The sequence below is a fragment of the Inconstantimicrobium porci genome (assembly GCF_009696465.1).
GTDB classification, from domain to species: domain Bacteria; phylum Bacillota; class Clostridia; order Clostridiales; family Clostridiaceae; genus Inconstantimicrobium; species Inconstantimicrobium porci.
The window spans coordinates 115343-173013 of record NZ_VULX01000001.1 but is presented as its reverse complement, the minus strand read 5'-3'; the positions used below and the strand labels follow the sequence as shown (position 1 = coordinate 173013).

At 31.8% G+C, this 57671-nt stretch carries 52 protein-coding genes, 2 tRNA genes, 1 pseudogene and 3 other annotated features (2 of these 58 running past the window's edge); of the genes and pseudogenes, 13 read left to right on the top strand and 42 right to left on the bottom strand.

Annotated elements, in window-relative coordinates; translation table 11 throughout:
- From FYJ33_RS00855 to ytxC, 17 genes are all read right to left on the bottom strand, one after another.
- Positions 1-678, bottom strand: the 5' portion of a protein-coding gene (locus FYJ33_RS00855; RefSeq protein WP_154529875.1) for a sugar transferase. Its footprint begins 717 nt before the window's first position; 678 of the gene's 1395 nt are visible here — the first part of the coding sequence; it begins with the start codon at positions 676-678; the stop codon falls past the left edge of the window.
- A gap of 88 nt (positions 679-766) precedes the next feature.
- Positions 767-1870 (bottom strand): tetratricopeptide repeat protein, encoded by a 1104-nt coding sequence (locus FYJ33_RS00850; protein ID WP_206046578.1) that lies wholly within the window; start codon positions 1868-1870, stop codon positions 767-769.
- Positions 1871-1936: 66 nt separating this feature from the next.
- Complete coding sequence (locus FYJ33_RS00845; protein WP_154529873.1) at positions 1937-3664, bottom strand: phospho-sugar mutase; 1728 nt, start codon at positions 3662-3664, stop codon at positions 1937-1939.
- Between the two features lie 91 nt (positions 3665-3755).
- Entirely contained in the window at positions 3756-4340 is a 585-nt protein-coding gene (locus FYJ33_RS00840) for a 50S ribosomal protein L25 (RefSeq protein WP_154529872.1), read from the bottom strand.
- A gap of 45 nt (positions 4341-4385) precedes the next feature.
- On the bottom strand, positions 4386-4841 hold the full coding sequence (locus tag FYJ33_RS00835; protein WP_154529871.1) for a DUF523 domain-containing protein: 456 nt from the start codon (positions 4839-4841) through the stop codon (positions 4386-4388).
- 11 nt (positions 4842-4852) lie between these two features.
- The gene (locus tag FYJ33_RS00830; RefSeq protein ID WP_154529870.1) at positions 4853-7219 is read right to left on the bottom strand and encodes an endonuclease MutS2; all 2367 of its coding nucleotides are present in this window, start codon (positions 7217-7219) and stop codon (positions 4853-4855) included.
- A 1-nt stretch (position 7220) separates the two neighbouring features.
- A complete protein-coding gene (locus FYJ33_RS00825; protein WP_154529869.1) occupies positions 7221-9563 on the bottom strand; it encodes a U32 family peptidase in 2343 nt (780 codons plus the stop codon).
- A gap of 80 nt (positions 9564-9643) precedes the next feature.
- Positions 9644-10222, bottom strand: a complete 579-nt coding sequence (gene zapA, locus FYJ33_RS00820; protein WP_154529868.1) for a cell division protein ZapA — start codon at positions 10220-10222, stop codon at positions 9644-9646.
- 72 nt (positions 10223-10294) lie between these two features.
- Complete coding sequence (gene pheT / locus FYJ33_RS00815; RefSeq protein WP_154529867.1) at positions 10295-12673, bottom strand: phenylalanine--tRNA ligase subunit beta; 2379 nt, start codon at positions 12671-12673, stop codon at positions 10295-10297.
- 13 nt (positions 12674-12686) lie between these two features.
- Positions 12687-13706 (bottom strand): phenylalanine--tRNA ligase subunit alpha, encoded by a 1020-nt coding sequence (pheS, locus tag FYJ33_RS00810; protein ID WP_154529866.1) that lies wholly within the window; start codon positions 13704-13706, stop codon positions 12687-12689.
- A 59-nt stretch (positions 13707-13765) separates the two neighbouring features.
- Positions 13766-13986: a binding site (T-box leader), on the bottom strand.
- Positions 13987-14017: 31 nt separating this feature from the next.
- Complete coding sequence (locus tag FYJ33_RS00805; RefSeq protein WP_154529865.1) at positions 14018-14809, bottom strand: TrmH family RNA methyltransferase; 792 nt, start codon at positions 14807-14809, stop codon at positions 14018-14020.
- Between the two features lie 14 nt (positions 14810-14823).
- Positions 14824-15489 (bottom strand): potassium channel family protein, encoded by a 666-nt coding sequence (locus tag FYJ33_RS00800; RefSeq protein WP_154529864.1) that lies wholly within the window; start codon positions 15487-15489, stop codon positions 14824-14826.
- A 14-nt stretch (positions 15490-15503) separates the two neighbouring features.
- Positions 15504-16847, bottom strand: coding sequence for a TrkH family potassium uptake protein (locus FYJ33_RS00795; protein ID WP_154529863.1), 1344 nt, complete (start codon positions 16845-16847; stop codon positions 15504-15506).
- A 132-nt stretch (positions 16848-16979) separates the two neighbouring features.
- Positions 16980-17339 (bottom strand): 50S ribosomal protein L20, encoded by a 360-nt coding sequence (gene rplT, locus FYJ33_RS00790; RefSeq protein WP_154529862.1) that lies wholly within the window; start codon positions 17337-17339, stop codon positions 16980-16982.
- Positions 17340-17366: 27 nt separating this feature from the next.
- Complete coding sequence (gene rpmI / locus FYJ33_RS00785) at positions 17367-17564, bottom strand: 50S ribosomal protein L35 (protein ID WP_154529861.1); 198 nt, start codon at positions 17562-17564, stop codon at positions 17367-17369.
- 20 nt (positions 17565-17584) lie between these two features.
- Positions 17585-18106, bottom strand: coding sequence for a translation initiation factor IF-3 (gene infC / locus FYJ33_RS00780; RefSeq protein ID WP_277643811.1), 522 nt, complete (start codon positions 18104-18106; stop codon positions 17585-17587).
- 20 nt (positions 18107-18126) lie between these two features.
- Positions 18127-18244: a sequence feature (ribosomal protein L20 leader region), on the bottom strand.
- 12 nt (positions 18245-18256) lie between these two features.
- On the bottom strand, positions 18257-19153 hold the full coding sequence (ytxC, locus tag FYJ33_RS00775) for a putative sporulation protein YtxC (RefSeq protein WP_154529860.1): 897 nt from the start codon (positions 19151-19153) through the stop codon (positions 18257-18259).
- Positions 19154-19298: 145 nt separating this feature from the next.
- Here ytxC and FYJ33_RS00770 point away from each other — a divergent pair, with 145 nt between their 5' ends.
- On the top strand, positions 19299-20051 hold the full coding sequence (locus tag FYJ33_RS00770; protein WP_154529859.1) for a DUF6873 family GME fold protein: 753 nt from the start codon (positions 19299-19301) through the stop codon (positions 20049-20051).
- A 102-nt stretch (positions 20052-20153) separates the two neighbouring features.
- Here the strand turns inward: FYJ33_RS00770 and FYJ33_RS00765 are convergent, their stop codons facing one another.
- From FYJ33_RS00765 to FYJ33_RS00735, 7 genes are all read right to left on the bottom strand, one after another.
- Positions 20154-21323: an AI-2E family transporter gene (locus FYJ33_RS00765; RefSeq protein WP_154529858.1), complete on the bottom strand. Its 1170-nt coding sequence runs from the start codon at positions 21321-21323 to the stop codon at positions 20154-20156.
- 53 nt (positions 21324-21376) lie between these two features.
- Positions 21377-21922 carry a GNAT family N-acetyltransferase gene (locus tag FYJ33_RS00760; RefSeq protein ID WP_154529857.1) on the bottom strand — a complete coding sequence of 182 codons (546 nt, stop codon included), beginning with the start codon at positions 21920-21922 and terminating at the stop codon, positions 21377-21379.
- Between the two features lie 100 nt (positions 21923-22022).
- A tRNA-Cys gene (locus FYJ33_RS00755) sits at positions 22023-22097 on the bottom strand.
- Positions 22098-22100: 3 nt separating this feature from the next.
- Positions 22101-22177, bottom strand: a tRNA-Asp gene (locus FYJ33_RS00750).
- 43 nt (positions 22178-22220) lie between these two features.
- Entirely contained in the window at positions 22221-23105 is an 885-nt protein-coding gene (hslO, locus tag FYJ33_RS00745) for an Hsp33 family molecular chaperone HslO (protein ID WP_154529856.1), read from the bottom strand.
- Position 23106: 1 nt separating this feature from the next.
- Positions 23107-23865: a class I SAM-dependent DNA methyltransferase gene (locus FYJ33_RS00740; protein WP_235900737.1), complete on the bottom strand. Its 759-nt coding sequence runs from the start codon at positions 23863-23865 to the stop codon at positions 23107-23109.
- Between the two features lie 59 nt (positions 23866-23924).
- A complete protein-coding gene (locus FYJ33_RS00735) occupies positions 23925-24185 on the bottom strand; it encodes a small, acid-soluble spore protein, alpha/beta type (protein ID WP_154529855.1) in 261 nt (86 codons plus the stop codon).
- Between the two features lie 208 nt (positions 24186-24393).
- Between FYJ33_RS00735 and dapA the strand changes: the two genes are divergently transcribed.
- From dapA to FYJ33_RS16145, 3 genes and pseudogenes are all read left to right on the top strand, one after another.
- On the top strand, positions 24394-25272 hold the full coding sequence (dapA, locus tag FYJ33_RS00730; protein ID WP_154529854.1) for a 4-hydroxy-tetrahydrodipicolinate synthase: 879 nt from the start codon (positions 24394-24396) through the stop codon (positions 25270-25272).
- A 15-nt stretch (positions 25273-25287) separates the two neighbouring features.
- The gene (gene dapB, locus FYJ33_RS00725) at positions 25288-26049 is read left to right on the top strand and encodes a 4-hydroxy-tetrahydrodipicolinate reductase (RefSeq protein ID WP_154529853.1); all 762 of its coding nucleotides are present in this window, start codon (positions 25288-25290) and stop codon (positions 26047-26049) included.
- Positions 26050-26168: 119 nt separating this feature from the next.
- Positions 26169-26393 (top strand): annotated as a pseudogene (locus FYJ33_RS16145) (hypothetical protein); the annotation flags it as partial.
- 395 nt (positions 26394-26788) lie between these two features.
- Here the strand turns inward: FYJ33_RS16145 and FYJ33_RS00720 are convergent.
- Positions 26789-27928 (bottom strand): pyridoxal phosphate-dependent aminotransferase, encoded by a 1140-nt coding sequence (locus tag FYJ33_RS00720; RefSeq protein WP_154529852.1) that lies wholly within the window; start codon positions 27926-27928, stop codon positions 26789-26791.
- Positions 27928-28455, bottom strand: coding sequence for a cob(I)yrinic acid a,c-diamide adenosyltransferase (locus FYJ33_RS00715; RefSeq protein WP_154529851.1), 528 nt, complete (start codon positions 28453-28455; stop codon positions 27928-27930). The genes FYJ33_RS00720 and FYJ33_RS00715 overlap by 1 nt, the downstream gene beginning before the upstream one ends.
- Positions 28456-28609: 154 nt before the next feature.
- Between FYJ33_RS00715 and dapD the strand changes: the two genes are divergently transcribed.
- On the top strand, positions 28610-29320 hold the full coding sequence (gene dapD, locus FYJ33_RS00710) for a 2,3,4,5-tetrahydropyridine-2,6-dicarboxylate N-acetyltransferase (protein WP_154529850.1): 711 nt from the start codon (positions 28610-28612) through the stop codon (positions 29318-29320).
- 78 nt (positions 29321-29398) lie between these two features.
- Here dapD and FYJ33_RS00705 read toward each other — a convergent pair whose 3' ends face one another.
- Complete coding sequence (locus tag FYJ33_RS00705) at positions 29399-30061, bottom strand: single-stranded DNA-binding protein (RefSeq protein ID WP_154529849.1); 663 nt, start codon at positions 30059-30061, stop codon at positions 29399-29401.
- A gap of 126 nt (positions 30062-30187) precedes the next feature.
- Positions 30188-30934 (bottom strand): polysaccharide deacetylase family protein, encoded by a 747-nt coding sequence (locus tag FYJ33_RS00700; RefSeq protein WP_154529848.1) that lies wholly within the window; start codon positions 30932-30934, stop codon positions 30188-30190.
- A 198-nt stretch (positions 30935-31132) separates the two neighbouring features.
- On the opposite strand from FYJ33_RS00700, the gene FYJ33_RS00695 reads away from it, so the two are divergent.
- Positions 31133-31660 carry a DUF4364 family protein gene (locus tag FYJ33_RS00695; protein ID WP_154529847.1) on the top strand — a complete coding sequence of 176 codons (528 nt, stop codon included), beginning with the start codon at positions 31133-31135 and terminating at the stop codon, positions 31658-31660.
- Positions 31661-31708: 48 nt separating this feature from the next.
- Positions 31709-31954: a TIGR03905 family TSCPD domain-containing protein gene (locus FYJ33_RS00690; RefSeq protein WP_154529846.1), complete on the top strand. Its 246-nt coding sequence runs from the start codon at positions 31709-31711 to the stop codon at positions 31952-31954.
- A gap of 64 nt (positions 31955-32018) precedes the next feature.
- Here the strand turns inward: FYJ33_RS00690 and FYJ33_RS00685 are convergent, their stop codons facing one another.
- The 3 genes from FYJ33_RS00685 to FYJ33_RS00675 form a co-directional block, all read right to left on the bottom strand.
- Positions 32019-33350: a bifunctional folylpolyglutamate synthase/dihydrofolate synthase gene (locus FYJ33_RS00685; protein ID WP_154529845.1), complete on the bottom strand. Its 1332-nt coding sequence runs from the start codon at positions 33348-33350 to the stop codon at positions 32019-32021.
- 12 nt (positions 33351-33362) lie between these two features.
- Entirely contained in the window at positions 33363-36005 is a 2643-nt protein-coding gene (locus FYJ33_RS00680) for a valine--tRNA ligase (protein WP_154529844.1), read from the bottom strand.
- Positions 36006-36328: 323 nt separating this feature from the next.
- Positions 36329-36558, bottom strand: a binding site (T-box leader).
- 101 nt (positions 36559-36659) lie between these two features.
- A complete protein-coding gene (locus FYJ33_RS00675) occupies positions 36660-40943 on the bottom strand; it encodes a 2-hydroxyacyl-CoA dehydratase (protein ID WP_154529843.1) in 4284 nt (1427 codons plus the stop codon).
- 410 nt (positions 40944-41353) lie between these two features.
- Here FYJ33_RS00675 and FYJ33_RS00670 point away from each other — a divergent pair, with 410 nt between their 5' ends.
- Positions 41354-41701: a tetratricopeptide repeat protein gene (locus FYJ33_RS00670; protein WP_154529842.1), complete on the top strand. Its 348-nt coding sequence runs from the start codon at positions 41354-41356 to the stop codon at positions 41699-41701.
- A 121-nt stretch (positions 41702-41822) separates the two neighbouring features.
- On the opposite strand, the gene FYJ33_RS00665 is transcribed toward FYJ33_RS00670, so the two are convergent.
- From FYJ33_RS00665 to FYJ33_RS00655, 3 genes are read right to left on the bottom strand one after another with little or no spacing between them, the layout of a single operon-like run.
- Positions 41823-42992: a transglutaminase-like domain-containing protein gene (locus FYJ33_RS00665; protein WP_154529841.1), complete on the bottom strand. Its 1170-nt coding sequence runs from the start codon at positions 42990-42992 to the stop codon at positions 41823-41825.
- A gap of 6 nt (positions 42993-42998) precedes the next feature.
- Entirely contained in the window at positions 42999-43637 is a 639-nt protein-coding gene (gene recX / locus FYJ33_RS00660) for a recombination regulator RecX (RefSeq protein ID WP_154529840.1), read from the bottom strand.
- The gene (locus tag FYJ33_RS00655; RefSeq protein WP_154529839.1) at positions 43630-44883 is read right to left on the bottom strand and encodes a M16 family metallopeptidase; all 1254 of its coding nucleotides are present in this window, start codon (positions 44881-44883) and stop codon (positions 43630-43632) included. The genes recX and FYJ33_RS00655 overlap by 8 nt, the downstream gene beginning before the upstream one ends.
- 124 nt (positions 44884-45007) lie before the next feature.
- Between FYJ33_RS00655 and FYJ33_RS00650 the strand changes: the two genes are divergently transcribed.
- The 3 genes from FYJ33_RS00650 (at position 45008) to FYJ33_RS00640 (ending at position 48770) form a co-directional block, all read left to right on the top strand.
- The gene (locus FYJ33_RS00650; RefSeq protein WP_154529838.1) at positions 45008-45679 is read left to right on the top strand and encodes a response regulator transcription factor; all 672 of its coding nucleotides are present in this window, start codon (positions 45008-45010) and stop codon (positions 45677-45679) included.
- Positions 45680-47209 carry a sensor histidine kinase gene (locus tag FYJ33_RS00645; protein WP_154529837.1) on the top strand — a complete coding sequence of 510 codons (1530 nt, stop codon included), beginning with the start codon at positions 45680-45682 and terminating at the stop codon, positions 47207-47209.
- 181 nt (positions 47210-47390) lie between these two features.
- Positions 47391-48770: a DUF2334 domain-containing protein gene (locus FYJ33_RS00640; protein ID WP_154529836.1), complete on the top strand. Its 1380-nt coding sequence runs from the start codon at positions 47391-47393 to the stop codon at positions 48768-48770.
- A gap of 240 nt (positions 48771-49010) precedes the next feature.
- Here the strand turns inward: FYJ33_RS00640 and ymfI are convergent, their stop codons facing one another.
- The 5 genes from ymfI to glyA form a co-directional block, all read right to left on the bottom strand.
- Entirely contained in the window at positions 49011-49754 is a 744-nt protein-coding gene (gene ymfI, locus FYJ33_RS00635) for an elongation factor P 5-aminopentanone reductase (protein ID WP_154529835.1), read from the bottom strand.
- A 17-nt stretch (positions 49755-49771) separates the two neighbouring features.
- Positions 49772-50698, bottom strand: a complete 927-nt coding sequence (locus FYJ33_RS00630; RefSeq protein WP_154529834.1) for a dipeptidase — start codon at positions 50696-50698, stop codon at positions 49772-49774.
- 29 nt (positions 50699-50727) lie between these two features.
- The gene (locus FYJ33_RS00625; RefSeq protein WP_154529833.1) at positions 50728-50892 is read right to left on the bottom strand and encodes a hypothetical protein; all 165 of its coding nucleotides are present in this window, start codon (positions 50890-50892) and stop codon (positions 50728-50730) included.
- An 83-nt stretch (positions 50893-50975) separates the two neighbouring features.
- Positions 50976-51509 (bottom strand): flavodoxin domain-containing protein, encoded by a 534-nt coding sequence (locus tag FYJ33_RS00620; RefSeq protein ID WP_154529832.1) that lies wholly within the window; start codon positions 51507-51509, stop codon positions 50976-50978.
- A 206-nt stretch (positions 51510-51715) separates the two neighbouring features.
- Positions 51716-52948, bottom strand: coding sequence for a serine hydroxymethyltransferase (gene glyA, locus FYJ33_RS00615; protein WP_154529831.1), 1233 nt, complete (start codon positions 52946-52948; stop codon positions 51716-51718).
- A 156-nt stretch (positions 52949-53104) separates the two neighbouring features.
- Here glyA and FYJ33_RS00610 point away from each other — a divergent pair, with 156 nt between their 5' ends.
- Positions 53105-53878: a threonine/serine exporter family protein gene (locus FYJ33_RS00610; protein ID WP_154529830.1), complete on the top strand. Its 774-nt coding sequence runs from the start codon at positions 53105-53107 to the stop codon at positions 53876-53878.
- A complete protein-coding gene (locus FYJ33_RS00605; RefSeq protein ID WP_154529829.1) occupies positions 53875-54333 on the top strand; it encodes a threonine/serine exporter family protein in 459 nt (152 codons plus the stop codon). Before FYJ33_RS00610 ends, FYJ33_RS00605 begins: the two co-directional genes overlap by 4 nt.
- Positions 54334-54481: 148 nt before the next feature.
- On the opposite strand, the gene FYJ33_RS00600 is transcribed toward FYJ33_RS00605, so the two are convergent.
- From FYJ33_RS00600 to FYJ33_RS00595, 3 genes are all read right to left on the bottom strand, one after another.
- On the bottom strand, positions 54482-56476 hold the full coding sequence (locus tag FYJ33_RS00600) for an ATP-dependent helicase (RefSeq protein WP_154529828.1): 1995 nt from the start codon (positions 56474-56476) through the stop codon (positions 54482-54484).
- Positions 56477-56634: 158 nt separating this feature from the next.
- Positions 56635-56799, bottom strand: a complete 165-nt coding sequence (locus tag FYJ33_RS16005) for a hypothetical protein (RefSeq protein WP_206046577.1) — start codon at positions 56797-56799, stop codon at positions 56635-56637.
- 71 nt (positions 56800-56870) lie between these two features.
- Positions 56871-57671 carry the 3' portion of an EAL and HDOD domain-containing protein gene (locus tag FYJ33_RS00595; protein ID WP_154529827.1) on the bottom strand. It continues 420 nt past the right edge of the window, so the window shows 801 of its 1221 coding nt (coding positions 421-1221); the start codon falls outside the window, past its right edge; its stop codon occupies positions 56871-56873.

Below are 57671 nucleotides of genomic sequence, written 5' to 3'. Positions count from 1 at the left end.
TGAATTTAATAGAGCTATTTCATAAATATCTGGAATGATATATATACTTTTTCTTGTACTTAAACAGATATCAACAATTTCCTTCTTTAGGTCAAGGTTAATATCTTCGCAAAGAAAAACTACATCAACCTTTTTTAAGTAATCTTTAATATGTCTTGACTTACTGTTACATATATACTTTACATTATACAGGTCTTTTTGTTTTGTAAGTATCTTAGTTGTCAGATACTCAATAGACTTCCCCCCGACAATAAGAGAATCCTTTCTTCCATGGAACTTTCTTGTTATTTTCCATACAATAGTTCTCCATATACTTAATAAAACAAACTGCACTACAGGACTTACAAGAAGCACACTTCTTGGATAAGCAAATCCTCTTGTAAAGAAAGTTAAAAATGCAGTAGTCACAAGTAGTGCTATAACTGTCAAGAATATAGAATATATTGTTTCGCTAAAACTCCTTTTCAACAAATCATGAAGTCCAAATACATACATAAATATCAAATACGTAATTATTATCAACGGTATTATGTCTATAAATGGTCCTATGTTCCACTTAGGAGGCTTAAAATCGAACAACAATAAGAATGTGATATACACAGAAAAAACTACTATTACAGAATCTGCAAAGAAAGTCAAAAACTTAAATAGACCTGTGCCCCATTCCTTATTTTTCATATCAAACACCTCATTAATAGTTTAATAAGTACATTGTAGCCAAATTGGTTTATTTAGTCAATCAAACTACAAAATATTAATTTTTTTTTTATTTTTTACTCTGTTCCCCAAACATTTCTTTTAATGACTTAACAATATCATCATCTGGATTAATCTTTTCTGCAATTTCTAAATGTAACTTAGCATTTTCTATGTCACCCATATTATAATAACATATAATAAGGTTAGTACATACTTCAACATCTCTTGTTGATTCAAATGCTTTTCTTAGATATTTAACAGCTTCCTTATAATTTCCTATACATGCATAATTAATTCCCATCTCATTAACTGCTTCTACTATAGAACTATCAAGCCTTATGCTCTCATTTAAATAATAAATTGCTTTTTCGTATAACTCAATTTTTCTGTACGCAAGACCTATGTAGAAGTTTAATATTGCATCTTCCTTGTTCTGTTCAAGAACTTCTAAAAGATACTTTAAGGCTTCCTTTGGATCAGAGTCAAGCAGTTCTACACCTTTTGCATAATCTACATCATCTTTAAGAATGTTCATTAGAGAAACAACCTGAGGTGTTTTTTCTCCACCACGATTAATATATTCATTTAAAGCAACATATGCTTCTGAATTCTTTCTGCTCACATATAATGCTAGCGCATCATAATAATATGGAACAGGAGAATTATATATTTCTTTCTTTGCATCATCAATTATACTAAACTGTTCATCTAGGAAATTCTTATCTATTTCAATAAGCTTTTCTCCAACGCTAAGCAATTTATCATAATAATCTTCTGTAGCATCATATGAAACAAGTCCTTTTAATAGGCAGAATGGATCTAAGTATTCCTTATTTTTTATATAATCAGCAATAATAGCCTTAATATAATCTTCACAGTTAGGAATTACCTTTAATATTTTTTTATAATCATTGTTATATTTAAAATTCTTATCTACCCCTAAAGTAAGAAACATCCCTTCAATTACCCAGCTTAATGATATATCACCAATATTTAAGTTTTCTCTTACTTCAGATGATAATCTCTCTACTTTTATAGGCAGATATAGGTTATTATTTTCAAGTTTCAACTCATCATCACTTGTATTAAGCAATGATAAAAATCCTTTTAAATTGATTTCAATAAATAAAGTTTTCTCAAGCTTTTCTTTCATATAAGAATTATAATTCACCAATTTCACCTCTATGTATTTAGCAAATTGCTACCACATTTTGTGGTAGCAATTCTTTTCTTTTGTCTATAACATACTCTTTACAAGTGTCATAACTTTTTCTTTAAATTCTACTATTTTCTTCTCAGAATCTTCTAAAGAAGAACCTGCAACTGCAAGATATACCTTCATTTTTGGTTCTGTTCCTGATGGTCTTACAACAAACCATGATTGATCGTCAAAAACATATTTTAATACATTTGAAACTGGCAGGTTGATTTTCTTAGTTTCATTTGCTACTAAATCAACTTCTTTACTCATTTCATAATCATATTTTCTTACAAGTTTAGCTCCATTAATTTCTGTAATTTCATTTTGTCTCATCTTATCAAGGCATGAAGATATCTTCTCTTGTCCTTCTTTTCCTTCTAATTCTATTGATACAAGCTGTTCTTTATGGAAACCATACTTTTCATAAATATTCATAAGTCCATCATAAAGAGTCATACCCTTACTCTTATAGTATAGAGTCATTTCAGCTATAAGCATTGAAGCTATAACAGCATCTTTATCTCTTACAAATTCGCCAGCTAAATATCCATAACTCTCTTCAAATCCTAACAAGAACTTATTACTCTTAGTTTCTTCAAACTCCTTAATCTTTTCACCAATATACTTAAATCCAGTAAGTACATCTATTAATTCCACATTGTAATCCTTAGCAATATTTCTAACTGCTTCAGTTGTAACTATTGTCTTTATCACAGCTCCGTTTTCAGGAAGCTTTCCCAATTCCTTTAATGATGAAAGAACATAGTTTGTTAAAAGGATTCCTGTCTGGTTTCCTGTTAATACCTTATATTCTCCACTATTATTTTTAACTACTACACCAATTCTATCACAGTCTGGATCTGTACCAAATATTATATCAGGCTTAACTTCTTCAGCCATCTTTAGTGCTAATTTGAATACATCTGGATTCTCAGGATTTGGATAAGAAGCTGTTGGGAAATTTCCATCTGGATTTTCCTGTTCCTTTACAACATGAACATTTTCATATCCTAATTCACTAAGTACTCTCCTTACAGGTACATTTCCAGAACCATGTATTGGAGTATATATAATTTCTAAGTCCTTTGCGTTCTTTTCAACAAGTTCTTTTCTTATTGCTAAAGATTTTACATTTTCTATATAAGCCTTATCTACTTCTTCACCTATATATACAAGAAGTCCGCTCTTTACAGCATCATATTCGCTTATAGTCTTTATAGAATCGTAATCAGTTACATCATTAACCTTAGTTATTATTTCATTTGCATGCTCATCAGTAACCTGACCACCATCTTCTCCATAAACCTTATAGCCATTATACTGCTTTGGATTATGAGAAGCTGTAATAACGATTCCACCTTTGCATGATAAATGTCTTACTGTAAATGATAACATTGGTGTTGGCCTTAATGTTTCAAATAAATAAACCTTAATACCATTGGCACATAAAGTAAGTGCTGCTGCTTTTGCAAATTCATCTGACATATTTCTAGAGTCATGTGCTATTGCAACAGATACATCGTGCTTAAATCTCTCATTTAAATAATCAGCAAATCCCTGAGTAGCTTTTCCAACTGTATATATATTCATCCTATTAGTGCCAGCTCCCATAACACCTCTTAATCCGCCGGTACCAAAAGCAAGCTCTTTGTAGAATCTGTCTTCTAATTCTTTTTCATCTGTTATATTTCTAACTTCATTTTTCATTTCATCAGAAATCACATTAGAATTTATCCATCTTTCATATTGTTCTCTAAAATTCATTTGGTCCCCTCCTTCAATTACACAACATATATTATACAACAGTAAAATAAAAAAAAAACTTTTTAATTAAAAAGTTTAAAAAAAGAGGAATTTAGCCTAAGCTTTCCTCTTGTGAATTGTCTTCTATAACTTTTTTTTCGTAATTAATTGAAGAAACGACAAGGTTTAAGTCATCTACTACTGATATATCTGACGCTATATTTAAATCCTTTACTCTTATTACATCACCAACATGGCACTTTAAAAGATCTACTTCGACACTGTTTGGTATATTATTCGCACAGCACTTAACCTTAACAGTACTTTTTTCTTTTTCTAGTACTGCCCCAATAGAATTGACCTGACCTTCATTTTTAAAGATTATTGGAATATCACATAAAACTTCAGTAGAACTATCAACTTCCTGTAAATCTACATGTATTGGTTTATGTGTAACAGGATCTTTTTGAACATCTTTTATTAAAACATGTTCTACATTTCCATCAGCATTTATATCAATAACTCTATGTTCTCCGCTTTTAGATAGAACTGACATAAGTTCCAGATCCCCTACTTCAAACAAATAGTTAGCCATATGCTTTCCATAGATGACTCCGGTTATAACCCCCTTTCTTCTCTCTCTTCTTGCAGCATGACCGCTGTAATCTTCACGTTTTTTTACATTCAAAGTATACATAAATTAATCCCTCCTATGACTTATTATTGTCATAGGAGGGACTTTTTATACACCTTCTATATTGAAATTGCTTTCATTAAATATTTCAATACCATTTTCACTAAGAAGTTGTGCTGTAACACCATTCCCATCTGTTAAAGTACCATTAAAGTTACCATCATAAACTTTGCCATATCCGCATGATGGACTGTTAGCTTTTAATATAGCCTTTTTAACATTATTTTTCTTAGCAATATCAAGGATTTCATAAGCACCCTTAACAAATTCCTCTGTTACATCAGTACCATCTTTAGCCATTACTTTTGCCTTACCACTAAGAACATCTTTAGCGCTTCCGCCTATAATCTCAACCGGTTTTCTAGGTGTTGGTAGATGAAGAATTTCAGGACATACTAGTATTACATTATCTTTATCTTTAAGCTTAGCTATATTTTCTCTATAGTTATTTCCCCCGCTGTATTTGCAGTTAACACCACATAAACATTTACTAACCATTATCATAGACGTTCCCCCTATTTGATTTCAACTATTGTAACTCCATCTCCACCTTCACCATAATTACCTAACCTGTATGACTTAGCATGAACATGTCTCTTAAGCATATCATTAATCGCTTTTCTAAGTATTCCAGTTCCTTTACCATGAATGATAGAAACCATTCCAAGCCCTGCAACAAATGCTTCATCTAGATATTTATCAACTCTATAGATTGCTTCTTCTGCATCTAGTCCCCTTAAATCTATTTCACTGCTAATTGAACTTAATTTCAATCCTGATTTTTTCTTTTCTTTCCTTTTTTCCTTAACTTCTTTTCTTGATGATGGAATAGTAGTTAGTAATGAAGCTTTAACATTCATCTTCATAATACCAGCCTCAACAAGAACTTCTCCCTTTTTGTCAGGAGCAGAAAGAATAACAACTTTCTGATTAAATGATGGCAGAAATGCCTCCATCCCTTCTTTTATCTCTGTAAGTTTTTCACCAGTATTAGCTTTTGTCTGAAGTCCCACATCAGTTTCTGAAATATTTTTATCAATCCTATTTCTAGATTCATTTAATTTTCTCTTTACTTCTGGACTCATAAGACCTTGTTTTTCAATTTCACGCATGTTTCTTATAATCTCATCCGCTTCTTCTCTTGCCTGTCTTAAAATATTTCTTGCTTCACGTCTTGCCTGTTCAAACTGATTTTCTCTAAGCTTATCAAGATTTTCAAGTTTTACTTCATATTTTTCTTTGATACTTTTAGCTTCCTCTTTATATCTTTCAGTAAGTCTTTCATTTTCTTCTGCTTTAATACTCTTATCCTGCAGATGCTGAATTAAATCTTCAAAATGCAGAGAATCCTCACTAATTATTGATTTTGCAAATCCAATAACATCCTCGCTAAGTCCAAGACGTCTTGATATATTAAACGCATTAGACTTACCTGGAATTCCTATAAGCACCTTATAAGTAGGTCTTAAAGTTTCTACATCAAACTCAACAGAGCCATTTTCTACGCCTTCAGTTCTAAGTGCATAAGCTTTAAGTTCTGAGTAATGTGTAGTTGCAGCTATTGTACAGCGTCTCTGTCTCAATTTTTCAAGTATTGATACAGCAAGCGCAGCTCCTTCAGTAGGATCTGTCCCTGCTCCAAGTTCATCAAACAGCACTAAAGACTTATTATCTGCATACTGCATTATTTTTACTATCTGAGTCATATGAGATGAGAATGTTGAAAGACTCTGCTCAATGCTCTGCTCATCTCCAATATCAGCATAAACTTCCCTAAAAAAACTAATTTCTGAACCACTATCTGCTGGTATCAAAAGTCCACATAACCCCATAATATGAACAAGACCTAAAGTCTTTAAAGTTACAGTCTTACCACCTGTATTAGGTCCTGTTATTATAAGACTTGAGAATTTTTCACCAAGGAAAATGTCAGCCGGAACAACTTTTTCCTTATCAATAAGCGGATGTCTTACATGAACAAGATTAATAACTCCATTATCATTTATTTTAGGTTTTGATCCATCAATCTCAAGTCCATACTTTGCCTTGGCAAATATAAAATCAAGTTCACAGACAGTCTGCCAGTTAATTCTTACAGATGTAATTGAACCATAAACTTTAGCTGAAAGTTCTGACAGAATTCTTTCAATTTCTGCTTTTTCCTTAAGCATAAGTTCTTTTATCTCATTGTTTAGGTTAACAAGTCCTATTGGTTCAATAAATACAGTTGCTCCTGTGGAACTCTGATCATGTACAAGACCATCCACATTAGATTTATACTCAGATTTAACAGGAATAACGTATCTGTCTCCTCTCATTGTATAAAGGTTATCCTGCATGTATTTAGAATATGTCCTCATTATAGAGCCAAGTCTTTCTCTAATTGAACTATTCTTATTTTTAAGTGCAGTTCTTATCTTATATAATGCTTCACTTGCCTTATCTGCTATCTCGTCTTCACCTACTATAGCAAAGAATATGCTGTCTTCAATACTTTTCATCGGCATTATACTGCTACATATTTCTTCAATATTAGCATGCGGTGCTTCATCTTCTTTTCTAGCTATATATTCTTTAAATCTTCTTGATGTTCTAAGCATATTGGCTATTTTCAGCAGTGCTCCAGCACTTAAATTCCCGCCTTTTTCGCATCTTACAATATATTCTTCAATATTATAAAGACCTTCAAACGGAGGATTTCCTTTTTTCATTAAGAGATCAAGAGCTTCTTCAACTTCATCTAATCTCTTCTGTATTTCATATACAGTCTCATAAGGCTCCATAGCCATGATCATTTCTCTAGTTGCACCTGTTGCAACATATTTAGTTATTTTTTCTTTAATCTTATTAAATTCCAACACTCTAAGTGCTCGTTTATTCATTTTATTCTACGCCCCTTCTGTAATGACCTTTAGTATACTCATCATCAACTTCTACGCCACTACATACCCAATTAATTATATTTTCACACTCCGAATAATTTTCATTTGTAAATTCGATAAAGAACTTATTAATCCCGAAAGATTCCAGCTCTTCTTTTTCTCTTATAAGATTTAACGGTACAGAATTATAGATTCTTGCTCTACAGAACTTATCAGTTTTCACTGGAAATTTCTCGTTCATTCTATCAATTAAAATAAACTTATCTCTTTCACATGCTCTATTACATGGTACATTAGTACTCTTTCCGCCAGCAATACTTCCTATAACACAATACTCATTAATCATCAGTTCAGTCCTACCGTAAATCGTATAACCTATATCACAGTTTACTTTTTTACATATATCCTTTATTTCTTTTCTTGTAAGTTCCTCCGATAATACAGGAATATTGTAATAATCACTGTAGAACTCAAGTGCCTTACTGTTCATTATATTAAGCTTGTAGTCGCCAATAAGTTGTGTTTTTCCTTTATATTTATTAACTATACCTACATTAGCAGTGTATATTCCCTTTATAAATGGAAGAACATTATCAATAATTTTACAGATGCTATTAAACTCCTGCTTTATTATATTAGGAACTTTTATATATATATTTATGTTATTTATAATTTTAAAATCTTCAACAGTAATAGAATCTAAATCATGACTCCATATATCTACAACAACATTATTAGCATTATTATCTAACAGTGCGTTCAGCTGATCCTTTGAATATGCAATATAATATATTTCTTCTTCAGTCTTAACTTTTGGCTCAAGCTGCCTAATTGCAGGTTTCTTAATAATTCTCTTATGTTTCTTTATTTCATAACTATTAATTTCCTCTAGTATCTCTCTTCTAACTTCATTGATAGCTGAAATTGGCAAGAAACCATCTTCAAAGAAATCATAATTTATTTTTGAGAACTTATATGGATTATCAACTGATTTTAAAAGATTATCATTTACCTTTTCCATGCTTAATGGCTTATTAATTGCGTTTTCAACAATCTTTCCTTCAGCTTTATACTCTTTTCCATTATACTCAGTACTGATAGTAAGCGGACTGCCAACTTTAAATATAACTTTAGCATTTAAAAATATTTTTCTCTTATATTTATCGCTGAAAGTTTCTTTAAGGCTGCTATTAAGTTCATTATCTGAAGTTTTGTATAAAACATCCCCATTCTTATACTGTTTAGGAAATATCTTAACAGTATCTCCAGCCTGAGCATGTATCACTTCATTATTATTAATTAAGATTTTGCTAACTGTAAATCCTTTTTCGTTACTATATCTTATACCGTCACCCTTGCTTAGATTTTCAGTAAGCTTTACTTCATTTTTAGCAACAGTTCCTATTTTTATACCTGAATTCTTAGGCATATTGTATGCCATCATATCTCTTCCAGTATTCTTATAGAAAAATGCACTTGAGAATCCTTCTCTGTTAAATAGCTTTAATAGAGTCTTATCTCCTCTTATATAATCTATAGATTTGTTTTTCTTCAATGAATCTATTGCATTTCTATATTCAGATACGACACCTGCTACATACTCAGGCCTCTTCATTCTTCCTTCAATTTTTAACGAACTTGTTCCTGTCTTTAACAAATCCTTTAATATGTTATAGCCAGATATATCTTTAGGACTTAGTAGATAGCCTTTATGTATTTGTTTTGATTTCTGAGCTTCTAATGTATAAGGAAGTCTGCATGATTGTGCACATCTTCCCCTGTTGCCGCTTCTACCACCAATCATACTGCTCATTAAGCACTGGCCTGAATAAGAAACGCAAAGAGCTCCATGTACGAAGATTTCAGTTTCTATATCAAGTTCTTTTGAAATATATTCTATTTCTTTAAGCGAAAGTTCCCTTGATAAAACTATCCTATGGAACCCTGCATCCTTAAAAAATTTCGCTCCCTCTCCATTGTGTACAGTAAGCTGTGTTGAAGCATGAAGTTCAACACCTTCAATACTGTCCTTAAGCATTTTAAATAATCCTGTGTCCTGAACAAGAATTGCGTCTACACCTATCTTATAAAGAAACCTTGCATAAGATACTGCTTCATCTATTTCATTTTCTTTCATTAGTGTATTTATTGTCACATATATTTTTACGCCATAACTATGTGCATAATCTACAGCTTTTTCCATATTTTCATCATCAAAATTTGATGCATATGCTCTAGCTGAAAATTTGCTTCCTCCAAGATATACAGCATCAGCTCCATTTAATACAGCTGCGTATAAACTTTCTATACTTCCAGCTGGCGCCAATAATTCTATATCATTCATTTTTTCTCTCCTGTTTTTAATTACTCATCTTTAAAAGCATATACTTAAACAAAAAACCTGTCAAGAAGACAGGTTTTTAATTAGTCTGTATTAAATTTAAGCAGTGGATTCTTAGACTGCATTTCTTTTGCCAGCCTTATCTGTGCATCAAAATATTTCTGTTGCATATCCATAAGTTTATACTTAGTAGATTTAAGATCGAATCTAAGTTGTTTATTATCACTTAAAATCTTATTCTTATTATTTTCAAGTTCTCTATATGACTTATCAAGTTCATCATTTTCCTGCTTGATTTTATCATAAGATTCCTTATCCTTTGATTCATTAAGCTGTTCTAAAAGATTTGTTTCATTTTCCAATAGTTTCTTGTTTTCGCTTTTTAAATCAGCAATTTGCTTTTCCAGTTCTTCCTGACTGCTTTTAAGTGTCTCAAAATTTTTAAGAAGTTCGTTGTAATCACTGTTGCCTTTAAAAATTTCATCTACTAAATTTATTGCAGTAAGCATAGCAGCGGCAGCAGTGGATAATTTGTTGTTATTTGCCTTTAACTCATCCATCTTTTTTTCGGCATACTTAACAACTTCATTAAGATATTCCTCGTCTTCAGTTCCTTTTAAGTTATATTCAAAACCATCTATTTTAACAGCTACACTACCCATAGTAACACCTCTTATGATTCTATTTATTATTTTAGTATAATTTTAACACATTTTTACACTAAATAAAACATATTATCTAAGTTGTGCACCTAATTTAAATTCTAACGCTCTTAAAATCTTATCATGGACCTTATTTATTTCTTTATCAGTAAGTGTCTTCATGTTATCCCTATATACTATTGCATAAGCTATGCTCTTCTTACCTTCTGGTATCTGCTTACCCTTGTATATATCAAAAAGCTTAGTGCTTTCAACAAGATTTCCGCCAGCTTTCTTAATTGTATCCTCTATTTCCTGTACTAATATATCATCATCTACAAGAAGAGCTATATCTCTAGTTACAGCTGGGAACTTAGGAAGAGTCTTATATTCTTTCTTTTCATGTACATTTTCATATAATGCTTCTAAATCTACTTGAGCTATATAACATTCTGTTCCAACACCATAATTTTCAGATACATCAGGATGAACTTCTCCAAGTACTGCAATCTTAGTTTTTCCTGAGTAAACTTCAGCAGTCTTTCCAGGATGATACATTGGATTTTCAGACTGTCTCTTATAAGTAAATCTCTTAAGTCCCATTTCATCGATTAAATCATCCATTATCCCCTTAATGTCTAGGTAATCAACACCATCTCCATACATACCTATTGTAAGTATTTCTTTTTCTAATGGAAGTTTTGTTTCATCTTCATTAGGTATATAAATCTTACCTATTTCAAATAATGATGCATACTCATTACTTCTGCTGTAGTTTCTTGCCAGACATTCCATCATTGAAGGAACAGTTGTTGTTCTCATTACACTGTAGTCTTCTCCTAATGGATTTTTAATTTTCACTACATTTCTAAATGAACTGTCTTTTGGCAAGTTTACAAGGTCAAATACTTTAGGACTTACAAATGAGTAGCTTATAGACTGATTTAATCCGCATGCAGTCATTACATCAACGATTTTTTCATCTAATAAAAGCTTTCTGCTTCTTGGCTGTCTCTGTGTGTTTGTCTTTATGATAGTTGCCGGTATATTAGCATATCCATAAATTCTTGCAATTTCTTCTGCTATATCCTGTTTTATATTTATATCTATTCTGAATGTAGGAACAGTTATTATTAACTTATCACCATCAACAGTTGTTGAAAGATCTAACCTATCTAAATAATCCTTCATCATTTCTGGTGTTATATCTGTTCCTAAGAAGTCATTAATATATTTTGCAGATACTTCTAATGTTTTAACTTCCTTAACATCATTGTAGATGTCTATTGTTCCCTGCATAACTTCTCCGCAGCCAAGTTCTTCAACAAGTGCACATGCCCTATCTATTGCAAGAGCGCAAAGATTTGGATCTATTTCTTTTTCAAATCTCTGAGAAGCTTCGCTTCTTAATCCTAATTTCTTAGAATTAACTCTGATATTTACTCCTTCAAAGTTAGCTGATTCAAATACAACTTCAGTAGTATCTTCTTCAATTTCTGAGTTAAGTCCTCCCATTATACCTGCAAGACCTATAGTTCTCTTATCATCCTTAATGCATAAAACTGAATCATCTAAAGTTCTTTCTACTTCATCAAGAGTTGTGAACTTTTCATCTTTTGCTGCTCTTTCAACATTAATGATTCCAGATGTGATTTCTCTTCTGTCATAAGCATGCATTGGCTGTCCAAGCTCTAACATAACAAAGTTAGTTATATCTACGATATTATTTATTGGTCTTACACCTGCTTCATTAAGTCTTTCCTGCATCCAAGCTGGTGATGGAGCTATTTTAACATTCTTAACTCCCCTTGCCATATATCTCTTACATAAAGCATCGTTGATATTAACTTTTATTTCATTATTAATATCAGCACTGTTCTTTGCAGTAAACTTCATGTTTGGCATTTTGTACTTTAAGTTTAAAGTTGCTGCAGTTTCTCTTGCCATACCAACCATGCATAAACAGTCTGGTCTGTTTGAAGTTATTTCAAAATCAATAACAGCTTTGCTAAGTCCTAAAACTTTCTTTATGTCTTCTCCAACTGGAGTATCCTTTGGCATTATTAAAAGACCATGTACTGGTTCATCTCCTGCAATACCTAATTCTTCTTCTGAGCAGAACATACCCATAGAAACTACGCCTCTAAGCTTACCCTTCTTAATCTTTGTTCCATCAAAAAGTGTAGATCCATGAAGCGCAACCGGTACTATATCCTGTTCCTTCATGTTTGTAGCAGCAGTAACTATCTGTATATCTTCCTTGCCGATATTAACCTGACATATGCTAAGCTTATCAGCATCAGGATGCTTTTCAATCTTAGTTATTAAACCTGTAACTACGTTTTGAATAGTATCTCCTGAAATTAAAACTTCTTCAACATTTGAACCTGATAGTGTCAGCTTATCTGCTAGTTCTTTTGCATCTATATTAACATCTACATAATCATTTAGCCATTCATATGGTATTTTCATATTCCCTTACCTCCTAGAATTGTTTTAAAAATCTCATATCACTTTCATATAATGCTCTTATATCATCGATTCCATAATTAAGCATTACCATTCTATCTATTCCAAATCCAAATGCGAACCCTGAATAAACTTCTGGATCAAGTCCACAGTTCTTAATAACCTGAGGATGAACCATTCCACAGCCTAATATTTCCATCCAGCCGCTTCCTTTACATACTTTACATCCCTTACCACCGCATACAAAACAGCTTGCATCCATTTCAGCTGATGGTTCAGTGAATGGGAAGTGATGAGGTCTGAATTTAGTTTCCACATTTTCTCCAAACATCTTCTTAACAAATAATTCAAGTGTTCCTTTAAGATCAGCAAAAGTTATTCCTTTATCGATTACTAGACCTTCCATCTGATAGAAGATTGGTGAATGTGTTGCATCAACTGCATCAGATCTAAATACTTTTCCAGGAGATATCATCTTTATTGGTGGCTCCTGGTTTTCCATTACTCTTATCTGTACTGGTGATGTCTGAGTTCTAAGAACTATATTATCATTTATATAGAATGTATCCTGTTCACTTCTAGCAGGATGGTCCTTAGGGATATTTAAAGCTTCAAAGTTGTAATAATCTAGTTCAACTTCTGGACCTTCCTCTATTGTAAATCCCATTGATACAAATATATCTTCTATTTGTTTTAAAGTAGATTCAAGTGGATGTCTTTTTCCTAAAACTCTCTTCTTCCCTGGAAGTGAAATATCTATAACTTCATTCTGAAGCTTTTCCTTTTTTTCCTTAGCTTTTATATCATTTGATATTACTTCGATTTCACTTTCAATCTTTGCTCTTATTTCATTAGCTAACTTTCCTACTATTGGTCTTTCTTCAGCAGAAACAGAGCCCATTCCTCTAAGAATACTTGTAAGTTCACCTTTTTTACCTAAATATTTTACTCTAAGGCTTTCTATATCTGCTTTATCTTTAACGCTCTTAAGTTCCTTAGAAGCAAGCTCTTTTATTTCCATCAACTTTTCCTTCATAACTATTCTCCTTTCAACACTGTATAATTTAAAAATTAAAATAAAAAAACCCGCCCCATAAAAGGGACGAGATATGATCGCGTTACCACCCTAATTAGCACGACAAAAATCATGCTCACTTAAGTCTATTTAACGGTATTTACCCGCTGACTGCTAAATTATTTCACAGCCAGAGCTCCAGAGTGAACTTCAGAATAATCTTCCATAGAAAAACTTCCAGTCTATGATTTTTCCTCCCTAAAAAGTCCTTTATTCTTACTTTCTCTTTCAAAGCCTATATTTATCATATAGATAATATTATAATAGAAATTCTATTTCATTTCAATAGAATCTAACAAATTTTGACGAACTTTTTCATATATCATGATTCCAGTTGCAACAGAAACATTAAGTGATTCAGCATTCCCTGGCATTGGAATCTTTACTTTCACTGAAGAAAGTTCCTTAATCTCATCAGAAACACCATTTCCTTCGTTTCCTACAGTTATTATGATATTTCCGCTTAAATTTTCGCTAAAGAAATCATTCTCAGCATCAAGTGCACTTACTACCATCTTATAATCATTTTTAATAAGTTCTTTGGTAAAAGAAAGATCCGAATCTTCAATTATAGGCATATAGAATATAGAACCCATCGTTGATCTTATAGTCTTATCATTATATACGTCAACTGTACCTTTAGTTAAAATAACACCTTTAGCATCTGCTGCATGAGCAGTTCTGATTATTGTTCCAAGATTCCCTGGATCCTGCACTTTATCTGCAAGAACATAGAAATTACCTTGTTTATCGCTTAATCTTAAAGAATTATCAATAACTCCTATTACACCTTGAGAACTTTCTGTACATGAAAGATTCTTAAACAATTCATTAGAGATAATATACTTATTATAATCATTATTTAAAAGATTTCTCATATTTTCATGCTCAACTATACTTTCAGCAAACAATAAGTATTCAATTGCTGCACCAGCTTTTACTGCTTCCTCAGTAATTCTTATACCTTCTATGATATATCTTTTATTTTTTAAACGATATTTTCTTTCTTTAAGTTTTCGTGTTTCTTTATAAATTTTATTTTCTCTGCTCTCGATTGTAATCATTTTATACCTCAAAATTAGTGTTTTGCTATAAAAGTTTCAAGATTATTTAGTTCATCAGTAGATCCGATTGCCACGATAATATCACCAGGCTCTACCACATCATTAGCCTGTGGAGATACATTAACATCTCCTTCTTTCTTTAAAGCCATTATATTAATACCGAATTTACTTCTCAAACTTAATTCTTTCAAACTCTTATTCTGCCACATATCAGGAGCATCAATCTCAATTATGCTATAATTCGAAGATAATTCTATATAATCAAGTATATTAGATGATACAAGATTATGCGCAACTCTTATTCCCATATCCTTTTCAGGAAGTATAACTCTGTTTGCACCAATCTTATACAATACTTTTGCATGAAGATCGTTGTGTCCTTTTGCTATGATATATTTAACTCCAAGTTCTTTAACTAGAAGCGTAGCCATAACACTTGCCTGTATATTTGACCCTATAGTAACTACAGCTACATCAAAATTACTTAATCCCAATGTTCTTAATGCACTTTCATCTGTAGCATCCATTTGAACTGCATGTGTTACCGAGTTTGATATTTCCTGTACTGCATCTTCATTAGCATCAATAACAAGTACATCATTACCAAGGTCATATAGTGTTTCTGCAACAGACTTTCCAAACCTGCCAAGTCCTATTACAACATATTGTTTTTTATTCATCTACAATTCAACTCCTATCCAACTAGTATTTTATCTTCCGGGTATTGATAAACACTGTTCTGCTTTCTTTTAACAAGTGCCAGCATTACAGTCATGGGGCCCAATCTTCCGCAGTACATTGTAATCATAATAACAATTTTTCCGACCAGGCTTAACTTAGTAGTTATACCCATAGTAAGTCCAGCTGTTCCAAAAGCAGAAACTGATTCAAATAGTATCTCTTCAAAAGTAACTCCTGTTTCTGTAAATGATAAAATCATTACAACACACATAACAAGGCCTATTGCAAGACTAAAAATCGCAAAAGCTCTATATACAGTTTCTTTTGATAATCTTTTCATAAATATTTCTGTATCTTTACGTCCTTTTATTACAGATATAACTGTCAGTATCAGAATACCGAATGTAGTTGTTTTAAGTCCTCCAGCTGTTGATCCTGGAGATCCTCCTATAAACATTAAAATCATAGTAACTCCTCTAGAAGCCATTGTCATATCTGCAAGTGATATCGAATTAAATCCTGCTGTTCTAGGTGATACAGAAGTAAAAAATGCATTTATAACTTTATCCTTCAATGACATACTTCCTAATGTATTAGGATTCCTGAATTCGAACAAAAATATCAGTATTGTTCCACCTATAACTAAGATAGATGTTATCAAAATAACCACCTTAGAATGAAGAGATATTCTCTTAATATCTTTGCTGTTATATAATTCACTCCATACAGTAAATCCAAGTCCACCAATTATTATCAATATTGATATTGTAAGTATTATAACAGTATTAGTATTAACCACTGTAAGGCTGTTAAAATGTCCAAAAAGATCAAAACCCGCATTACAGAACGCAGAAATCGAATGAAATATTGCATAGAATATACCTTCTGCTACACCAAACTGTGGTATAAACTGAGTGAACATCAATACTGCTCCCAACACCTGCGTAATAACAGTGAAAAGCAGTATGTATCTAACCATTTTTACAATTCCCTGAATATCAAATGTGTTCATAGCTTCCTGCATAACTAATCTTTCTTTTAAAGTTATTTTCTTTCCCATAAGAAAAGCAAATAATGTTGTAAAAGCCATAAAACCAAGTCCACCAATTTCAATAAGCAGCATAATTATAGTTTTGCCAAAATAATTCCAATGCGTACCAGTATCAACTGTGATAAGACCTGTAACACACACTGCTGATGTAGAAGTAAATAAGCTATCAATAAACCCTGTAGGTTCACCACTAACAGAAGAAATAGGAAGACTTAATAAAGCTGCACCTCCAAAAATAAGTATCGCAAAACCAATTGCTAATTTTTGCACACCGTTCAGCTTATTCTTTTTCCCTAAAACACTCATATAATCACCTCACAAAGTGAATTAGCACATTCAAAAAAATGCTGAGATATAATATCCTCAGCAACTCACTTTTATTTACTTTTATTTTTTAATATAAAAGAAAATGCGACGAACGCCGCATTTACTATTTAATTAAGCATTTATTTGTTTTTTAGCAACTTCTACTAAATCAGCAAATGCCTTTGGATCATTTATAGCTATTTCTGAAAGCATTTTTCTGTTCATGTCTACTCCAGCAAGCTTCATGCCGTTCATGAACTTAGAGTATGAAAGACCATTCATTCTTGTAGCCGCATTGATTCTTGCGATCCATAGTCTTCTGTAGTCTCTCTTCTTTAATCTTCTTCCTACATATGCATTTCTTAATGCTCTTATAACTGATTCGTTTGCTGTCTTAAATAACTTGCTCTTACCAGCATAGTATCCCTTTGCAAGCTTTAATACCTTCTTATGATTTTTACGAGCATTTACCGCTCTCTTTACTCTTGCCATCTTGTGCTAACCTCCTATTCTGTTACCTTATACGTATGGTAATAATTTCTTAATTGTTTTTTCTTGAGCAACTGAAACATATCCAGTCTTTCTTAGATTTCTCTTTCTCTTGCTGCTCTTCTTAGTAAGGATGTGGCTCTTGAAAGCTTTTGCTCTCTTAACCTTTCCTGTTCCTGTTAATTTAAATCTTTTTGCTGATGCTCTATGAGTCTTCATTTTTGGCATGTGAATTTCCTCCTCTCGAATTACGCTTTTTTAGGAGCTAAAATCATTATCATATTTCTTCCTTCAAGCTTTGCAGGCTTTTCAATTGAAGAAACTTCTGATAACTTTTCAGCGAAGTTCGCTAATATCTTATCTCCTACATGAGAATAATCTGCTTCTCTTCCTCTAAATCTCACTGTGATTTTAACCTTGTTTCCATCAAGTAAGAACTTTCTAGCATTAGTAGCTTTGATCATAATATCATGTTCTTCAATTTTAGGACTAACCCTAACTTCTTTAACATCTACAACCTTCTGCTTCTTTTTTGCTTCTTTTTCTTTCTTTGATTGCTCATATACGAACTTACCATAGTCCATTATTTTGCATACTGGTGGTTTAGCATTTGGTGAAATCATAACTAAATCCATTTCTCTGTCTTCAGCTATCTTCAATGCTTCTTTTGATGAGATAATTCCTAGCTGCTCACCATCATGTGACACAACTCTGATTTCTTTTTCTTTTATCTCTTGGTTTAATAATAATTTTTTACTGATATTATCCACCTCCACGTGAGAAATAAATTTATAAAAATAAAGGACGGCAAATTGCCGTCCTTTTTATCGTAAATCATTATTAATACGAATTAATTACCTTACTAACTTCAAGCGTAAGGTGAGAAACGGCTGTTTCTTCTTGCTACATGTTATATATTATCATGTTGTTTTTACTTTGTCAACACTAATGTGACTTTTTTTCTCATTCTTAAATTCCACACGTTCTCCAAAAACATTCACAATAGTATCAACAAACTCTTTATTCTTACAATTTTCTTTATTTGTTATTAGAATTCTCCGTGGGCAGTTTGTAATGAGCCCACTTATAATAACATCTTCAACATTAGTATTTGCCCTAAAACTCAAATCAGATAAGTCTTGAGTAAAATTAAGAAATATATCATTTCCATTCTCATCTAGTATTTTATATTCTCCGTTATCATTCAATATAATTTCAACACTCTCTATTTTGCTATCTTGAATATTCACAAAATACTTTAGAAGTTTTATGAACTCATTATATTCCTTTTCAATCATATAGCTTTCTACCACTTTATCAATAATCATTTCAATTTTTGAAGCAATATCTTTCATTCTGAATCTTATAAATCCCTCAATATTTATCTGATGAACTTCCTTTATGCACTCTTTTATTTTTTCTACAATCTCGTTAATAATATTAAGACAGTATATATTATACTCATCAAACAAAATATTTTCTGAAAGTAAAACCTTCATACATTTATACTCAACTTCTATTATTTCATCACTACTTAAACAGAAATAATTTTCAGTCATATATTCAAAAAATTCTTTCTGTTTATATTCTTTAATACTTACTCTATATAAAATATTACTGCAGTACAAATCTATTAATGATTGGAGTTTCTCATCATAAACATCGTCGTCACAAACTATACGATCTATACTAATTCCGTTTTCGATACTTTCGCATATGCCTACAATTATGCCTTTTTCTTTAAGGAACAATCTAATTTGCTGTATATCCTGACTAATGTCATGCTGTTCATCATACGCAAGTTTAATCAGCAACATTTTTTATCACTCCTTTCCTATTTATAGTATGTATAAATAAAAAAAAGGTATTCAAAAATAAGGCTCTATTTTTCGACAATATAAAATGCGTATTGATTATTAGTTTATAATTTATTAAACTTTTCTTGAAAGGAGTGTTGTGATAATGAAATTTGCATTTGTTGATTATAGAATATCAAATGAAGAAATATATAATCTAATAAATTTAAATATCAAACCACTGAGAACACCAAAAATGCATGGCATTTATGATGCTGTAAACGGCCATACAGATATACAAATTTTCCAGACTGCTCTTTTAAAAAATAGTTTTATTATAAACAAAGATATAGATACTGATTTTTTAAATGATTTAATTTTCAGCGGTGCTAACTATTACTTTTCAGAATCAGAAATTGGCGCTCAGTATCCTCAAGATATAATACTTAACGCCGTAAGTACTGATAATTTTCTTATGCACAACTTAAAATATACTGATAAAAAAATATTAGCCTCAGCTAGCAGCAAGACACTTATAGACATCAAACAGGGCTATACAAGATGCTCCTGTGCTATAATTTCAAATAACGCCTTCATCACTAACGACAAAGGAATATATGATGCATTAACAGCCCAAAAGTATGATGTTCTTCTTCTTCCTTATGGTGATATAGAACTTGAAGGCTTTGAATACGGCTTTATAGGTGGAACCTGCGGACTAATAGACAACAATACTATGGCCTTCTTTGGTAATCTTAATAAATACAAGTACGGAACAGATGTTAAGAAATTCTTAAAAAAACATAATGTTGAGCCTGTATACCTTTATGACGGAGGGCTTATAGATAGAGGAAGTCTTTTAGTATTCAATAATGAAGACAAAGACCCAGCACTACAGTTATCCAAATTATTGAAGTAAACACATATATGCAATGATCACTCACAAATTATCCATGATCAATGATCATTAGTCAATGTAAAAAAGGAGCTTACCAGAATCCTTTCTGATAAGCTCCTCTTTCTATTTATCGTAGTAGTCTCTTGTGTCTGTTTTAAGTCCTTTTTTATCAAGCCTGTTTTCAACATTTTCTTTAATAATTGTATAAATAACTGCAAATACAGGAACTCCTATTATCATTCCTACAATACCCATAAACTTACCAGCTACAAGTATGGCAAATAGTATCCAGAAAGCGGATATTCCAATGGAATCACCAAGTATCTTAGGTCCAATAAGATTTCCATCAATCTGCTGTATAACAAATATTATTGCAATAAACCAAAGTGCTTTGATAGGATCCACACATAAAATTATTATAAATGATGGTATTGCACCAATAAATGGTCCAAAGAACGGTATAATATTAGTCAATCCTATAATTACAGATAAAAGCAGCGTATATGGCATTCTTGCAATACTTAAAACCACAAATGTTAATACACCAATTATTGCAGAATCTATTATCTTTCCAACAAAGAACTTACCGAATGTATCGTTACTTTTAGAAGCCAGCATTAATATTTTATTAGAATAATTCTTGTTAAAAATTGAAAACACAACTTTTTTAAATATAGCTGCAAACTTTTCTTTATCAGCAAGCATATATATCGAAATTATAAAACCAAGGACTATATTCCACAACCTAGAAGCAAATTTTGCTGCATACGTTCCTATAGTTGGTATAAAATCAATAACAATTTTGCTTACATGAGACGAAACATTTTTTAATGTTTCAGAAATAGTATCCATCTGCTCCTGACTAATCTTAAATTTTCTCATCACTTCATCTGCTGTATTGATAATATTAGGACCATACTTTGGCACATTATTTGCAAGTCTTGATATACTATCTATAAGCTGCGGCATAACAAAATGACTAAATAGATATATAAAAAGCATGGCAGTAAAATAGGTCATAATCAATCCAAGTGTTCTTTTTTTCTTTATTTTTATTTTTTTCAAATAGTCATCTTTTAATACCCTATCTTCATATAACTTAAGTATAAAATTCAATATATATGCTATTGCAAAGCCTATAATAAACGGCTGTAAAATAGATATAACTACTTCAATCTTATCAAATAAATCTGATATTCTTGATAACCCCAAATAAAATAATATTACTGCGGCTATTACAAGAAACACATAGACAGCTATAGTGTTATACTTTTTATTCCAATCAATCTTCATTTATTCCTCCATTTAAATCAAAATTTACCGTTTCATAATACAATGTGAATCTTTTAAATAGAATTATCTTTTTTAAAATATTCATTTTTTAATATAGAATAACAGTAGTCATCAAAAATTATACCATCAAATCTCTTAGTAGCACACCTTAATATTCCATCAAATTTAAAATTACACTTTTCTATTACTCTTTTAGATGCTTTATTAAATGGATAATGGTATATAGAAAGCACGTCACTTTTCATATCTTCAAATACATATTTGACAACTCTTTTGGCAGCTTCAGTCATCAAGCCTTGTCCCCAATAATCTTTTGACAGCACATATCCCATCATCTTTGCATTATCTAATCTTCTTTTTTCATCATCATGAAGGCCAATTGATCCTATAACTTTATCGTTTTCTTTCAAAACAATAGCCCATACCTGCTGCTTTTTTATAAAATCATTCAGTATTCTCTGACTCTCTTCGATATTTTCATGAGGTTTCCAGCCTGCAGCCGGCCCCACTCCAGGTTCCTTTGCATATTCATAGAAGTCATACAGATCACATTCTTTCCACCCTCTAAGAATAAGTCTATCCGTTTCCAATATTTCCATAAACTTTCCCTCCCAAATTAACAGCTCATCAAGATAATACATTAAAAAACCAAAAAAGCTAGCAAAACCTATTTGTGCAATAGATTTGCTAGCTTACATATGGAGGCGTCACCCAGATTCGAACTGGGGAATAAAGGTTTTGCAGACCTTGGCCTTACCACTTGGCTATAACGCCATATGGCGACTCAGAAGGGACTTGAACCCACGACATCCAGCGTGACAGGCTGGCACTCTAACCAACTGAGCTACTGAGCCGTACAACTATATTATATTTATATCCAGCATATTTGTCAATACATTATTTTAAATTTTCAAGAAGTTCACCAATCTGCTCATGAGTAAACTCATATTTCTTATTACAAAAATGACATATTATTTCTTCGCTTCTACCATCGTTATATATATCAGTAAGGTCTTTCTTCCCAATACTTATAAGAGCTCTTTCTACTCTTTCTCTAGAACAGTCACATCTATATTCAGGTACTAGCGAATCATTAATCTTAAGATCCATGCCATCAAAAATATATTCGAGAATTGCTTCAACGCTGCCCTTTTCGTTAATCATTGATGTTATAGGAGGAAGTTCTTCCATTCTATAAGTAACTAAATCAGCAAGCATTGGATCAGCACCAGGCATCATCTGAATTATAAAACCACCAGAAGCTTTAATGCTTAAATCTCTATCCACTAAAACTCCTAAAGCTACTGCTGAAGGTGTCTGTTCTGATACTGTAAAGTAGTATGCTAAATCCTCTGCTATTTCACCACTGTATATAGGTACTTGTCCTATGTACGGATCTTTAAGACCAAGGTCTTTAATCACTACTAGGTTTCCATCTTTACCAATAGCTTCTCCAACATTAAGCTTTCCGTTTGCTACATTAAGTGGAAGATTTACATTAGGATTACCTATAAATCCTTTAACTACACCATTTGCTCTTGCGCTTACTGTGACTCCTTTTGCATCTCCGCCACCATTGATTTTTAATGAAAGGCTTTCATGTTCTGACTTAAGCATCGCACCCATAAGTGCACCAGCCGTAACCATTCTTCCAAGTGCTGCTGATGCAGTTGGTGTACATTCATGTATGCTGCTAGCTTCCTGTACCATCTCAGTTGTTATACCAGCAATTATTCTTATCATACCATCTTTAGCTGTAGCTCTTACTATTTTATCCATCAATTTATCTTCCTTTCTTTTTTACTACATAAAGAATTCTTTCTGACTTTTCAGTAACTTCTTTTTTAGAGTATCCGTCATATTTAGCTAAAACCTCAAAACCATTTTGTTCTAAAAGATCATTTATAGTTTCTACTGTATAAGCTCTTTCCTCATGTATTTCATCAAATCTTCTATATCTGCCATCTTCTTTTACAAAAAACGTAAGATTCATTTCAACAATTTCATCTTCAAATATGTTTTCCCATGAATAAAAAACATCTTCACTATTAAATGTGTAAATATTATTGCCCAAAATTTCACTTAACTTATAATAAGAATTGATATCAAACATAAATATTCCATCATCATCTAGATTTTCATTTACAGCATTAAAATAGTTACCAATTCCCTCTTCGTCAAGAATATAATTAGTAGAATCAAGAACACATGTTATAAGATCAAATTTCCTATTAAGACATAACTCAGTCATATCTTGACATACTATATTGGCCTTTATTCTCTTTTCTCTAAATTTTTCATATGCTTCATCAAGCATATCCTGCGACAAATCTACAAGAAATCGATTTTTAAATTTCTCAGCAATTTCAAGTGCAACATTCCCAGTTCCACATGCAAGATCAAGATAATAATCATTTTTTATATTATACTCTCTGCATATTGATTCAACAAAATCGCCAATCTTCTTGTAGTCTATGTCTTCGTGTATAAGTTCGTCATATATTTTTGCGAACTGTTTATAGCTGTGTTCCATGGTACTCATTACCTAGTCCCCCATATAAAATCTTCTGTAAACTATATTAATTAATAATCATAATAAAGTCAACGTTCTTTATTTTTTTCTAATATTTCCTTATTAGACGGCAACTTTAAATCTTTTTTTCTTTTCGTCATCATTCCGCCAATCCTTCCTGTTTCCTCTGCACTTAATCCTCCCCAGCCTAATTCATCCACCTTACTGCTGAGTCCTAATTCCTCAGCTATTTCATATTTTATTTTTTCTCTAAGTATTTCATCATTAGTAAGTTCTTTATGTGTCTTAAGCTTTGATTTTATAACTTTCTTAAGCGGTGTCTTACCCATAATAACCCTCTCCTTCTATACTATTGTTAAAACCAGCAGTTATGCTGTTATAATCATATACTTGGATATATAAAATCCATTTTTTATTCTTTATTATTTTTGCTTATTTGAGAAAGATTATACTTATTAATTTATTAACTTTCCGTTTCAAATCTTAAAGATGTATAATATAATATATAGAAGTATATTATATTATAGGAGGTATTTTATGTCTTTATTTAAAGGTTCAGGAGTTGCAATAATTACTCCTTTTAAAAATGAAAAAGTCGATTTTGAAAAGCTAAGCGAATTGCTTGAATTTCATGTTTCAAATAAAACTGATGCTATTATAATCTGCGGAACTACAGGTGAAGCATCAACTATGACCCTAGACGAAAAAAAAGAAACAATAAAATTTACAGTTGATAAAATAGCAAAAAGAATTCCAGTAATTGCAGGAACAGGTTCTAACGACACTAGAAGTGCAATAGAAATGTCTAAATGGGCAGAAAGCATTGGAGTTGATGGACTCCTTGTAATTACTCCTTATTATAATAAGACAACACAAAAAGGTCTTGTTGAACACTTTACTGCTATAAATGATGCTGTTAAGACCCCTATTATCCTTTACAGTGTTAAGAGTAGAACAGGTGTAAACATTGAGCCTCAGACAGTTCTTAAACTTTCAAAATTAAGTAACGTAATCGCTATAAAGGAAGCAAGTGGAGATATATCTCAGATAGCAAAGATTAAATCATTATGCAAAGACAATATTGATATATATTCAGGAAATGATGACCAAATAGTTCCTATACTTTCATTAGGAGCCGTCGGTGTAATATCAGTACTTGCAAATGTCATTCCTTCTACTATACATGATATTTGTGAGCATTTCTTTAACGGTGATATAAAAAAATCTTTAGATCTACAGATGGAATATCTTGAACTTGCTAATACTTTATTCATTGAAACAAACCCTATTCCTGTTAAAACAGCTATGAACATGATGGGCTTAGACGTTGGTAATTTAAGACTTCCACTATGTGAAATGGAAGACAAGAACAAGCAGATATTAAAAGATACTTTAGAGAAATATAAACTGATTTAATTTAGGAGGTACAGTATGATTAAAATTTTATTACATGGCTGTTGTGGAAAAATGGGAAAGGTAGTCTCTAACTTAACAGAAAAGTATGATAATCTTGAAATAACTGCAGGTGTTGATAAATTCGGAACAAACGATATGAAATACCCTGTTTTCAAATCTCTTGAAGAATGCACATCTGATTATGATGTAATGATTGATTTCTCAAGAGCAGATGCACTTGAAGGCTTATTAAACTTCTCTTTAAAGAACAAGAAGCCTATAATTTTGTGCTCAACTGGTTATTCAAATGAACAGTTAAAACTTTTAGATGAAACTTCAAAAAAACTTCCTATATTCAGATCTGCAAACATGAGTGTAGGCATTAACCTTATGAATATGCTTCTTAGAAAGGTTGCACCTATACTAAACGATAGCTACGACATAGAAATAATCGAAGAACACCATAACCAGAAAGTAGATTCACCAAGTGGCACAGCTATTATGCTTGCTGATTCTATAAAGAACAGTATAGATACAGATGCTAATTATGTGTACGGCAGAAGCGGACACAAGAAAAGAGAAAAACATGATATCGGAATACATGCAATAAGAGGCGGAAGCATAGTTGGAAACCATGACGTAATATTTGCTGGAGAAGGCGAAGTAATTAAGTTCACTCATAATGCTCTATCAAGAGACCTATTTGCAGTAGGTGCATTAAAAGCGGCAATCTACATGGCTAAAGTAACAGAAAACGGATTATACAATATGGAAGACGTAATTGGACTTGTTTTCTAATAATAACTCTTTCACAAAGCAATATATCAAAAAGGGGCTGTATCAAAAGTCTTTGATACTAGCCGAAACAAAAAGGTAGATTCGTAATTGAATCTACCTTTTTTACGTATAATATTAACATGAATAATAATATTATACCTATTCATCAGATAGGTTTCCCAATTGATTTAGAAATTATTATTCCAGATGACGATTCAGTAAAATTGCTATATGAGATTACGGAGGGAAAATAAATTAGCTCAATTGAATGAGATAAAATTTAAAATGTTTTTGTAGATGGTATAAAAATTGAAGCTAATGCTAACCGATACACTTTTGTATGGGAAAAAGCTATTAAAAAATTTTAGGCAAAACTTCAAGAAAAAACTTTTATTTGTTGTGTTTAAAAATATATTTTTACCCATAAATTACATAAAAATTAATGCATAGAATAAAAATATTCAAAAAAATAAGCCATACTCAGAATGATTTTTCAATCATTCTGAGACGGCCCCTTTTCCTATAATACAACTACTAAATTCGCAAACAGAGAACAGAGAATAACGAATAGTTAAGGAAAAAAACTCCCTATCGGAGTTCTAAAGAATACAGACCTGATTGCGTTCAGCAATCAGGCAGGAAGTTTGGAGGGTCTACCATCCATTTTTAAAAATTATACTATACTTTTAGTCGTTTTGGTTGTGTACTTTCATCATACAACTTTCACTTACCTACTGTTCGTTATTCACTAACAATATATCTATCTATTCTCCTCTATAAACTCTCTGATAAGCGCCAACGCCTTTTTTAGTTCTTCTATGCTGTAGCTGTATGATATTCTTATGTATCCTTCTCCACATTTACCAAATGCATTACCTGGAACGCAAGCAACCTTTTTTTCATTAAGCAGTCTTTCACAGAATTCTTCTGAAGTCATCCCTGTACTTTTTATGCTAGGAAATATATAAAAAGCTCCTTTAGGTAGATTTACATCGAGTCCCATATCCTTAAGCTCTGAATAAACAAAATCTCTTCTTTTTTTAAATTCACTTCTCATATACTCAACATCGTTATAACCATATTTTAAACCAGCTACAGCACCATACTGAGAAATTGAAGCAGCACATGAGACGTTATATTGTTGTACCTTTATTATCTGTTTTAATATTTCCTTCTCTGCACATACATATCCTATTCTAAGCCCTGTCATAGAGAACATTTTAGAAAACCCACTTACATATATAAGATTTTTTTTCAAATCATCATATTGAGCAACACTATAATATTCATCTTCATAACATAAAGCTGCATACATCTCATCCGTTACTATCTTTACATCATATTTTCTTAACAAACCCGCTAACTTGTCTCTATCTTCTCTGCTAAGTACTGCTCCTGTAGGATTACATGGATAAGAAAGCACTACTGCTTTTACGTCACCTGCTCTTAGATATTTTTCCATTTCATCGAAATTTAATGAAAAATCATCGTTTAATTTATATTCTATCGCACAACCACCAATCATTTCTACTATGGCCTTATATGCTGGATATCCAGGATCAGGTATTAGAACCTTGTCCTCTTCATTTACTAATGCCATAAATACTGCAAAAAGTCCCTGACTTCCCCCTACAGTTATACACATTTCATCACCATCAAAGTTCACTCCAAGTTTATTTAAATACTTACTTATTTCGTTTCTTAATTCTGGTATCCCTTCATTTGACGTATATGATGTTTTCCCCTCATCAATAGCTTTTTTCATACCTTCACTAACGCATTCTGGCACATTAAAATCAGGCTGACCTAATGTAAGGGATATTGCCCCTTCAACCTCTTTTACTTTATTGTGGAATCTTCTTATTCCTGACACCTTAATGTCGCATACTCTTTTATTCATTAAAATTCAATCCCCCTTCTTGCTTCTACTCCCTTTTTAAAATAATGTTTTATTTCCTTCATTTCTGTGACAAGATCAGCCTTTTCAATAATCCTCTTTGAAGCATTTCTTCCTGTTATTATTATCTCTACATTATTAGGCTTTTTACTAATACAATCAATTACTTCATCTTCGCTTAAAAAGCCTTCATTTATTGTTCCTAATATTTCGTCTAAAATAATCATATCATATTTTTTACTTGTTATTAAATCAGAAAGAAACTTAAAATTTGTAGTAATTTCACATTTAAGTTCACTTTTCTCTCTATCAGTAAGGTTCCAAGTGAAATCTCTAGGACTTCCAATTCTCATAAAATCAAATTTATCTATATTCTTAATTATATCTATTTCTCCAGTATTCCATGATTTCAAAAACTGAACCATAAGCACTTTAAATCCACATCCACATGCTCTTATTCCCTGTCCTACTGCGCATGTAGTTTTTCCTTTTCCATTTCCAGTATAGATCTGTATGTAACCTTTATCCATATTAATTTTCACATCCTTTCCTATTATTTTATCTAAAAAAAATAATTTTATCTAGCTCAATAATAAATTATTAAGAAATATCTCTTTAATTAGATAACCATTTATAATATAATAATTATTATTAAACAATACATATTTAGAAAGGAAGAATATTATGAGCTATAATTTTACAGATCCATATGAAATAGCTAGATTTATAAAAGAATCAAAAAAAAGCACGCCTACAAAAGTTTACGTTAATGGAGATTTAGACGGATGTGATATGAAGCATATTGAATGGTATGGTTCAAACGGATTCTATGTTCTATTTGGAGAAAGCAGTGAAATAAGAGAATTAATCCTTGATAATAAAGAGAAAATTAAGCACTTCAGAATGGAAAATGACAGAAGAAATTCAGCTATACCTATGCTTAATCTTCTTGATATCGATGCAAGAATTGAGCCAGGAGCTATCATAAGAGATAAAGTTACAATAGGCAAGAATGCAGTAATAATGATGGGTGCAGTAATAAACATCGGCGCAGAAATAGGCGAAGGCACAATGGTTGATATGAATGCAGTTGTCGGCGCAAGAGGAAAGCTAGGTGCTAGAGTTCATCTTGGCGCAGGCGCAGTCGTAGCAGGCGTATTAGAACCACCAAGCAAAAGCCCATGCGTAATCGAAGATGATGTTTTAGTTGGAGCCAATTCAGTAATTCTTGAAGGAGTTAAAATTGGTAAAGGATCAGTTGTTGCTGCTGGTTCAGTAGTAGTTGATGACGTTCCAAGTGGTGTTGTTGTTGCAGGAACTCCTGCTAAAATAATAAAAGAAGTTGATGACAAGACAAAAGGAAAAACTCAACTTCTAGATGATCTTAGAAAATAAACAAAAATTGCATAAGATGCACTTTCTGTTATAAAAAAATGCTGCACATCATATATGCAGCATTTTTTATTTAAACTTTTATGAAATTCCTTGTTCTTCATCGCTGTTAGGCTGAGCATTTTCTTCCTTAACCTTTTCCATCTTAGATATTGAAACTTCATATGCAACTTTCTTTGCAACAGTATCGTCAGAAAGCTTCTTTTGATATTCTCTGCTTTGTAGTCTTCCCCAAACTCTTATGTTATCCCCTACTGAAAGAGTTTTGCAGAATCTAGAATTTCTTCCCCATGCTATTGTTGGTATATAATCTGATTTATTATATGCCCTGTTTACAGCTAAAAGCACATCCGCTATTTCTCTTCCAAATGGAGTTGTTCTGTAAACTGGCTCCTTGCATATAAATCCATCAAGATATATTTCATTAGGATTCTTGAACTTCTCATCTGTAAGCTGTATTTCTCTGGCAAATACAGTCAATATCAATCTATTGCTTCCATCAACGAATTTATTATATGATCTTAACTGACCATCGATAACTACATTTGTTCCAATATCAAGTTTTAAGTTTAATAACAGTCTTTCAGACACAGTTATGTTAAGAGTATCTTTTGAATCGCTTAGCCTTACCACATCTAACGAAAAAGTATAGAAACTTTCCCCATACATAGAGTGACTATACTCTAATTCAGTAGCTACCTTTCCCTGCAACACTATCTTATTGTTTAAAAATATTGTATCCATTTAAACCCCTCTCCCTATTGTTCATTAACACTAATGTAAGTTTATCATAAATTTTCTCTTTATGTCTGTCCTCTTCCATTATAATACAATTAGTATTAATCTTTCAATATTTTTTTGTTCTATTAATTAATAGATTATTTTTTGCCTTCCTTCATTATCAACATAATAGTTTTCTTTTATTAATAATTCGTCTATTGTGACAAACTTGTAATTATCGTTTTTTAGCGTATCAATAACCTTACTCATACTTTTTGTCGTAAACTTTCCATTATTATGATATAAAATTATAGAACCACTCTTAACCTTCTTAGTCACCCTGTCATATTCAGCTTCAGCGCTCGTTGATTTCCAATCAAGACTGTCTACATCCCATTGTATTGGAATATAGCCATTAACTTTAATATTATTTACAGCAGCATTATTATAAGCTCCACTTGGAAATCTAAAATATTTTGGCATAACACCAGTTGTATTCTTAATAATTTCATTAGTCTTTTTAATTTCACTAATCATCTTGTCTGATGATATCTTGGTATAGTCAGGATGAGAATAGCTATGATTTCCGATTTCATGCCCACCTTCATTAATTCTCTTAAGTTTTTCTGCATTTTCAGGCGCATAATTAACCCAAGAACCTATAATAAAAAACGTTGCTTTTATATCTTTTTCTTTTAAAATATCTAAAATCTCATCAAGATGTTCATCATCGGCCCAGTTGACATCTATAGTAAGTGCTATCTTTTTCTCATTTGTATCTACACAATAAATCGGCAATTCCTTCTTTTGTGCAAATGTATTTTCCGAACCACAGCACGATATTATAAGAAATGCGCATAGTATGCTTATAATAAGGCCTTCTGTTTTTTTTCTCATACTATAAACCCCTTTAAAATATTTCTTATATATTTTATTAAATAACTAATAAATTTATGATTATACTTGTAATCGTATTTTCATGACTATACACGTTAGATAAACTACTAATTATTTTTATTTTTTAACTTAAGTATTTGATTAATACTACAATTTAAGTTATTATTAAAATATACATAAAGATTTGGAGTGTGGTATATGTACGAGAATTCAACAGAACTAGCAGAAAATAAGCTGCTTCTTTTACATATAATAAAATCTGTGACTATACCTATTTCTAATACTCAGCTTACTGATATTGTCTTAGAGAACAGTTTTGTTAACTATTTCACTCTACAGCAGTATATTACTGAATTAATTAATACAGATTTTTTAAAATATGTAGAAGTCAATAAAAAAAAGAGTCTTCAGTTAACTCAAAAAGGTGAAAATGTACTTATGCTTTTTAAAGATAGAATTTCACCATCGAAATTAAACCAGATAGATGAATATATTCATACTAAAATTGAATCTTTAAAGAAAGAATTTTCAATAACTGCAGATTACCTTCCTGCTAATAAAGATTCATTTATCGTTAATCTTAAAGCTATCGAGAATGATACTCTCCTGCTTGATTTAAAGGTAAATGTAGTATCAAAAAAACAGGCAGTGGATTTATGTACAAAGTGGAAGCATAATTCAGCAGATATTTATAATAAAATTCTTAATGCCTTAATTAATGAATGATTGAATGAATTCTAATTCAATAATATAAATATATCGGGGGGAATTTACATGTATTCATATGCACCAAAAGGAGTATGTTCAAGAAGTATATCTTTTGATATAAAAGATAATAAAGTTACAAATTTAAGCTTTGTAGGAGGATGTAATGGTAACCTTCAAGGCTTATCAAAGCTTGCAGAAGGAATGGACGTTGATGACGTTATAAACAAGCTTAGCGGTATTAGCTGTGGCAGCAAAGGAACTTCATGCCCTGACCAGCTTGCACATGCTTTAATGGAAATAAAGAATAAATAGTAAAAAAAATCGTCATTTAAAGACGATTTTTTTTAGTGAACAGAGAATAATGAATAACGAATAGTTAATGAATTTCAACCCTTTCTCTTATCTCTTTATCATTTAAAATTACTTTCCTCATATCACCAATCATATACAGCGATCCTGCACATAGAATCATGTCACAGTCGTTAGCTAATAACTCTGCTTTTTTTAAAGCTTCTTCATAGCTTTCTATAACAAAACATCTACTTTTATCATAAGTCTTCTCATATAAATTATAAGGATCTTCAGCCCTTAAGCTGTGAGGTAGGGTAAAGATAATATAATCAGCTATTGATGAAATTTCATCAAGCATCATATTAGTATCTTTATCAGCCAAAATTCCTAAAATGAGAATTAGTTTTTTATATAAAAAGTATTTAGATGTGCTTTCTTTTAGTTTCTTTATACCATCAATATTATGAGCTCCATCAATAACAATTAGTGGATTTCTGCTCAAGACTTCCATTCTGCCTATCCAGCGCGTTTTATTAAGACCTATAAGCATATTATCCATGCTTATCTCTACACCGCTATCTATAAGCTTTTCAAGAGCATTTACAGCAAGTGCACAGTTAGATACCTGATATGTTCCAAGTAGATTTAATAAAATCTTATAATTAGCTTTATCTGTTTTCACTTCAACCAACTGACACATATCTTCCCTTTTAGCTTCAATGACTGTAAATGAATTATTATTCACAAAGCTTATCTCAGCGACTTTAGATTCTGCATTTTTAATCAGTGCATCTATCACTTCTTTCTTCTGAGCAGACGAAACTACGGGAATTCCGTTTTTAATTATGCCAGCCTTTTCTTCAGCTATTTCACCCAAAGTATTTCCTAATACATTCATATGATCATAACTTATTGCTGTTATAACAGACAATACAGGTTTTATAACATTAGTTGCATCAAGTCTGCCACCAAGACCTACTTCTACAACAGCATAATCAACTTTTTCATCTGCAAAGTACTTAAACATTATGCATGTGATAATCTCAAACTCATTAGGATATCCAAGTCCTTTTTCAGATGCTTTTTTTACTGCATATTTAACAAGACCTGCATAATATGCAAGTCTTGTTTTAGATATATTTACATTGTTAATCTGAATTCTTTCTTCAAATTCCTCAAGATATGGTGAAGTATACATTCCAACACTATATCCTGCTTCCTTTAACACTGAAGATATCATTGCAGTAACAGATCCTTTTCCATTTGTTCCCGCAACATGGACAATCTTAAGAGAATCCTGAGGGCTGCCTAGCGCCCTCAGAATTTCCTTTGTTCTTTTAAGTCCGGGATTATCACTGAATCTTTTAGCTCCATGTATAAAACTCATACATTCTTCGTAACTTAATTCATATTTCATATCAAATCATCCCTAATTAAGAGCTTCTATTCTTTGAAGTACTGCCTGAAGCATTTCTTTATATTTTTCGCCCTTAACTCTTTCTTCATTAACTACAGCTTCTGGAGCCTTACTTACAAACTTTTCATTTGAAAGCTTCTTTTCAACTCTCATTATTTCAGATTCAAGTTTAGCTTTTTCCTTGTTTAATCTTTCAAGTTCCTTATCTTTATCAACAAGATCTAATAAAGGCATGAATAATTCTCCACCCTTAACAACTGCTGATACAGCATTTTCTGGAACATCCTTCTTATCAGTAATAAATGTTACTTCACTGCATGAAGCAAGTTTTTCCATATAAGTCTTTCCTTTTTCGAAAGCATCTTTACACTCATCATTGATGTAAGCAATAAGTTTAGCTTTTCTTGATGGTGGTACATTCATTTCTGCTCTTACATTTCTTAAAGACTTAATAGCTTCAATAACAAATGCCATTTCCTTTTCTGCATCAGTGTCATTTAAGCTTTCATCATATTCTGGCCACTTAGAAACTGTAATTGATTCACATTCATCAGTAAGATGAGTATATATTTCTTCTGTGATAAAAGGCATTACTGGGTGAAGCATCTTAAGTCCCGAAATAAGAACTGTGCTTAATACATTATAAGTTACACCCTTCTTCTTTTCGTCTTCTCCATATAAAACTGGCTTAACAAGTTCTATATACCAGTCACAGAATTCATCCCACATAAAATCATTAACTTTCTGAAGTGCAACTCCAAGTTCAAACTTATCAAGATTTTCAGTAACCTCTTTAGCTACAGTATTAACTCTTGAAAGTATCCATCTGTCAGCCATGCTGAATTCCTTACAGTCTTTATATTTATCCATAAGATCCTTATCAAGGTTCATCATAACAAATCTTGAAGCATTCCATATCTTATTTGCAAAGTTTCTAGCTGCTTCAACTTTTTCAGGATAGTATCTTATATCATTTCCTGGAGCGTTACCTGAAATTAGCATGTATCTTAATGCGTCAGCACCATATTCATCTATAACTTCAAGTGGATCCACACCATTTCCTAAAGACTTACTAAACTTTCTTCCCTGAGCATCTCTCACAAGACCATGGATAAGTACATTTTCAAATGGTACTTCATTCATATTATGAAGGCCTGAGAATATCATTCTAGCTACCCAGAAGAATATGATATCATATCCAGTAACAAGAGTATTTGTTGGATAGAAGTACTCTAAGTCCTCAGTCTTTTCTGGCCAGCCAAGTGTTGAGAATGGCCATAATGCAGATGAGAACCATGTATCAAGTACATCCTCGTCCTGTCTTAAGTTTTCTGAGTGACACTTTGAGCAGCACTTTGGAGTTTCTTCTGAAACTGTTATTGCGCCACAATCGTTACAATACCATACTGGTATTCTATGTCCCCACCATAGCTGTCTTGATATACACCAATCCTGAATGTTTTCCATCCAATTGAAGTAAGTCTTATCGAATCTTTCTGGTACAAATTTTGTTTTCTTAGTCTTAACTGCTTCGATAGCTGGCTTAGCTAGTTCACTCATCTTAACGTACCACTGTTTAGAAATTATAGGTTCTACAACAGTACTGCATCTATCATGAGTTCCAACATTATGAGTATGAGGCTTAATCTTAACAAGTGAGCCTTCAGCCTTTAAGTCTTCAACTATCTGATTTCTAGCTTCGTATCTGTCAAGTCCTGCATACTTTCCGCCAAGGTTATTGATTATACCCTTGTCATCCATAACTCTAATAGCTTCAAGATTATGTCTCTTACCAACTTCGAAATCATTAGGGTCATGAGCTGGAGTAATCTTAACAGCACCAGTACCAAATTCCATGTCTACATAATCATCTGCAACTATTGGAATTTCTCTTCCTACTAGTGGAAGCACTAAAGTTTTTCCTACAAGATGAGCATATCTCTTATCTTTAGGGTTTACAGCAACAGCAGTATCTCCTAATAGAGTTTCTGGTCTAGTTGTAGCTATTTCTATAACTTCATCAGAGTCCTTAACTGGATAGTTAATATGCCAGAAGAATCCATCTTGTTCTTCATATTCTATTTCTGCATCAGATAAAGCAGTCTGACATTTAGGACACCAGTTAGTTATTCTATTCCCCTGGTATATAAGACCTTCATTGTAAAGTTTAACAAATACATGTTTAACTGCTTTACTTAAGTTTTCATCCATTGTAAATGCTTCTCTTGTGAAATCAGCTGAAGTTCCTAGCTTTTTCTGCTGAGTTCTAATCTTTTCTCTATATTCATCAGACCATTCCCATACTTTTTCAAGGAATGCTTCTCTACCCATTTCCTTCTTCTTTAAGCCTTTATTTAGAAGTTCTTTTTCAACTTTAACTTCTGTTGCAATACTTGCATGATCCTGTCCTGGAAGAAGCAATGTACTATATCCCTGCATTCTCTTGAATCTAATTAAGGTATCCTGAAGAGCAATATCAAGAGCATGACCTAAATGAAGCTTTCCAGTAATATTTGGTGGCGGCATCATAATGCTATATGGTTTCTTGCTTTTATCTACTTTAGGTGTAAAGTATTTTTTTTCTTCCCAAGTTTTATAAATTCTTTCTTCGAATTCTTTTGGATTATAAGTTGTTGCTATATTCTTATTTTCCATCTTAGTTACCTCCTGCTTATAATAAGATTTTAGTATTTAAAATTTTTCAACAAAACGCTAAACTATAAATTAAAAAGATTAGAGATAATAGAGCTGGAATAAGAATAAAGAACGAAACTTATTCGCCATGCTTAAGCAGGCATTCCAAATCTTTGATTTGGCATGTTCGCTTACGTCTTGGCTCGAAACTCCCACAAGGAGTTTCATCCTTTTCTCTACTCTCTTCGTTCTAATCTCTGATCTATTCCAAGTATTGATGTAAACTGATAGTTACCTAATTTATGTATTAGTTTGCTGATAAAATATAAAAGAGCCTTCATCCTAAAAAGGACGAAGACTCGTGGTACCACCTTTATTTCTGCATACAACAATAGCATTAACTATGCAGACACTCAAGAAATATAACGGTATTAACCGTCTCTGCTTACTGTAAATTTCAGCGGAGAAACTCAAAAGCTACCTTCAGAATAACTAATATAGAAAGTCTTTCAGCTTATAAACTTTCCTCTCTAAATATCGTTCTATTCTTACTCCTCTTTTTCAATGTCTTTACTTTTAATTCAATCTGTTTAGACTTATATTTACTATATATAATATACCAGTAATATAAAAAATGTCAACCATATTACTTTTTATGACACATAATAAGAAATCTTAATTCTTATCATTATCTGTTGCAGCTGCTTCACTATAAGCTTCTTCTGCTTCCTGCTTCTCTTTGTTAATGTTCTTGTTAGCAACTGAAAGCATAAGCTTAATTCTGTTAAGCTGGTTAACTTCACTTGCACCTGGATCATAGTCTACTGCCACTATGTTGGCAAGAGGATTTCTAGCCTTAATAGCCTTTATCATTCCTTTTCCTGTAACATGGTTAGGAAGACAGGCAAATGGCTGAATACAAAGAATGTTGTTTACATCCTCTTCAATAAGTTCAAGCATTTCTCCAGTTAGGAACCATCCTTCACCAGTCTGATTTCCAACTGAAAGTATATTCTGAGCAAGAGATGCTAAATGACGTATATCTGATGGTGCTGAAAATCTCTTAGACTTCTTAAGTTCTTCCTTAAGAGTCTTTCTAAATCTTTCAATATACCATATTCCTATATTATTTTCTAACTCATCTTTTCTTGTTCCTTCAAGATATTTTCTCTTAAATTCTGCGTCATATGCGCAGTATAAGAAGAAATCAAGAAGATCAGGCATTACAGCTTCTGCACCTTCATTTTCAAGCACATCTACCACATTATTATTTGCTGTTGGATGGAATTTAACAAGAATCTCTCCAACGATACCAACCTTAGGCTTCTTAATATCAAGTATTGGCAGATTGTCAAAATCTTTTACGATTTGTGCGATGTTCTTCTTGAATTCACGTTTGCTGCCATTCATTACATTCTCAATAGCTTTCTTTTTCCACTTCTCATGAAGTTCATTTGCTGAACCCTTAACTTTTTCATAAGGACGAACCCTATAAAGCACTCTCATGAATAAGTCACCATAGACAAGAGCCATAAGTCCCCTGTTTACAAGCTTAAGGTTGATTGTAAATCCAGGCTGTTTTTCCATTCCTACAGGATTAAGTGAGATAATTGGAATATTTGAAAGTTCAGCTTCTCTAAGAGCTTTCTTAAGGAATCCAATATAGTTAGTTGCTCTACATCCACCACCAGTCTGGCTGATTATAACTGCAGTACTATTATGGTCATACTTGCCTGATTTTAAGGCATGTATAATCTGTCCTACTACAAGTATAGATGGATAACATGCATCATTATTAACATATCTAAGCCCTTCTTCTGTTGCATCCTTATCAATTGATGGAAGCACCTCAAGGTTATAACCGCAGATTTCAAATGCCTTTTGTACTATATCAAAATGTATTGGTGACATCTGTGGTGATAAAATTGTATACTTCTTTCTCATTTCTTTAGTAAATTCAACTTTTTTATATGATAAATCCTGCTTTTCAGGATTATAATTCTTTCTGTCTCTTTCTTCTATTGCTGCCTTTAAAGATCTAAGTCTTATCTTGATTGCTCCAAGATTATTTACCTCATCAATCTTGATAACTGTATAAATCTTACCATATTCATTTAATAACTCCTGAACCTGGTCTGTTGTAACTGCATCAAGTCCGCATCCAAACGAATTAAGCTGTATAAGTTCAAGATTCTTTTGAGTTCTTACAAATGATGCAGCATCATATAGTCTTGAATGGTAAGCCCACTGGTCAACAACTCTTAATGGTCTGTCTGCATTGTTAAGATGGCAAACACTATCTTCAGTTAAAACTGCCATACCAAATCCAGTTATAAGATCTGCTATTCCATGATTAATTTCAGGGTCAACATGATAAGGTCTTCCGGCAAGAACTATTCCCTTTCTGCCAGTTTTCTTAAGGTATTCGAGAGTTTCCTCTCCCTTTTTCCTTATATCATCACGATATTTATCTTTTTCAGCCCATGCTGCATCAAGCGCAGTCTCAATTTCTTCCTGCGTAATATCGAAACCATCAAGTTCATCATATAATCGTTTTTTAAGCTTTTCCTTATTGTTAAGTGAGAAGAATGGATTTCTGAAATCTATATTCTTTTCCTTAATCATATCCATATTGTTCTTTATAACTTCTGGATATGATGTTACCATTGGACAGTTATAGTGGTTATCAGCTCTCTTCTGCTGTGCTTCCTCATATGCAATACATGGATAGAATATGAATTTAACTCCTTTTTCTACAAGATCCATAATATGTCCATGAACAATCTTAGCCGGATAACATGCTGATTCAGATGGTATTGTATCAATACCCTTTTCATAAATCTTCTTAGTTGAAACTGCTGAAAGCTGAACTCTAAATCCCAGCTTTGTGAATAAAGTAAACCAGAATGGATAATTTTCATACATATTAAGCACTCTTGGTATTCCCACAACACCACGTTTAGCTTCTTCTTCCTTTAATGGTTTGAATCCAAATGTTCTTGCAAACTTATACTTATATAAATTAGGAATGTCATTCTTCTTTAATTCAATACCTAATCCTCTATCACATCTGTTTCCAATTATAAATTTTTCACCATTTGAGAACTTACTTATTGTAAGCATACAGTTGTTTGCACACTTTCCACATCTTTTCATTTCATTGTCAAACTCAAAAGTTTCAAGTTCTTCACTCTTAAGAAGTGTACTTTCAGTTTTTCTGTCCCATCTGTCATTAGCAATTATAGCAGCTCCGTATGCTCCCATAAGTCCAGCAACATCAGGTCTTATTACATTTCTTCCTGATACTCTTTCAAAGCATCTTAAAACTGCATCATTATAGAATGTACCACCCTGCACAACGATATTATTACCCATCTTTTTAGGGTCTCTTATCTTTATAACCTTAAATAAAGCATTCTTAATTACTGAATATGAAAGTCCTGCAGATAAATCTCCTACAGTTGCCCCTTCCTTTTGAGCCTGTTTAACTTTTGAATTCATAAATACAGTACATCTAGATCCAAGATCAACTGGAGCCTCTGAGAAAAGTGCTTCCTTAGCAAAATCCTCTATTTTAATATTAAGAGATTTTGCAAATGTTTCTATAAATGAACCACATCCTGAAGAACATGCTTCGTTAAGCATTATGTTATCAATAACACCATTTTTTATTACAAGACACTTCATATCTTGTCCACCAATATCTAGTATAAAATCAACATCAGGCTGGAAATGCTGTGCTGCTTTGCAATGTGCTATTGTTTCAATTTCTCCTAAATCCACATGAAGAGCTGCCTGAATAAGCGCTTCACCATATCCTGTAATACATGTATTGGCAATTTTAACTCCCTTCGGAAGCTTTTTATATAAATCTTTAAGTATTTCTATAGTCTTATTTAATGGACTTCCATCATTACTTCCATAATGAGAATAAAGAATTTTATCCTCTTCACTGACTAGAGTAACCTTAGTAGTAGTAGAACCTGCATCTATCCCTAAAAATGCATTTCCTTTATAAGAATTAAGATCTTCTCTTTCAACCTTTGCTTTATCATGTCTATTTTTAAATTCCTTATATTCCTCTTTATTCTTAAATAGTGGATCAAGTCTCGCAACATCAGAATCACTTACATCTTTTAAATTTTCAACTTTATTCATAAGATCTTTGTATGTTGTCTTATCTTGATTCTTAGATAAAAGTGCTGCACCAAGAGCCACATATAACTGTGGATTTTCTGGAAATATAACTTCATCTTCCTTAAGATTTAAAGTTTCTATAAATCTTTGTCTAAGCTCAGACAAGAAGCATAACGGTCCACCTAAGAATGCAACCTTTCCCTTTATTGGTTTACCGCATGCAAGACCACTGATTGTCTGGTTAACTACTGCCTGAAAAATAGATGCTGCAATATCTTCTTTTTTTGCTCCTTCATTTATTAGTGGCTGTATATCAGTTTTAGCAAAAACACCGCATCTTGCAGCTATAGGATATATCATCGCATGCTTTTTGGCCATTTCATTTAGCCCCATGGCATCAGTCTTTAAAAGTGTAGCCATTTGATCGATAAATGCACCAGTACCACCAGCACAGCTTCCGTTCATTCTCTGTTCAATAGTACCTTCAAAATAAGTAATTTTGGCATCTTCACCACCAAGTTCTATAACGACATCTGTCTGAGGTATAAAAGTCTCTACAGTTTTTGTGCAGGCAATAACTTCTTGTTCAAATTTAACACCTAACCATTTTGATACAGATAATCCCCCCGAACCAGTAACAGTAACAGTGACTTCTTCATCCTGTAAAAGGCTGTATGCATCTGTCACAATATTGATTATTGTACTTCTAATGTCAGAAAAATGTCTGGTATACTTTGAATAAAGTATTTTATTATTATCATCAATAACAACTAGCTTTACTGTTGTAGATCCAACATCAAGTCCTAGATGTAATACTTTCATCAATTTTTCCCCCTTGTTTATTTTAAGTGGTCTAAAGTCTTTTCTTGCAAATATATAAAAATAAGCCCTTTAAACCATTAAATTATAAGACTATTATATTCTATTTTTGCATATATAATCTAGCATATTTTAAATATTTTTTAATATATTATCAAGTATACACACCCTTTTTATTGTCAATAATTACTACATAATATATTTTTTACTTATTCAGGGTGTTGTATATACATTTATTTACTATAAACGAAGAAATTGTACCAAAACCCTATCAATGTTTTTACATAATACGATAAATATAAAACCTCATTATAAAATGCTTTTAATTAAGTATTATTTATTAAGCAAAAATAGGTCTTTTGATAAAATAAAAATAGTATAAATGATACCCTGGACAAATATAAGGAGGTATTATGAATTTTTTTTCTGAAGGAAATGAACAATATAGCAATCAAAATTATGCAAAAGCTATAAAACTATATAAAAAGGCAATAGAACAAAATGAAAACACTTCAAGTTCATATTATAATCTAGCAGTCTGCCTAATAAAGCAACAGAATTTTAAGGAAGCAATACTCATTTTAAGAGAGGCGCTGAAACTCTCACAGGATTCAAAATACTTTTTTAATCTTGCATACTGCTATCTTCAAATTGATGATTATAAATCAGCACTAAGATACTTCAATCTATCATGGGCACTAAACAATTCAGATACAGACTGCGAAAAAGCAATCAACCTGATAATCAAGCGCTTAGAATAATATATAGTATATGAAAAAGCTCAGATTCAAGAAATATTTTCTTAAAACTGAGCTTATTTTTTGATTACGAAAAATATTTTGATTAAATTCTAAATTTTAGAGTGTAAATTTAATTTTAGTATTACCATTGCCCTGCAACCTGCTTCTGTTTATGATCTCTGTAGAAGTTCTTATTATCAAAGTAGTTTCCTGCTACTGCAAATGTTGGATCAACATTTATCCATTCTCCAGCTTCAGGTAAATATACCTGATTCCACGCATGGCTTACCCACTGGTATCCATTAAATCCTTCACCTGTTATTACTCTTACCTTTAAGCCCTGGCTTCTGCACATTGCAACGAAAAGGCAGGCATAATCAAAACATATTCCCTTCTTTTCATTAAATGCTGGTATCGCACCAGAATTTTTCACAGACTGCCCACTAAGTACAGAGCTTGCCTTATTATCATCATAAGTTATGTTGCTGCCAATCCATTTATATATTGCAAGAGCTTTGCTCCTGCTGTCAGACTTTCCTGCTGTAATCTGCGCAGCCTTACTGTTAATTTCATCATTGCTTTTTATTCCCTGATCTAAAGTCACTCCGTTGTAATAAACAATGACATTACGGCCATTACCTGGCACAGCATCATCTGAGTTTTGCGAATGGCTATTATTATCTTCATTAACTACTTTTATCTTTAAAGAGTTGTTAAGCAGCCTTGGTAGCTGTGATACTATGCTTGAATTCTTAATAGGATCTATAGCCTTTTTCTGTACCATGTTATATATATTGCTGTCGCTAACTGATAAATTACCTATTTTAAATGGCATAAAACTAAGAACAAAACAAACAATTATAATATATATAATTGATTTAGGAATAGAGAAAAGCGCCCCAAGAACACTTCCAAGCAGTGAACATCTTCTCCTTGAAAAACTGTCAACACCATCAAGTAGTGGAAAAATCACCACATTATTAACTGCGTAAACTATAAGCTTAAGCGTATAATATAATATAGCCAAGACTATAAAGAAAACTAAAAAGAAAAATAACTTAGGAAAACTGTCAGCAAATGAAGCTAGAACGGAATTTTTTCTTAAAGCATCCATCACTTGATTGATTACTGTTCCCCTGTCTGCCCAAAACAGACATGTAATGCCTGCTATCAGCAGAATAATATTTTTTTCAAAACCATAAACTTCCTGCTTACTGTCATACGAATTAAACTTGTTCACAAAACCAAGTACTATAGGCAGCATAAAAATTATTACAAGAAGCAAATCAATACTATTGAATTTACCAGACATATTTTCTTACTCCCAAATATCTATATTTAATACTTTCTTAACTATTTTATTGCACAAATTATAGTCGTATCCCTTTGATAACATAAATCTAAACAATTTCTGTTTAACAACATTTTTGTCACTGTTGCTTTTTAGAAGAATATTGTACTTCTTTGTACATAAATTCAACGCAGTATCATATTCATCATCATCGCTAAGACTTCCTAAGACATCCATAATTATATCCTCACTTACCCCTTTTTGAATAAGCTTGTATTTTATGTTGTTCTTACCCTGAGTCTTAACCTTGTCTCTAGCAAACATTGATGCATAACGATTATCATTGATAAAATCATACTTTGTCAGAAATTCCAGCGTTCTTGATATAGCCTCTTCACTATACTCCTTGTCCTTGAGTTTTTTAACTATCTCTTTTTCAGTTTTATATGTCTTTTCAAGAACTCTTAGTGCAGAGTTTTTACATGAAATATATTCTTCCTCTTTTAATACTTCCCTTAATTCATCCATATTAATCACGGAATCCTTATTTAATCCAAATTTATATACAAGTTCCATATCACATGCAAATGAAAATTCTTCGTCTATATATACATTAACCCTGTTCTTATTCCTTTTTTGAATTTCTATCTTTGTAATTTTACTCATCTGTATCAGATCCTCTTAACATGTATACTGTAGGTTTATTTAATATTTTTCTTGCCACTTTATATATATCAGCACTGTCCAACCTTTCAAGTTTGTTCATATCCTCTAAAAATTCATAGATATTCTGTCCTTCAAGATTCTGAGTAAGGATGTAATTCCCAAGATCACTACCATCTTCAAATGTTGATATCACTGACGTCTTATGAACTTTTTTCATAAGTTCAAGAGTTCTTTCATTAAATATAATCTTCTCATTTTTCACCTCTTCAATACATTTAAAGATGGCATCCTTAGCTTCTTCCACCTTGCTGTCATGAGTTGCTGTATAGATACATAAAGTCTTTGCATTGTGACATAAGTCAAGGTCAGTATAAATATCATATACAAGACCACGTTTTTCTCTAAGTTCTCTGAACAATATAGAGTTAGCACTTTCACCAAGCTGATGGTTAAGTATTTTAAGTGCAAGTTCATCTTCTTTATCAAGGTCAATAAATGAATATATTATTGTTATTGTACTCTGTTCTATATCTTTTCTACAAGAAACAAATTCCTCATTTTTATTATCTTCTCTTATTATACTTCTATCAATACTGCATGTACCAGTCCACTGTGAAAATTCATCACTGATCATATTATATACTGTTCTATGATCAAATGGTGACACAACAGTAATAACTGTATTATCAGGAGTATAATTATTCTTATAGTATTCTAAAAGTTCATCCCTTGTAAAACCTGATACTATGTCTTCAAAACCTGCAACCTCATACCTTAAAGGGCTTCTCTCAAATGCGTAGTTAAATGCCTGATTGGCACTAAATTCAGCAACATCATCTCTCGCACTTCTTATTTCAGAAATTACAACACCCTTTTCTCTTTTCATTTCCTCTTCGTCAAATACAGAATTCATTACCATGTCACCTAAAAGTTCAACTGCATTTCTACATTCCTCCTTAAGACAACTTACATTAAATACTGTAGTGTTATAATTAGTATAAGCATTGTATTCTCCACCTAAAAATTCAAGCTCCTTATTTAATTGTTCATTATTTCTCTTCTTTGTACCTTTAAAAAGCATATGTTCTATAAAATGAGAAATACCTCTGTTTTTATCATTTTCATAGTATGCCCCGATTTTTATTCCTATATCTATTGAAAACAGTTCTGTATCTTTTTTAACTGTTATTAATTTAAGTCCATTTTTTAAATCAAATTCTTTATTATCAAATCTTATGTCTATCATTAAATTTCTCCCATTCTTTATATCTAACCTCAATTGTATAATATAATGATAAACAATTTCAACATATTTATTATACTTCGTTTTTGTAATATAATATAAACAAATCGAAAGGAGTTGTTAGGTAATGAAAGAGACGATTTTAATAGCAGAAGATGAAATAAGGATCAGAATACTTTTAAGAGATTATCTTTTACGGGAAAACTATAATGTTGTCGAAGCAAAAGATGGCGAAGAAGCAGTTAACCTCTTTTCATCTAATAATATAACTCTTGCGATTCTTGACGTCATGATGCCCAAAATGGATGGTTTTGAAGTCGCAGAATTTATAAGAAGTAAAACATCAACACCAATAATAATGCTTACAGCAAAATCAGAAGAAGAAGATAAGCTTCACGGTTATGACTTAGGCATAGATGACTACGTAACTAAGCCTTTTAGTCCAAAAGTACTAATTGCAAAAATAAAGGCATTATTAAAAAGGACTGTGACAGAGAAGGACTCTGCACTTATTGATTTAAACGGACTTACTGTAAACAAGCTTTCTCATGAAGTTAAAGTTTATGATGATGTTATAAATTTATCTCCAAAGGAATTTGAACTTCTTCTATATTTAATAGAAAATAAAGGTATTGCTCTTACAAGAGATAAAATACTAGATAACGTATGGGGCATGGATTACTTTGGCGACATTAGAACTGTTGATACTAACATTAAGAGACTTCGTGAAAAGTTAAAGGATAAAGCTAATTATATAGCAACTGTACGTGGCAGTGGATATAAACTTGAGGTGAAATAAATGGAACTTGATTCATGCAAAAAATCAATCTCTAAAAAGCTCTTTTTAATTACATTCACCTTATTTATAGTATTTTTCTCATTCTCAATGATTTTTCAAATACTATACTTTGATACATTTTATGCAAACAGAAAAAAGAACACACTTATGAACAACTTATCAAAATTCATGCAGGAAACTTCCTACAACATAAGTAGTGATGAAAGCCTGTACAATGCAATTGCTCAGTTTGAATCATCAAATGTAGCAAAGTTAGGCATACTTACACCTGAGGGAGAAATAAAGTATGTACTTGATAAGAACTCAGAATGGCAGAAAAAAAATATAACTATACTTGCTAATATTTTCAGAAACTTAAGCAGTGATGAAAATTTTATACCTTCACTGCAGAATTCTGACAAACCATTCTGCACAATTATGGAGGACAGGGATACCAGCTTAAAACATATCGTCTGTATCGCACCATTTTCGCTATATAGCAAAAATGATTCTGTAATAATGGCTCTCAGCTCTTTCCAGACTATTAATGAAGCAAGCTCCATTATTAAACAGTTTTATTTCTACGTATTTATATTCCTTTTATTCTTCTGTCTTGTGCTAAGCTTAATCTATTCAAATATGGTATCGAAGCCTCTTATAAAAATTACCAATAAGGCTAAGAAAATGTCCCAGCTTGACTTTTCTTCTAAATGTCAGGAAGACAGAGAAGATGAAATAGGCACATTAGGAAAAAGCATCAATATCCTTTCTGCTAATCTTTCATCTGCACTTTCAGAGTTACGTGCAAAAAACGAAAAACTTACAAAAGATATCGAACGTGAACGTAAACTTGAAAAAATGAGAAAAGAATTTATAGCAGGAGCCTCACATGAACTTAAGACTCCACTTGGAATAATTGAAGGCTATGCAGAAGGCTTAAAGGATAATATAGTTGAAGGCGAAAACCGTGATTTATACCTTGATACAATTATAGATGAAGCAAATAAAATGAATAAACTTATAATGGATATGCTTGAACTCTCAAAACTTGAAGCTGAAAATATGACTTTTAAAATGGCACCATTTAATATTCGGGAACTAATCTCAAATATTCTGATGAAGCATAAAAACAGTTTCGAAAAACACAATTTACACTTATCTTTCATCTTAAATAACATTTCAGAAGAATCAGAAATGGTTATTGGTGACAGTTTCAAAATAGAAAGTGTTATTGAAAACTTTGTGACAAACGCAATTAAATACAGCCCTGAAAATGAACATGTAAATGTGTCTTTATCTGAAAAAGATAATACAGTTGTCTTTTCAATAGAAAATACTGGCACACACATAAAAACTGAAGATCTTGAAAAAATATGGGTACAATTTTACAGAGTTGATAAAGCAAGAAGCCGTGCACAAGGAAGCAACGGTCTTGGTCTTTCTATAGTCAAAACAATTCTTACACAACATAGAAGCGTTTTCGGAGTAATGAACACAAAAGACGGAGTACTATTCTACTTCTCATTAAATAAATACACAGAAGAAAAATAGACGGTATTTTAAAACAATATACTTCAATAGGTAAATCTATTAGCAAAACTGAACTATAAAAGATTAGAGATCTGAGAGCAGAGATATGAGTAGGGGAGTTTCATGCTATTTTCTTTTCTCTCTAATCTAATAACAAAATAACTGATATCAGTTAAATATTCTAACTTAGGGGGACTCAATTTTGAAAAAGAGTAAAAGTATCTTATCAAAAATATTAAAAACACTGCTTATACTTATTGCTGCATTCTTAGTATTTGTAGTTGGCAAAATAATAGTATTAAGACAAAGTGCAGTTACTCATATTGTTACAAAAAACAATGTGGTCGAAAACAAAACTGCACTGCCAGAGAAAAAAATCACTTATAAGCCTGTTAATATGACAGCACAAAAGGAAAACAGCATCCACATTGTTTATAATGGTAAGGAATTAAACATCTCAGATGACATCTATAAATTAAACCTTAGATATTATGTAAATCCTGAAAAAGTATTAAAAGCAATGAATCTAGATGTAAAATCCACAGGAAACAGTAGTTTTAAATGTGGTAATGCTCATGTTGATTTAGAAAAGCAATCATTTATTATCAATGACACTGAACACAAACTTCGTGGAAAAAGCATTACTATAAACAATACTCAGTATATTTCAATAAACGATATTGCAGACATGCTGAACCTTAGAACTCACTGGGACTTAAAAGAAAAGAAAATTTATATGTTTACTGATCATAAAAATATAAGTGCACCTGCTAAGTCGTCAAATGAAACTGCAAAAGTTGCTCTTATAAGATTTGAAGATGTTTCTGCCGGCAGCGGTCAGGAAGAAGACACTAACTTTGAAAAGTTCAGAATACTAGGAGATTATCTTTATTCTATAGGTAGTAAGTACAATGTTACCTGGATACCTAGATACAAGAATCCAGGTAAGAATGTAGATAATAACCTGCTGACAAACGATACATTCAGCAATTATGAATTCATCAGCACTCTTGATCATTTAATTTACAGAGGTGCCACTATAGGACTTCATGGATATACTCACCAGAACGGTGATACAGTAAGTGCTGTAGGAAGTGAAATGACATGGAGAATTAATACTAAAGAAAGTGATGTCAGAGCAATTGCTGAGAATGCCTTAAATACAGCAAACACTTTAAATATACCAGTTAAATTCTTTGAAAGTCCTCATTACCATGCTGTAAGAAAACAGCAGAAAGTTCTTGAAAACTATTTTTCAATTATGTATGAGCCTTACTCAGGATACTGGAATGCCAATCCAATTAAAACAGATAAATCTCTTTACGTACCTGCACCAATTGGCTACGTAAAAGATGAACATGGTGAAGCAGTAACTAAAGACATCTTAAAAGATTCAACATTTTCATTAGCTAGTGTTTTTGTTCATCCATATAAAGAGTTTAAATTCATCAAGCTTTCAGATATAGATGAAAACGGCTATGTTGATTACACTTATGAAGATAATACACCTGTTAAGAATATCATGAAAGCCTTTAAGCAAACAAACCATCAACTAATTGGCGTTGATGAACTCATAAAATAATATATTAAATCAAAATAGTAAAATTAACAAAACCTAAGCAACCACAAATCTTGAACATGAGTTTATGTGGAATTGCGTTCAGCAATTTCACAGGAGGCTTGGAGGTTTTACCCTCCATTAATAGTTAAGCTATTTCACAAGCTTCAGCCTCGTGGAATGGCCTCCTTCATTTGGCATCTGGCACTTGGCATTGAAAAAGAGAAGGAACTCAGTCTTTAGCTGAGTTCCTTCTCTTTTTCTCTATAGCATTGCTCCATCCACAGTTAATACCTGTCCGCTGACATATGATGCATCATCACTGCATAAGAATGATGCACATTTAGCAACTTCATCTTTTTCACCAAATCTGTTTAACGGTACTTCATCGCATAACTCTCTTTTTTCTTCATCATTCATCCATTCATTCATCTCTGTCTTTATAACACCGGGAGCAAGTGCATTAACTCTAATATTGCATGAGCCAAGCTCCTTCGCTAGAGATTTTGTGAACATGGTTATGCCACCTTTTGTAGCAGAATAAACCGATTCACAAGATGCACCTGTATTTCCCCATATTGATGAAATGTTAAGAATACAGCCTTTTTTCTGCATAACCATCTTCTTAACTATAAATTGAGTAAGATAAATAGTTCCAGTAAAATTAGTTTCTACTATCTCATCAATATCTTCCTTTGTCATATCCATAAATAAACCAACTTTTGATATTCCAGCATTATTTACAAGTATATCTATACTTCCTCTTCGAGAAATAACATCATCATAAAATCTTAATATATTATTATAATCATTAAGATTTACCTTGTGTGCTTCAAGAAAGAATCCTTTTTCTTTGTAATTCTTTACAATCTCATTTGATTGTTCTTCACTATTGTTATAAGTGAAAATAACATAAGCTCCAGACTTCAAAAACTCGTCTACAATAGCTCTGCCTATACCTCTTGATCCACCTGTAATAACAGCTGTTTTGCCACTTAAATCTGCCATAATGTACTCCTATTCTACTATAAAACGTCTTTTATAAATCTTTCTGCATTTTTATAAAATAGCTTATCAATAAAATCGTCACTATACCCTTTCCTTTGAAGTGCAGTATAGAACATATCAATATGAGATGGATTTTTAAACTCAACCTCATTTTCTATACCGTCAAAATCACTTCCAAGAGCAATCACTTCCTGGCCACCTACATTAACGATATGGCTAACATGATTAATAAGTCCTTCTATAGATGTAATCTTCTCACTTCCAACGAAAGAATTACAGTAGTTAAGTCCCATTATACCGCCTTTATCTGCCAAAACCCTAATCATATCATCAGTAAGATTTCTTGGATGATTCCTTACCTCTCTACTGTTAGAATGACTTGCAGCAAAAGGTTTTCTACTGAACTTTGCCACATCATAAAAACCACCATCAGAAAGATGTGATGTATCTATTATAACACCAAGTCTGTTCATTTCGCTAATAAGATTGATTCCAAACTCTTTAAGTCCTAAATTCATAAATTCTTTCCTGCAGTTTGGATAACCAATGCTGTTTTCATAATTCCAAGTAAGTGTTATCAGTCTTATGCCTTTTTCATAAGCATCATATAGATTATTCATGCATCCCTCAAGTACCTGGCCTTCTTCAATTGTAAGCAAAGCAGAAATCTTCTTCTTAAGAACGTTATTTTTATAGTCATTATAACTTTCAGCAATACATATATCAGAGGAACTTTCCATCTCATGCATAAAATTATCATACATATTATCAAATTCTTTTTTTATCTCAAGTTTTTTACTATCAATAAAAAATGCAAAAAACTGTGCTGAGGCATTTCCCTTTTTTAACTTTTCGGTATCAATAGAAAAATAATTTTTCATAAGATGCTGTTTTTTATAATACATCATCGATGCTGTATCACAATGTAAATCTATGAATTTCATATTGTAAATATCGCTTTCAATAAAAAATACTATTCTACTAAAATAATAAGGCCTTCATCTTCAATAACAAGACCATCTTTAATAAGATTATCAATCTCTTTATCTACGTTAACGTTTTCTTTGCTGCCATATTTCTTTTTCAAATCGAAATAACTAACTTCCTTATCCTTTAAAATTTCATCATATAACTCCATATTGATTCCTCCTTTAGATATATAATTTAGTGTAATATACCTAAATAATATGTGATTTTGTAATTTTTTATACCATATACTTTTTATGAATTAATATAATCTATTATATGATTTATGTCTTCCTTATCAGTCCAGTCATATGGATTTTCTAATAATGCTATAAATTCTTTCTGATCATCAGTGAGGCTTTGTGTATTTTTCTGCACTTTCTTTTTCATTAATTTCATGATCAGCTTGTCAAAAAAATTAAGCTTATTGATGTCTAGTGCGCCTCTAAGATAAAAACAATTAATACTTTTTAGTTGTTCTTCATTAAAGTTATTCTTAAATAAAGTATCAATGGCTTCTTTGTTCATCTTTGACATACCAACAGCAATTACTGCAACCTTCTTATCTTCGATTTTATCCATATTTTTAGCAATAACATCTGCTCCAGAAATTCTGCCAGCATAAACTGAACCTACAAAAGCAATAGTATTATAATACGGTATTTCACCAAACTTAACTTCTTTCCTTTCAAATAAATCACCATGTACAAGCGATGCTATTTTTTGTGCGTACTTTTTTGCACTACCATACCTTGATTTATAAATAACAGCAACTCTGTTATCCTCCATATAACCTATTCCCCCTTAAAAATAATTCACATTAAACAGATTTTAACACAATAGTTACAGTTCATACATACAAAGTATGCTATTTAATAGTATATTCATAAATAGCATACTCTTTAAAATATCCTACAAAGATTGCAGATCAATTCCCTAAATGTATCGTACCTACATATAACCTGCAATCTTTATTAATTTAAATATTTTTGATTCTAGTATAATGGATGATTTCTGCACAGCACTTTAACTCTTTCTTTTACTGCTGACAAATCTTCATTCCTATGCTCTATAGTATCATTAATAATTGATGCAATTTCCTTCATATCATCTTCTTTAAATCCTCTTGTAGTTACTGCAGGAGTTCCGATTCTTACACCTGATGTTACAAAAGGACTTCTAGTCTCATTAGGTACTGTATTCTTGTTGACAGTTATACCAACAGAATCAAGAAGACTTTCTGCTTCTTTTCCTGTGATATTCTTATTATTTAAATCTATAAGAATAAGATGATTATCAGTACCACCTGAAACAAGCTTAAAGCCATATGATTTTAAAGCATCTGCTAAAGCAGCAGCATTCTTTACTACCTGATTTATATACACTTTAAAATCGCTGTCAAGAGCTTCCTTTAGACATACTGCCTTACCTGCTATAACATGTTCTAAAGGTCCACCCTGAATTCCTGGAAATACTGCTTTATCAATTGCCTTAGCATATTTTTCTTTGCAGAGTATCATTCCACCTCTTGGTCCTCTTAAAGTCTTATGAGTTGTAGTTGTGACAAAATCACAGTAAGGAACAGGTGATGGATGAAGTCCTGCTGCTACAAGACCAGCTATATGAGCCATATCTACCATCAAATAAGCGCCAACTTCATCTGCAATCTCTCTGAACCTCTTAAAATCAATAATTCTTGAATAAGCACTTGCTCCTGCTACAATTAGTTTTGGTTTTACTTCTAACGCTGTCTTTCTTACCTCATCATAATCAATCGTTTCTGTTTCATGATTTACTCCATAAGAAACAAAATTATATGTCTTTCCTGAAAAATTTACAGGTGCACCATGAGTAAGATGTCCTCCATGACTTAAATTCATTCCCATAACGGTATCTCCAGGTTGCAGCACTGCGAAATATACTGACATATTTGCCTGTGCACCTGAATGTGGCTGAACATTAGCATGTTCTGCTCCAAATAACTTTTTAGCCCTCTCAATTGCAAGTTTTTCAACCTTATCAACAACATAGCAGCCGCCATAATATCTCTTTCCAGGATATCCTTCGGCATACTTGTTTGTTAAGTATGAACCCATTGCTTCCATTACAGCTTCGCTTGTGAAATTCTCAGAAGCAATAAGTTCTATTCCATTCTGCTGTCTCTTTTTCTCTTCATCAATAAGATCAGCTATTTCTTTGTCTGTATCACACAACCTTTTGTAGTTCATATTTTTTCCCCCAATTTTTACATTAAATATTATCTATATTATAGATTTTTAAATTATTTATTTCAACATATAATTCGAAATATTCTACTTCTAGTTATACTATGATATAATACAGTCAAAATGACCTTTAAATCTGTCAGAAGGAGATAATTACATATGAGTATAAATAAAATATTAGCAGTCGCTTCATATGCAGGACAGATTATACTTGAAAGTGGCGGCGAAACATACAGGGTTGAAGAAACCATAACAAGGATATGTAGTTCTTATGGCTTACAAGATGCCGAAAGTTATGTTACTCCTACAGGAATAATTTGTTCTGCATCTAACGAAAATAATGATACTATATCTATGGTCAAAAGAGTAACTAACAGAAGCGTAAACCTTGAAAGGATAGATCTCGTCAATGAACTTTCAAGAACTATTGAAGTTAATAAAATACCTGTAGAAAAATTAAAGCAGGAACTTGATATAATATCAAAATCACCAAGATATCCAAATTATATAGATGTGCTCTTTTCTGCAGTAGCAGCATCTGGTTTTACTTTTCTATTTGGTGGAGACATAAAAGATGTAATATGTTCATTCCTGATAGGGATTGTTATAAAATTTACTGCAAACTTATTTGGCAGACTTAATATAAATCAATTCTTTGTAAACAGTATATGTGGAGGAATTAGTGCACTAATGGCACTAATATTCATGCAGTTTAAATTAGGAAGCAACCTTGATACTATAATCATAGGTTCTATAATGCTTCTTGTCCCCGGTCTTTCAATTACAAATGCCATAAGGGACACTATTGCCGGAGATTTGGTTTCTGGCCTTTCAAGAGCTGCTGATGCTTTTCTTGTTGCTGTTTCAATTGCTGTTGGAACTGGTTCAGTGTTAAGTTTATGGATGAAATATATTGGAGGTAGAATCTTATGATTATTGAAAGTATTGTTGCTGTATTTGCCACATTCGGTTTTGGTATAATATTTAATATCGGTAGAAAAAACCTGCTTTTTGCATCACTAGGCGGTGGATTAAGCTGGTTTATCTATAAACTATGCCTTAATAATGGCTTTTCATTATATACGGCCTTCTTTACATCAGCTGTAATCTTCAGTATCTACTCTGAAATATGTGCAAGAACATTCAAATCACCAGTTACTACATTTGTCATATGTGCCCTAATTCCTCTTGTACCTGGAAGTGGTATGTATTATACAATGTATGAAGTAATAAAAGGAAATATCTCAACCTCAGTTACAATGATGATAAGTACAATTGCATCAGCAGGCTGTCTCGCACTTGGAGTTATATTTGTCTCAACAATTACAAGACTTATCAACTCAGTTAAATCCAAGAAATCAAGAAAAAGAACGGGACTTCCAAACTGATAAGAGAAACATTCTTTAATCTTAGCCTATTCTTATTACATAAATATATTAATTGATTAAAATAATAATTATGAGAGCAGAACTAATAGTTCAAAGAAACGTAAAAAACTCCCCTGCGGGAGTTTTCAAATAAGAGGACAAATTCTTCTTAAAATCTCTTTTCTATAAGATTATTTCTTTCAAGAACATTTATGTTAAATGTTCTTTTAATTTTGTCATTAAACAATATAGAGATGTTCTCTCCTTCTATACTTATAACAGTTCCCTCTCCAAATGATTTGTGTGTAACTTTGTCTCCACCTTTATATCTATCCTCTGACTTTATGTTAAAATCATCAGCATTGACTTCTGTTACAAATACACTTGAATTTCTAAACTTGCCATTTATCATCTTTGGAGAATAGATATATAAATTATTTATAGCTCTAGTAACGCCTACATAAAATAATCTTCTTTCTTCTTCTATATTATCATTAGTTCTATAGGGGATAAAATCTTCAGCAACATCAATGATAAATACATTCTTGAATTCTCTTCCTTTAACTCCATGAATTGTGCTAAATAGCACACTGTCACGAGTCTTATCCTTTTTTATATCCTCAAGACGCTGATTTGTCTCTTCTACATGTGCTAAAAGCATATTAATTGAGTTATAGCCTTCTGCTGCGCTCTTAAACTCGTCTACAATATTAAAAATTTCATCAATATTTAGTTTATACTTCATAGCATATTCAACAAGATAGTCGTTGTAACCCAATGTACTAAGTACAAAATCAATAGCCGTTTTTAGTGACATCCTGTTAAGTCCTGAAATATCGATTTTGAGGTCATCAATCTTTTTCTTCTGAAATGGCTTTATGTAATCTATATCCTTAAGAATATCAAAATTGTTTCCTCTACCAGCTGATCTCCTAACCTCTTCTAAAGCAGTCTTGCTTATATATCTAAACGGCTTGTTTATAATTCTTATAAATGCATCAATATCATATGGATCAACAGACAGTTTTAAATACGATAGAATATCCTGACATACGAAATGATCAAAAAAATTATAATCCTTATCTAAGAAAGAAAAAAATATATTTTCTTTAATAAATCCATCGATAAGACTCCTGCTCTCCACATTTGTCCTGTAAATAACAACATTATCTGAGAGCTTGTCGCCTAATGAAACATATTTCTTTATTTTAGATATTATATCAGAGCACTGCTGTTCTTCATTGAATGGTATGTTGTAGAAGAGTTCACCTTTATCATGCCTGAATGCTTCAAACTTTTTATTATTTCTCATTTTATTTTTAGCAATTATTCTTTTTGAATACTCAACTATATTTTCAGTACTTCTATAGTTATATGAAAGATATTTTTTTTCGCCATCGCTAAAATACTTATCAAACTGTAGCATACATTCCGGCTGTGAACCTCTGAAAGAATAAATACACTGATCTTCATCGCCAACAGCAAAAATATAATTATTCTTATTTAGAAGCTGCAGGATTTCAATTTGAATTGCATCGCAGTCTTGAAACTCATCAACAAGGATATGCTTAAACAGTCTCTGATAACCACGCCTTATATTTTCATCCTCATATAGCAATTTTCTGAATTCAAGCTGAAGATCGTCAAAATCTATCATACCTTTTTCGTTCTTATTTTCTTCATAAGCATTATAACACTGCATAAACAAATTCTCGTCTATTGATGACTTAAAACCTCCTCCTGAACCATGAGAACATTTATAATTTGAAATATTATTAAGAACTTCCTTTACCTTCTCTTCTGATATTTCTGCTAAAGTCTTGCTTAATACCCGTTCAACCACTCTGTAGCCTTCACCAGGATCAATAAGTTTTATATTCTTATTATGCCTTCCCAAAAGCTTATAAAACAGCCCATGAAAAGTCCCAAAGAAAGGTACCTTTCCATTTCCATTTTCAGCAATATACCTTTCCTTCATATTAACTGCTGCCGCTTTTGTAAAAGTAATTGTTATTATATTATTAGGATTAATTCTCTTTTCTTCTATAAGAAATTTTATCCTGTTTAAAATAACAGTTGTCTTCCCACTGCCTGGAGGTGCAATGATAACCATGTTTTTTTCATCTGATTTTACTGCATGCTCCTGATACCTGTCTAACTTCAATAATTAATCCTCCTTGCTTAAGTATGTTGTTTATGCTTTTATAAAGATAGTATACATACATTATTGACAAAATAATATACTTTTATATAACTCAAATTTATATCTGAACAATATAAAAGGTTATTGAATCTCTTCAATAACCTTTTATATACATGGAATTACCTATTCGAAGTGTATTGAACTTCTCCCCCATAACTTTCATCTTTATATAATGACTTAAATGGACATTCATTTTCATCCTTATCATAAGACTCAGAAAACGGACATTCACTATTACATTTGAATGCGTGTGAATCATTTGACCAAAATGGACAATTACTCATAGCTATCACCCTCAACCACGTTTTATTTCCACCAATTATACTATATATTACCATATAATACAACATTTTTTTTAAAATATGTTTTGTGTCCATTGTAAACTTTTTAAAAACATCTCAGCAATATCCTCCTCAGTTTTCTCTGTTATACTGCTGTTATATGTAATAAGCTTGTTGTACTCTGATGTATAATCCTGCATTTTTTCATACTGCAAAACAACATTAAGAATTGTTCCAAGGAAATTGTTCGTTCCCAAGAGTGCTTCTTTAATATCTTTTTCAAGTGGTAAATCATGAATTACATCCTTCATCTCTACACCTAAAAGTACATCAATAGTTGAGAATATCCCAACAAGAAATGCCGATTCCATCTGCGACGGTTCAATAGATGCACATAAATTTTCACAGAACTTTCCACGTATCATACCAAGTTTAGCTCTTTCATCATCTTCAGAGCCCTTTCCATCACCACCAAGTCCAACAAATGTTACCCACTTTTTCATTTCTTCTTTACCAAGCAGTGATATAGCCTGTCTTACCGAAGAAATTTCCTGCGCAAACCCAAAATATGATGAATTAACATATTTTAATAATTTATAAACCATACCAGCATCATATCTTATTAATTTTTCTATTCTGTCAAAATTGACTTCTTCCTTATAAAGTTCGCTAAATAATTCTATTATTTTAACCTCATTTAAATATACATCATGACCCTTTAATGTATCAGGCCTACAGAAAAAGTATCCCTGAAAATAATCATATCCTAGTTCAAGTGCTTGTTTTAGATCGTCTCTTGTTTCAATCTTTTCCGCAAGTATTTTTTTATGTTTCTTTTTATACTTATCAATAATACGTTTTCTATTCAAATAGTC

Coding starts and splice junctions, on each gene's coding strand:
- FYJ33_RS00765 (WP_154529858.1), bottom strand. CDS start 21,323: ATGAAGATTGATTGGAATAAAAAGTATAACACTATAGCTGTCTATGTG.
- dapD (WP_154529850.1), top strand. CDS start 28,610: ATGAGCTATAATTTTACAGATCCATATGAAATAGCTAGATTTATAAAA.
- FYJ33_RS00695 (WP_154529847.1), top strand. CDS start 31,133: ATGTACGAGAATTCAACAGAACTAGCAGAAAATAAGCTGCTTCTTTTA.
- FYJ33_RS00625 (WP_154529833.1), bottom strand. CDS start 50,892: ATGGAGTTATATGATGAAATTTTAAAGGATAAGGAAGTTAGTTATTTC.
- FYJ33_RS00740 (WP_235900737.1), bottom strand. CDS start 23,865: ATGAGTACCATGGAACACAGCTATAAACAGTTCGCAAAAATATATGAC.
- FYJ33_RS00800 (WP_154529864.1), bottom strand. CDS start 15,489: ATGAATAAAAAACAATATGTTGTAATAGGACTTGGCAGGTTTGGAAAG.
- FYJ33_RS00835 (WP_154529871.1), bottom strand. CDS start 4,841: ATGATAATGGTTAGTAAATGTTTATGTGGTGTTAACTGCAAATACAGC.
- FYJ33_RS00720 (WP_154529852.1), bottom strand. CDS start 27,928: ATGAATAAAAGAGTATGCGACATTAAGGTGTCAGGAATAAGAAGATTC.
- FYJ33_RS00795 (WP_154529863.1), bottom strand. CDS start 16,847: ATGAGTGTTTTAGGGAAAAAGAATAAGCTGAACGGTGTGCAAAAATTA.
- FYJ33_RS00655 (WP_154529839.1), bottom strand. CDS start 44,883: ATGATAGACATAAGATTTGATAATAAAGAATTTGATTTAAAAAATGGA.
- FYJ33_RS00825 (WP_154529869.1), bottom strand. CDS start 9,563: ATGAATGATATAGAATTATTGGCGCCAGCTGGAAGTATAGAAAGTTTA.
- FYJ33_RS00685 (WP_154529845.1), bottom strand. CDS start 33,350: ATGAAATATGAATTAAGTTACGAAGAATGTATGAGTTTTATACATGGA.
- FYJ33_RS00665 (WP_154529841.1), bottom strand. CDS start 42,992: ATGTCTGGTAAATTCAATAGTATTGATTTGCTTCTTGTAATAATTTTT.
- FYJ33_RS00610 (WP_154529830.1), top strand. CDS start 53,105: ATGAGTATAAATAAAATATTAGCAGTCGCTTCATATGCAGGACAGATT.
- FYJ33_RS00770 (WP_154529859.1), top strand. CDS start 19,299: ATGAAATTTGCATTTGTTGATTATAGAATATCAAATGAAGAAATATAT.
- FYJ33_RS00845 (WP_154529873.1), bottom strand. CDS start 3,664: ATGAATTTTAGAGAACAATATGAAAGATGGATAAATTCTAATGTGATT.
- recX (WP_154529840.1), bottom strand. CDS start 43,637: ATGAGTAAAATTACAAAGATAGAAATTCAAAAAAGGAATAAGAACAGG.
- FYJ33_RS00675 (WP_154529843.1), bottom strand. CDS start 40,943: ATGAAAGTATTACATCTAGGACTTGATGTTGGATCTACAACAGTAAAG.
- FYJ33_RS00690 (WP_154529846.1), top strand. CDS start 31,709: ATGTATTCATATGCACCAAAAGGAGTATGTTCAAGAAGTATATCTTTT.
- zapA (WP_154529868.1), bottom strand. CDS start 10,222: ATGGGTAGTGTAGCTGTTAAAATAGATGGTTTTGAATATAACTTAAAA.
- pheS (WP_154529866.1), bottom strand. CDS start 13,706: ATGAAGGAAAAGTTGATGGAAATAAAAGAGCTTGCTTCTAAGGAACTT.
- glyA (WP_154529831.1), bottom strand. CDS start 52,948: ATGAACTACAAAAGGTTGTGTGATACAGACAAAGAAATAGCTGATCTT.
- dapA (WP_154529854.1), top strand. CDS start 24,394: ATGTCTTTATTTAAAGGTTCAGGAGTTGCAATAATTACTCCTTTTAAA.
- FYJ33_RS00645 (WP_154529837.1), top strand. CDS start 45,680: ATGGAACTTGATTCATGCAAAAAATCAATCTCTAAAAAGCTCTTTTTA.
- ymfI (WP_154529835.1), bottom strand. CDS start 49,754: ATGGCAGATTTAAGTGGCAAAACAGCTGTTATTACAGGTGGATCAAGA.
- rplT (WP_154529862.1), bottom strand. CDS start 17,339: ATGGCAAGAGTAAAGAGAGCGGTAAATGCTCGTAAAAATCATAAGAAG.
- FYJ33_RS00680 (WP_154529844.1), bottom strand. CDS start 36,005: ATGGAAAATAAGAATATAGCAACAACTTATAATCCAAAAGAATTCGAA.
- FYJ33_RS00605 (WP_154529829.1), top strand. CDS start 53,875: ATGATTATTGAAAGTATTGTTGCTGTATTTGCCACATTCGGTTTTGGT.
- FYJ33_RS16005 (WP_206046577.1), bottom strand. CDS start 56,799: ATGAGTAATTGTCCATTTTGGTCAAATGATTCACACGCATTCAAATGT.
- FYJ33_RS00630 (WP_154529834.1), bottom strand. CDS start 50,698: ATGAAATTCATAGATTTACATTGTGATACAGCATCGATGATGTATTAT.
- FYJ33_RS00805 (WP_154529865.1), bottom strand. CDS start 14,809: ATGATTACAATCGAGAGCAGAGAAAATAAAATTTATAAAGAAACACGA.
- ytxC (WP_154529860.1), bottom strand. CDS start 19,153: ATGTTGCTGATTAAACTTGCGTATGATGAACAGCATGACATTAGTCAG.
- FYJ33_RS00650 (WP_154529838.1), top strand. CDS start 45,008: ATGAAAGAGACGATTTTAATAGCAGAAGATGAAATAAGGATCAGAATA.
- pheT (WP_154529867.1), bottom strand. CDS start 12,673: ATGAAAATACCATATGAATGGCTAAATGATTATGTAGATGTTAATATA.
- FYJ33_RS00830 (WP_154529870.1), bottom strand. CDS start 7,219: ATGAATAAACGAGCACTTAGAGTGTTGGAATTTAATAAGATTAAAGAA.
- FYJ33_RS00715 (WP_154529851.1), bottom strand. CDS start 28,455: ATGGATAAAGGTTACATACAGATCTATACTGGAAATGGAAAAGGAAAA.
- FYJ33_RS00705 (WP_154529849.1), bottom strand. CDS start 30,061: ATGGATACAATATTTTTAAACAATAAGATAGTGTTGCAGGGAAAGGTA.
- FYJ33_RS00840 (WP_154529872.1), bottom strand. CDS start 4,340: ATGTATACTTTGAATGTAAAAAAACGTGAAGATTACAGCGGTCATGCT.
- rpmI (WP_154529861.1), bottom strand. CDS start 17,564: ATGCCAAAAATGAAGACTCATAGAGCATCAGCAAAAAGATTTAAATTA.
- FYJ33_RS00700 (WP_154529848.1), bottom strand. CDS start 30,934: ATGAGAAAAAAAACAGAAGGCCTTATTATAAGCATACTATGCGCATTT.
- dapB (WP_154529853.1), top strand. CDS start 25,288: ATGATTAAAATTTTATTACATGGCTGTTGTGGAAAAATGGGAAAGGTA.
- FYJ33_RS00670 (WP_154529842.1), top strand. CDS start 41,354: ATGAATTTTTTTTCTGAAGGAAATGAACAATATAGCAATCAAAATTAT.
- FYJ33_RS00760 (WP_154529857.1), bottom strand. CDS start 21,922: ATGGAAATATTGGAAACGGATAGACTTATTCTTAGAGGGTGGAAAGAA.
- FYJ33_RS00620 (WP_154529832.1), bottom strand. CDS start 51,509: ATGGAGGATAACAGAGTTGCTGTTATTTATAAATCAAGGTATGGTAGT.
- FYJ33_RS00735 (WP_154529855.1), bottom strand. CDS start 24,185: ATGGGTAAGACACCGCTTAAGAAAGTTATAAAATCAAAGCTTAAGACA.